The sequence below is a fragment of the Brevirhabdus pacifica genome, assembly GCF_002797755.1.
GTDB lineage: Bacteria > Pseudomonadota > Alphaproteobacteria > Rhodobacterales > Rhodobacteraceae > Brevirhabdus > Brevirhabdus pacifica.
Map to the genome: position 1 here is coordinate 333,781 of NZ_PGFI01000013.1, position 54,730 is coordinate 388,510.

Annotated in this window: 56 protein-coding genes and 2 tRNA genes (2 of these 58 running past the window's edge); 24 read left to right on the top strand and 34 right to left on the bottom strand. The window is 66.9% G+C overall.

The features are described 5' to 3' along the window. The 7 genes from CLV77_RS13390 to hemJ form a co-directional block, all read right to left on the bottom strand. Positions 1-648: the 5' portion of a ParB/RepB/Spo0J family partition protein gene (locus CLV77_RS13390; RefSeq protein WP_076979852.1), read on the bottom strand. The gene continues 270 nt to the left of window position 1, outside the view; 648 of the gene's 918 nt are visible here — the first part of the coding sequence; the start codon lies at positions 646-648; the stop codon falls past the left edge of the window. Beyond that, entirely contained in the window at positions 638-1,441 is an 804-nt protein-coding gene (locus CLV77_RS13395) for a ParA family protein (RefSeq protein ID WP_076979851.1), read from the bottom strand. Before CLV77_RS13395 ends, CLV77_RS13390 begins: the two co-directional genes overlap by 11 nt. Continuing rightward, a complete protein-coding gene (rsmG, locus tag CLV77_RS13400) occupies positions 1,431-2,063 on the bottom strand; it encodes a 16S rRNA (guanine(527)-N(7))-methyltransferase RsmG (protein WP_076979850.1) in 633 nt (210 codons plus the stop codon). The genes CLV77_RS13395 and rsmG overlap by 11 nt, the downstream gene beginning before the upstream one ends. Beyond that, positions 2,041-3,906 (bottom strand): tRNA uridine-5-carboxymethylaminomethyl(34) synthesis enzyme MnmG, encoded by a 1,866-nt coding sequence (gene mnmG, locus CLV77_RS13405; protein WP_076981087.1) that lies wholly within the window; start codon positions 3,904-3,906, stop codon positions 2,041-2,043. The genes rsmG and mnmG overlap by 23 nt, the downstream gene beginning before the upstream one ends. 11 nt (positions 3,907-3,917) lie before the next feature. Next, the gene (gene mnmE / locus CLV77_RS13410) at positions 3,918-5,213 is read right to left on the bottom strand and encodes a tRNA uridine-5-carboxymethylaminomethyl(34) synthesis GTPase MnmE (RefSeq protein ID WP_076979849.1); all 1,296 of its coding nucleotides are present in this window, start codon (positions 5,211-5,213) and stop codon (positions 3,918-3,920) included. Positions 5,214-5,261: 48 nt separating this feature from the next. Beyond that, positions 5,262-6,533 carry a transcription termination factor Rho gene (gene rho / locus CLV77_RS13415; RefSeq protein ID WP_076979848.1) on the bottom strand — a complete coding sequence of 424 codons (1,272 nt, stop codon included), beginning with the start codon at positions 6,531-6,533 and terminating at the stop codon, positions 5,262-5,264. Positions 6,534-6,803: 270 nt separating this feature from the next. Continuing rightward, positions 6,804-7,256 (bottom strand): protoporphyrinogen oxidase HemJ, encoded by a 453-nt coding sequence (gene hemJ, locus CLV77_RS13420; RefSeq protein WP_076981086.1) that lies wholly within the window; start codon positions 7,254-7,256, stop codon positions 6,804-6,806. Positions 7,257-7,676: 420 nt separating this feature from the next. Here hemJ and CLV77_RS13425 point away from each other — a divergent pair, with 420 nt between their 5' ends. From CLV77_RS13425 to dnaQ, 4 genes are read left to right on the top strand one after another with little or no spacing between them, the layout of a single operon-like run. Continuing rightward, positions 7,677-8,276: a Maf family nucleotide pyrophosphatase gene (locus CLV77_RS13425; RefSeq protein WP_076979847.1), complete on the top strand. Its 600-nt coding sequence runs from the start codon at positions 7,677-7,679 to the stop codon at positions 8,274-8,276. Beyond that, entirely contained in the window at positions 8,273-9,124 is an 852-nt protein-coding gene (locus CLV77_RS13430) for a shikimate dehydrogenase (RefSeq protein WP_076979846.1), read from the top strand. Before CLV77_RS13425 ends, CLV77_RS13430 begins: the two co-directional genes overlap by 4 nt. After that, a complete protein-coding gene (gene coaE, locus CLV77_RS13435) occupies positions 9,121-9,741 on the top strand; it encodes a dephospho-CoA kinase (RefSeq protein WP_076979845.1) in 621 nt (206 codons plus the stop codon). The genes CLV77_RS13430 and coaE overlap by 4 nt, the downstream gene beginning before the upstream one ends. After that, positions 9,734-10,432, top strand: a complete 699-nt coding sequence (dnaQ, locus tag CLV77_RS13440) for a DNA polymerase III subunit epsilon (RefSeq protein ID WP_076979844.1) — start codon at positions 9,734-9,736, stop codon at positions 10,430-10,432. Before coaE ends, dnaQ begins: the two co-directional genes overlap by 8 nt. Positions 10,433-10,485: 53 nt before the next feature. Here dnaQ and secB read toward each other — a convergent pair whose 3' ends face one another. Together secB and CLV77_RS13450 are read right to left on the bottom strand one after the other, a co-directional pair. Then, positions 10,486-10,989, bottom strand: a complete 504-nt coding sequence (gene secB / locus CLV77_RS13445) for a protein-export chaperone SecB (protein WP_076979843.1) — start codon at positions 10,987-10,989, stop codon at positions 10,486-10,488. Between the two features lie 120 nt (positions 10,990-11,109). Then, positions 11,110-11,646 (bottom strand): FxsA family protein, encoded by a 537-nt coding sequence (locus CLV77_RS13450; protein WP_076979842.1) that lies wholly within the window; start codon positions 11,644-11,646, stop codon positions 11,110-11,112. Positions 11,647-11,754: 108 nt separating this feature from the next. Here CLV77_RS13450 and CLV77_RS13455 point away from each other — a divergent pair, with 108 nt between their 5' ends. The 3 genes from CLV77_RS13455 to CLV77_RS13465 are packed head-to-tail and all read left to right on the top strand — an operon-like array spanning position 11,755 to position 14,075. Continuing rightward, a complete protein-coding gene (locus CLV77_RS13455) occupies positions 11,755-12,417 on the top strand; it encodes a Tim44/TimA family putative adaptor protein (RefSeq protein ID WP_076979841.1) in 663 nt (220 codons plus the stop codon). After that, positions 12,414-13,442, top strand: a complete 1,029-nt coding sequence (gene mltA / locus CLV77_RS13460; protein WP_076979840.1) for a murein transglycosylase A — start codon at positions 12,414-12,416, stop codon at positions 13,440-13,442. Before CLV77_RS13455 ends, mltA begins: the two co-directional genes overlap by 4 nt. Positions 13,443-13,469: 27 nt before the next feature. After that, positions 13,470-14,075: a Smr/MutS family protein gene (locus CLV77_RS13465; RefSeq protein WP_233128019.1), complete on the top strand. Its 606-nt coding sequence runs from the start codon at positions 13,470-13,472 to the stop codon at positions 14,073-14,075. Between the two features lie 26 nt (positions 14,076-14,101). On the opposite strand, the gene hslU is transcribed toward CLV77_RS13465, so the two are convergent. From hslU to regB, 10 genes are all read right to left on the bottom strand, one after another. Beyond that, positions 14,102-15,412, bottom strand: coding sequence for an ATP-dependent protease ATPase subunit HslU (hslU, locus tag CLV77_RS13470; protein ID WP_076979838.1), 1,311 nt, complete (start codon positions 15,410-15,412; stop codon positions 14,102-14,104). Beyond that, positions 15,409-15,966: an ATP-dependent protease subunit HslV gene (gene hslV, locus CLV77_RS13475; protein WP_076979837.1), complete on the bottom strand. Its 558-nt coding sequence runs from the start codon at positions 15,964-15,966 to the stop codon at positions 15,409-15,411. Before hslV ends, hslU begins: the two co-directional genes overlap by 4 nt. Before the next feature lie 129 nt (positions 15,967-16,095). Continuing rightward, positions 16,096-16,416, bottom strand: coding sequence for a thioredoxin (trxA, locus tag CLV77_RS13480; protein WP_076979836.1), 321 nt, complete (start codon positions 16,414-16,416; stop codon positions 16,096-16,098). A 56-nt stretch (positions 16,417-16,472) separates the two neighbouring features. After that, positions 16,473-19,976, bottom strand: coding sequence for a double-strand break repair helicase AddA (gene addA, locus CLV77_RS13485; protein ID WP_076979835.1), 3,504 nt, complete (start codon positions 19,974-19,976; stop codon positions 16,473-16,475). After that, positions 19,973-22,954: a double-strand break repair protein AddB gene (gene addB / locus CLV77_RS13490; protein ID WP_076979834.1), complete on the bottom strand. Its 2,982-nt coding sequence runs from the start codon at positions 22,952-22,954 to the stop codon at positions 19,973-19,975. Before addB ends, addA begins: the two co-directional genes overlap by 4 nt. Continuing rightward, positions 22,947-23,648 carry a nucleotidyltransferase family protein gene (locus CLV77_RS13495; RefSeq protein ID WP_076979833.1) on the bottom strand — a complete coding sequence of 234 codons (702 nt, stop codon included), beginning with the start codon at positions 23,646-23,648 and terminating at the stop codon, positions 22,947-22,949. The genes addB and CLV77_RS13495 overlap by 8 nt, the downstream gene beginning before the upstream one ends. Next, entirely contained in the window at positions 23,618-24,700 is a 1,083-nt protein-coding gene (locus CLV77_RS13500) for an aminoglycoside phosphotransferase family protein (protein WP_076979832.1), read from the bottom strand. The genes CLV77_RS13495 and CLV77_RS13500 overlap by 31 nt, the downstream gene beginning before the upstream one ends. Next, positions 24,700-25,194: a tRNA (adenosine(37)-N6)-threonylcarbamoyltransferase complex ATPase subunit type 1 TsaE gene (tsaE, locus tag CLV77_RS13505; RefSeq protein WP_076979831.1), complete on the bottom strand. Its 495-nt coding sequence runs from the start codon at positions 25,192-25,194 to the stop codon at positions 24,700-24,702. The genes CLV77_RS13500 and tsaE overlap by 1 nt, the downstream gene beginning before the upstream one ends. 62 nt (positions 25,195-25,256) lie before the next feature. After that, positions 25,257-26,915: a nitrogen regulation protein NR(II) gene (locus tag CLV77_RS13510; RefSeq protein WP_076979830.1), complete on the bottom strand. Its 1,659-nt coding sequence runs from the start codon at positions 26,913-26,915 to the stop codon at positions 25,257-25,259. A gap of 70 nt (positions 26,916-26,985) precedes the next feature. Then, the gene (gene regB, locus CLV77_RS13515) at positions 26,986-28,404 is read right to left on the bottom strand and encodes a sensor histidine kinase RegB (protein ID WP_418222457.1); all 1,419 of its coding nucleotides are present in this window, start codon (positions 28,402-28,404) and stop codon (positions 26,986-26,988) included. Between the two features lie 79 nt (positions 28,405-28,483). Between regB and CLV77_RS13520 the strand changes: the two genes are divergently transcribed. Continuing rightward, entirely contained in the window at positions 28,484-29,242 is a 759-nt protein-coding gene (locus tag CLV77_RS13520) for an SCO family protein (protein ID WP_233128076.1), read from the top strand. Positions 29,243-29,314: 72 nt separating this feature from the next. Continuing rightward, positions 29,315-29,869, top strand: a complete 555-nt coding sequence (locus tag CLV77_RS13525) for an ActR/PrrA/RegA family redox response regulator transcription factor (protein WP_076979827.1) — start codon at positions 29,315-29,317, stop codon at positions 29,867-29,869. On the opposite strand, the gene CLV77_RS13530 is transcribed toward CLV77_RS13525, so the two are convergent. The 3 genes from CLV77_RS13530 to CLV77_RS13545 all read right to left on the bottom strand — a co-directional run bounded on the left by CLV77_RS13530 (position 29,866) and on the right by CLV77_RS13545 (position 32,637). After that, positions 29,866-30,798 carry a LysR family transcriptional regulator gene (locus CLV77_RS13530; RefSeq protein ID WP_076979826.1) on the bottom strand — a complete coding sequence of 311 codons (933 nt, stop codon included), beginning with the start codon at positions 30,796-30,798 and terminating at the stop codon, positions 29,866-29,868. The two genes, CLV77_RS13525 and CLV77_RS13530, sit on opposite strands and share 4 nt — an antisense overlap. A 330-nt stretch (positions 30,799-31,128) precedes the next feature. Beyond that, on the bottom strand, positions 31,129-31,698 hold the full coding sequence (locus CLV77_RS13540; RefSeq protein ID WP_076979825.1) for an HD domain-containing protein: 570 nt from the start codon (positions 31,696-31,698) through the stop codon (positions 31,129-31,131). 27 nt (positions 31,699-31,725) lie between these two features. Beyond that, complete coding sequence (locus CLV77_RS13545) at positions 31,726-32,637, bottom strand: FkbM family methyltransferase (protein WP_076979824.1); 912 nt, start codon at positions 32,635-32,637, stop codon at positions 31,726-31,728. A 156-nt stretch (positions 32,638-32,793) separates the two neighbouring features. Between CLV77_RS13545 and ahcY the strand changes: the two genes are divergently transcribed. Together ahcY and CLV77_RS13555 are read left to right on the top strand one after the other, a co-directional pair. Further along, complete coding sequence (ahcY, locus tag CLV77_RS13550) at positions 32,794-34,188, top strand: adenosylhomocysteinase (protein WP_076979823.1); 1,395 nt, start codon at positions 32,794-32,796, stop codon at positions 34,186-34,188. Between the two features lie 255 nt (positions 34,189-34,443). Further along, a complete protein-coding gene (locus CLV77_RS13555; RefSeq protein WP_076979822.1) occupies positions 34,444-34,785 on the top strand; it encodes a DUF2853 family protein in 342 nt (113 codons plus the stop codon). A 318-nt stretch (positions 34,786-35,103) separates the two neighbouring features. Here CLV77_RS13555 and CLV77_RS13560 read toward each other — a convergent pair whose 3' ends face one another. Genes CLV77_RS13560 through tsaD form a run of 4 tightly spaced genes read right to left on the bottom strand, consistent with a single transcriptional unit; the run spans position 35,104 to position 37,883 of the window. Beyond that, a complete protein-coding gene (locus tag CLV77_RS13560; protein WP_076979821.1) occupies positions 35,104-35,526 on the bottom strand; it encodes an EVE domain-containing protein in 423 nt (140 codons plus the stop codon). Continuing rightward, positions 35,526-35,798: a YciI family protein gene (locus CLV77_RS13565; protein ID WP_076979820.1), complete on the bottom strand. Its 273-nt coding sequence runs from the start codon at positions 35,796-35,798 to the stop codon at positions 35,526-35,528. The genes CLV77_RS13560 and CLV77_RS13565 overlap by 1 nt, the downstream gene beginning before the upstream one ends. Position 35,799: 1 nt before the next feature. Further along, entirely contained in the window at positions 35,800-36,771 is a 972-nt protein-coding gene (locus tag CLV77_RS13570) for an NAD(P)H-dependent glycerol-3-phosphate dehydrogenase (RefSeq protein WP_076979819.1), read from the bottom strand. Further along, on the bottom strand, positions 36,768-37,883 hold the full coding sequence (tsaD, locus tag CLV77_RS13575; protein WP_076979818.1) for a tRNA (adenosine(37)-N6)-threonylcarbamoyltransferase complex transferase subunit TsaD: 1,116 nt from the start codon (positions 37,881-37,883) through the stop codon (positions 36,768-36,770). The genes CLV77_RS13570 and tsaD overlap by 4 nt, the downstream gene beginning before the upstream one ends. 88 nt (positions 37,884-37,971) lie before the next feature. On the opposite strand from tsaD, the gene CLV77_RS13580 reads away from it, so the two are divergent. The 4 genes from CLV77_RS13580 to CLV77_RS13595 all read left to right on the top strand — a co-directional run bounded on the left by CLV77_RS13580 (position 37,972) and on the right by CLV77_RS13595 (position 42,244). Beyond that, positions 37,972-38,688 (top strand): uroporphyrinogen-III synthase, encoded by a 717-nt coding sequence (locus tag CLV77_RS13580; RefSeq protein WP_076979817.1) that lies wholly within the window; start codon positions 37,972-37,974, stop codon positions 38,686-38,688. Positions 38,689-39,047: 359 nt separating this feature from the next. After that, positions 39,048-40,382 carry a hypothetical protein gene (locus CLV77_RS13585; protein WP_143815128.1) on the top strand — a complete coding sequence of 445 codons (1,335 nt, stop codon included), beginning with the start codon at positions 39,048-39,050 and terminating at the stop codon, positions 40,380-40,382. Positions 40,383-40,392: 10 nt separating this feature from the next. Then, positions 40,393-42,117 (top strand): heme biosynthesis protein HemY, encoded by a 1,725-nt coding sequence (locus CLV77_RS13590; RefSeq protein ID WP_076979815.1) that lies wholly within the window; start codon positions 40,393-40,395, stop codon positions 42,115-42,117. 51 nt (positions 42,118-42,168) lie between these two features. Further along, positions 42,169-42,244 (top strand) — tRNA-Thr (locus CLV77_RS13595). Between the two features lie 72 nt (positions 42,245-42,316). Here the strand turns inward: CLV77_RS13595 and CLV77_RS13600 are convergent. Next, entirely contained in the window at positions 42,317-43,570 is a 1,254-nt protein-coding gene (locus tag CLV77_RS13600) for a glycerate kinase type-2 family protein (protein ID WP_233128186.1), read from the bottom strand. 140 nt (positions 43,571-43,710) lie between these two features. On the opposite strand from CLV77_RS13600, the gene CLV77_RS13605 reads away from it, so the two are divergent. The 6 genes from CLV77_RS13605 (at position 43,711) to CLV77_RS13630 (ending at position 47,359) form a co-directional block, all read left to right on the top strand. After that, entirely contained in the window at positions 43,711-44,682 is a 972-nt protein-coding gene (locus tag CLV77_RS13605; RefSeq protein ID WP_076979814.1) for a 2-hydroxyacid dehydrogenase, read from the top strand. A gap of 121 nt (positions 44,683-44,803) precedes the next feature. Next, positions 44,804-45,178 carry a hypothetical protein gene (locus CLV77_RS13610; RefSeq protein ID WP_076979813.1) on the top strand — a complete coding sequence of 125 codons (375 nt, stop codon included), beginning with the start codon at positions 44,804-44,806 and terminating at the stop codon, positions 45,176-45,178. Positions 45,179-45,292: 114 nt separating this feature from the next. Then, positions 45,293-45,748 carry a DUF411 domain-containing protein gene (locus CLV77_RS13615; protein ID WP_076979812.1) on the top strand — a complete coding sequence of 152 codons (456 nt, stop codon included), beginning with the start codon at positions 45,293-45,295 and terminating at the stop codon, positions 45,746-45,748. A gap of 67 nt (positions 45,749-45,815) precedes the next feature. Beyond that, positions 45,816-46,484 carry a hypothetical protein gene (locus tag CLV77_RS13620; protein ID WP_076979811.1) on the top strand — a complete coding sequence of 223 codons (669 nt, stop codon included), beginning with the start codon at positions 45,816-45,818 and terminating at the stop codon, positions 46,482-46,484. An 84-nt stretch (positions 46,485-46,568) separates the two neighbouring features. After that, positions 46,569-47,084, top strand: coding sequence for a hypothetical protein (locus CLV77_RS13625; RefSeq protein ID WP_233128187.1), 516 nt, complete (start codon positions 46,569-46,571; stop codon positions 47,082-47,084). A 5-nt stretch (positions 47,085-47,089) separates the two neighbouring features. Continuing rightward, the gene (locus tag CLV77_RS13630; protein ID WP_076979810.1) at positions 47,090-47,359 is read left to right on the top strand and encodes a DksA/TraR family C4-type zinc finger protein; all 270 of its coding nucleotides are present in this window, start codon (positions 47,090-47,092) and stop codon (positions 47,357-47,359) included. Positions 47,360-47,363: 4 nt separating this feature from the next. On the opposite strand, the gene CLV77_RS13635 is transcribed toward CLV77_RS13630, so the two are convergent. The 5 genes from CLV77_RS13635 to dapF all read right to left on the bottom strand — a co-directional run bounded on the left by CLV77_RS13635 (position 47,364) and on the right by dapF (position 51,327). Next, positions 47,364-47,789: a GNAT family N-acetyltransferase gene (locus CLV77_RS13635; protein ID WP_076979809.1), complete on the bottom strand. Its 426-nt coding sequence runs from the start codon at positions 47,787-47,789 to the stop codon at positions 47,364-47,366. A gap of 10 nt (positions 47,790-47,799) precedes the next feature. Next, positions 47,800-48,414: a glutathione S-transferase gene (locus tag CLV77_RS13640; RefSeq protein ID WP_076979808.1), complete on the bottom strand. Its 615-nt coding sequence runs from the start codon at positions 48,412-48,414 to the stop codon at positions 47,800-47,802. Positions 48,415-48,465: 51 nt separating this feature from the next. Beyond that, complete coding sequence (locus CLV77_RS13645) at positions 48,466-49,179, bottom strand: glutathione S-transferase (protein WP_076979807.1); 714 nt, start codon at positions 49,177-49,179, stop codon at positions 48,466-48,468. 4 nt (positions 49,180-49,183) lie between these two features. Beyond that, positions 49,184-50,416, bottom strand: coding sequence for a tRNA (N(6)-L-threonylcarbamoyladenosine(37)-C(2))-methylthiotransferase MtaB (mtaB, locus tag CLV77_RS13650; RefSeq protein WP_076981083.1), 1,233 nt, complete (start codon positions 50,414-50,416; stop codon positions 49,184-49,186). Between the two features lie 83 nt (positions 50,417-50,499). Next, entirely contained in the window at positions 50,500-51,327 is an 828-nt protein-coding gene (dapF, locus tag CLV77_RS13655) for a diaminopimelate epimerase (RefSeq protein ID WP_076979806.1), read from the bottom strand. A gap of 106 nt (positions 51,328-51,433) precedes the next feature. Here dapF and CLV77_RS13660 point away from each other — a divergent pair. After that, positions 51,434-51,509, top strand: a tRNA-Lys gene (locus CLV77_RS13660). A gap of 145 nt (positions 51,510-51,654) precedes the next feature. Here CLV77_RS13660 and CLV77_RS16415 read toward each other — a convergent pair. Further along, on the bottom strand, positions 51,655-51,810 hold the full coding sequence (locus CLV77_RS16415; protein WP_157802066.1) for a hypothetical protein: 156 nt from the start codon (positions 51,808-51,810) through the stop codon (positions 51,655-51,657). A gap of 304 nt (positions 51,811-52,114) precedes the next feature. Here CLV77_RS16415 and CLV77_RS13665 point away from each other — a divergent pair, with 304 nt between their 5' ends. Next, positions 52,115-53,455 carry an NAD(P)H-dependent oxidoreductase gene (locus CLV77_RS13665; protein WP_076979805.1) on the top strand — a complete coding sequence of 447 codons (1,341 nt, stop codon included), beginning with the start codon at positions 52,115-52,117 and terminating at the stop codon, positions 53,453-53,455. A 20-nt stretch (positions 53,456-53,475) separates the two neighbouring features. Here CLV77_RS13665 and idi read toward each other — a convergent pair whose 3' ends face one another. Then, positions 53,476-54,003 carry an isopentenyl-diphosphate delta-isomerase gene (gene idi / locus CLV77_RS13670; protein WP_076979804.1) on the bottom strand — a complete coding sequence of 176 codons (528 nt, stop codon included), beginning with the start codon at positions 54,001-54,003 and terminating at the stop codon, positions 53,476-53,478. A gap of 228 nt (positions 54,004-54,231) precedes the next feature. Between idi and CLV77_RS13675 the strand changes: the two genes are divergently transcribed. Next, on the top strand, positions 54,232-54,730 hold the 5' portion of the coding sequence (locus CLV77_RS13675) for a c-type cytochrome (RefSeq protein WP_233128188.1). Its footprint extends 2 nt past the window's final position; the window shows 499 of its 501 coding nt (coding positions 1-499); it begins with the start codon at positions 54,232-54,234; the stop codon is cut by the window's right edge — 1 of its three bases falls inside, at position 54,730.

Consider the following 54,730-nt stretch of genomic DNA (forward strand, 5'->3'; position numbering starts at 1 on the left):
GCCCTTCGCGATCACTTGGCGGGCAAGCTCCGACGGGTTTTCCGTGGTGATGAGCGCCCGCGCATGCCCCGCGCTCAGCCGCCCCTGGCGCAGATGGTCCTGCACGTCTTCGGGCAACTGCAGCAGGCGCATGAGGTTCGCGATATGACTGCGCGACTTCCCAAGCGAGGCCGACAGACGTTCCTGCGTATGCCCGAACTTCTCCATCAACTGCTTGTAGCCGGCCGCCTCCTCCACCGCGTTCAGATCGGCGCGCTGGATGTTCTCGATGATCGCCAGCTCAAGGACCTCAGTATCGTCCAAGTCCCTGACAATAACTGGAATTTCATGAAGTTGGGCACGCTGGGCGGCGCGCCAGCGTCGTTCGCCCGCCACGATCTCGAACCGGTCCGCGCCGGCGGGGTGCGGACGAACGATCAGCGGTTGGATGATCCCCTTCTCGCGCACCGAATCCGTCAGTTCCTGCAGCGCCTGAGCCGAGAAATCGCGGCGCGGCTGGTCAGGGTTGGCAGCAATCTTCTCTATCGGAACCACGCGCTCGGCCGCCGCAGGTTCGCTTCGGGCCTTGCCGGGTTGCAGATCCACGTCGGCCATCAGTGCCGACAGGCCACGACCCAGGCCGCGGCGCTCCTGCTTTTTATCCGACATGCTGCACCCCGCGTTCACTGTGTTGTTTCATGATTTCCGTGGCCAGCGACTTGTAGGCGACGCTCCCGCGGGAGGTCGGATCATACTGGATCACCGGCATTGCATAGCTGGGCGCCTCGCTGACCCGAACATTTCGCGGAATCTTGGTCTTGAAGACCAGATCCCCAAGATTGTCCCGGGCATCCTCTTCAACCTGCCGCGCCAAGTTGTTGCGCGCGTCGAACATGGTCAGGACCACCCCCTCGATGCGCAAATCGGGGTTGGCCGTCTGACGTATCTCGCGGATCGACAGCATCAACTGGGACAGCCCCTCCAGCGCAAAGAACTCGCTTTGCAGCGGGATCAGCAAAGCATGCGCCGCGACCATGGCGTTCAGAGTGAGCAGGTTCAGCGAGGGCGGGCAATCGATCAGGACGAAATCGAACTTCTGGTCCTGAACTCCCTCCCGCAATGCCTTCTGAAGCAGAAATATCCGCTTTTCATGGGAAACCAGCTGCATATCGGCCGAGCTGAGGTCAGTTGTCGCCGGCGCGATCATCAACCGGTTGAACTTTGTCGGCCTTACCACGTCGGCAAGGGCGGTGCCTTCGATGATCAGGTCATACGTGGTGAATTCGCGGTCTTCCGGTTCGATCCCCAGGCCCGTCGATGCGTTACCTTGGGGGTCCAGATCCACGATCAGGACATTCAGCCCCTTTGAGGCCAGCGCAGCGCCCAGGTTGATCGTCGTGGTGGTCTTGCCCACCCCGCCCTTCTGATTAACGACTGCGATGATATGGGGTTCATTCTGCACGCTCGACCTCGCTTATTTCCAGAACGACAGCGTCTTCTTGTGTACGGCTTGGTCTAATCTGCGTCTGGAAACGCCACTGCGCAAGAGCTTCTTCGACTTCGTCCCGGTGCGTGCGCCCTTTTAGCAGAAGCGCCGTGGCCCCCGGGGCACCGTGTCGGTCAACATGCGCGAGCAAATGCTTCAATGGCGCCAGGGCACGGGCAGAGATGATATCGGCCCCAAGGGATGCCTGACGCTCAATTCTTTCGGCGATTACAGTAACGGGCGTGCTTGTTTCACGTGAAACACTGCGCAGGAACTCAGTCTTTCGCTGATCGGCCTCGAGCAGAGTGAATTTTCGATCCGGATGGGTTTCTGCCGATATGATGGCACAAACCAAACCTGGGAAACCGGCGCCACTGCCGATATCCAGCCAATGCTCGCCTGCTCGAGCGGGCAGCATGAGCTGCGCGCTATCAAGGATATGTCGCTCCCAAGCGTCCTGAATGGTCGAACGAGCAACTAAGTTGATCGATCGGTTCCACTTTTCCAGCAGCGCTTGGTATTGCTTAAGCTTGTCGATTGTTTCACGTGAAACAACCAAACCGTCGATGAGGGCTTCAGCCGGCTTTTTTGACGTCATGCTTCCTCAAATGGCCGAGTATCAGCATAAGTGCCGCAGGCGTGATGCCTTCAATCTGCGCAGCCTGGCCCAATGTTTCGGGCAGAGATGCCTGAAGTTTGCTCTTAACCTCGTTCGACAGCCCACGCACCAATTCGTAATCGAACCCGGGCGGGATCAGCCGCTGCTCATCCTTCCGTAGGGAATCGACATCGTGCTGCTGACGCTCCACATAATGGGCGTAGCGCGCGTCAGCCATCAACTGGGCGCGAATTTCCGGGGCAATCGCCTCCGCGCCTTCCACCAACGACATCACCTGCTCCGGGTCCTGATCGCTGTAAGACAGTAGGTCATAAGCCGAGCGGCGGGATCCGTCCTGCCGCACGGTTATGCCGCGGGCCTCAAGTTCGGTTGCGGAGTAGGCCCTCTCTTTAAGCATGGCCTCCCCGGCCGCCAGAAGGTCCATTTTCTCGAGGAACCGGGACCGACGCGACTCGCTGACGCAGCCCACCTCATCACCAAGTCCAGTCAATCTTTGGTCGGCATTGTCGGCCCGTAGCGAAAGCCGGAACTCAGCACGCGAGGTGAACATGCGATACGGCTCGGCAACGCCCTTGGTTACCAGGTCGTCGATCATAACGCCGATATAGGCCTCGGCCCGCCCAAGGACGAAATCGTCGTTACCCTGTGCAGCACTGGCCGCGTTGATCCCGGCCAGCAGGCCTTGGGCGGCCGCCTCTTCATAGCCGGTTGTTCCATTGATCTGCCCGGCCAGAAAGAGGCCCGGGATTTGCTTGCACTCCAGCGTCCGGCGCAAAGCACGTGGATCGATGTAATCATACTCGATCGCGTATCCGGGTTGAGTAATCTCAACATTTTCCAAGCCGCGGATGGAGCGGACGTAAGCTTCCTGCACATCAACTGGAAGAGAGGTTGAGATCCCGTTGGGGTAAACCGTGCTGGTGGTCAGCCCCTCTGGCTCAAGGAAGACCTGGTGGCTGTCCTTGTCGGCAAACCGCATGATCTTGTCTTCGATCGACGGGCAATAGCGGGGGCCAACCCCGCTGATATGACCGCCATACATGGCCGAGCGGCCGATGTTTTCAAGAATGATGTCATGGGTTTGGGCGTTGGTCGCCGTGACTCCGCAATCAACCTGGCGCAGCACTGGCGCCGCGCTGTCGAACGAGAAGAGGACCGGATCTTCGTCGCCCGGTTGGCGATCAACCACGGACCAGTCGATTGTCTTGCCGTCCAATCGTGGAGGGGTTCCCGTCTTCAGCCGACCAAGCGGAAGTTCGAACCCCTTCATCCTTTCGGCGAGTTTGAGGGATGCATTGTCGCCCATCCGCCCGCCGGTCCGGCGTTCTTCGCCGATATGGATTGTCCCGCCCAAGAAAGTGCCGGTGGTCAGAATGACGGAGGAAGCTGCGAGCCGGCTGCCATCTGCGAGGATCACGCCCGTTACCCGCCCGCCATCCATGGTCAGGTCGGCGACCTCCCCCTCGACGATGCGGAGATGTTCCAGCCTGCTAAGCAGGTCCTGGATTGCGGCCTTGTACGCCTCACGATCAGCTTGGGCACGCGGTCCTTGGACGGCCGGACCTTTGCGGCGGTTCAGAAGACGGAACTGGATACCGGCACGATCGGCGGCCTTGCCCATGATGCCATCAAGCGCGTCGATCTCGCGAACCAAGTGCCCCTTGCCCAGCCCGCCAATCGCCGGGTTGCACGACATGACGCCAAGGTCGCCGCGCTTCAGTGTAACAAGGATCGTGGGAACGCCCATCCGCGCGCTGACAGCGGCGGCCTCGCATCCTGCGTGACCACCTCCGACAACGATAACCGGGTACCGATGTTTCACGTGAAACACTCCTACTTTCCCAGACAGAAGCTGCTGAAAATCTCATCCAGCACGTTTTCGACATCGACGCGCCCGATCAGCGCATCGAGGGTGCGCAGAGCGATCCTGATGTGCTCGGCGCCCAATTCGGCAAAATCAGACTCGCCTTCTACTATACGCGTCGCCTCGGTCAAAGACGAAACTGTGCGGGTCATGGCCACCCGGTGACGCTCTTTCACCGCACTGGCGGCGGAGGTCGCACGGGTCGAAAGCCGCTCCTCGATCATCCGCAAAAGCTGCCCTACCCCTTCGCCGGACTTACCCGAGACGCCGATGACGTCGGTGGATGCGGGGGGATTAAGATCGGCCTTGGCACGGACGACTAGATCGCCGGCCTCCGGCGACAGGTCGACACCCTCGCCCTCCACATCCAGAAAGACGCGCAGGTCTGCCTTACGCGCCCGGTCGATTGCCCGCTCGATCCCCAGGGCTTCAACCCGGTCCTCAGTGCTGCGCAGACCGGCGGTGTCCAGCATGGTGACAGCGAGGCCGCCCAGGTCCATGCGCACCTCCACAATATCCCGGGTTGTGCCCGCGATGTCCGAGGTGATGGCCGCATCACGCCCCGCAAACGCGTTAAGCAGGGTCGATTTCCCGGCATTCGGGGGGCCGATGATCGCAACCTCGAACCCGTCGCGCACCCGCTCTGCGGCGAAGGATCCGGCAATCTCACGCTCCAGTTCAGCCTGGACGCGCGTTAGCAGCTCCAGCACCTCGGGGGTCACGTCAGTGGGTACGTCCTCGTCGGCGAAATCGATGGTCGCCTCGATCAGAGCGGCGGCGCGGATGAGGTCGCGGCGCCATGCCTCGGTCTTTCGGCCAAGTTCCCCATCCAGGACGCGGAGGGCCTGGCGGCGCTGGGATTCGGTTTCGGCCTCGATCAGGTCGCCAAGCGCCTCCACCTGGGTCAGGTCCAGCCGGCCGTTTTCCAGTGCGCGGCGGGTGAACTCGCCGGGTTCGGCCAGGCGCAGCCCCTCGAATTCAGACAGTTCCCGCGACAGCGCGGCCAGCGTCGCCATGCTGCCGTGGATATGAAGCTCTGCCGACTGCTCGCCGGTGAAACTTGCGCCCTCAGCAAAGGTCAGGACAAGCGCCTCGTCCAGATAATCGCCTTTGCGGTCGCGCAGCTTGCGCAGCGAGGCGACGCGCGGCGCCGGCAGCGCACCCGCAAGACTTTCGACGACCGCCCAGGCTCGGGGGCCGGAAATGCGGACAACGGTCACGCCTGCCTTGCCGCGGCCAGACGCTGTGGCAAAGACGGTATCCATCTGTTAAACCTCTGATTTAAAACGCTAATGCGTCTTTCAGCAGCCCTGTCAGGTGTTCATCGAATCGAAGAACTCGGAATTGGACTTGGTCTGCTTGAGCTTCGAGATCAAGAACTCGATCGCATCAGTGGTGCCCATCGGGTTGAGGATGCGGCGCAGGACATAGGTTTTCTGAAGATCGATCTTGTCGACCAGCAGCTCTTCTTTCCGGGTGCCGGACTTGAGGATGTCCATCGCCGGGAAGACGCGCTTGTCGGCGACCTTGCGGTCCAGCACGATCTCGGAGTTGCCGGTGCCCTTGAACTCTTCGAAGATCACCTCGTCCATGCGGCTGCCGGTATCGATCAGCGCGGTCGCGATGATGGTGAGCGAGCCGCCCTCCTCGATGTTCCGTGCGGCACCGAAGAAGCGTTTGGGCCGTTGCAGGGCGTTGGCGTCGACACCGCCGGTCAGCACCTTGCCCGAGGACGGGACGACGGTGTTGAAGGCACGGCCGAGGCGCGTGATCGAGTCCAGCAGGATGACGACATCGCGCTTGTGCTCGACCAGCCGCTTGGCCTTTTCGATCACCATCTCCGAGACGGCCACGTGACGGGTCGCAGGTTCGTCGAAGGTCGAGGAGACGACCTCGCCCTTGACCGAACGCTGCATGTCGGTGACTTCTTCGGGGCGTTCGTCGATCAGCAGGACGATCAGGTAGCACTCGGGGTGGTTCTTCTCGATCGAGTGGGCAATGTTCTGCAGAAGAACCGTTTTACCCGTACGCGGCGGCGCCACGATCAGCGAACGCTGGCCCTTGCCGATGGGCGAGACCAGATCGATGATCCGGGCCGAACGGTCCTTGGTGGTGGGATCGTCCAGCTCCATCTTCAGACGCTCATCGGGGTAGAGCGGCGTCAGGTTGTCAAAGGCGACCTTGTGGCGCGCACGCTCGGGATCCTCGAAGTTGATCTTCTCGACTTGGGTCAGGCCGAAATACCGCTCGGTGTCGCGGGGGGCGATGATCACGCCCTCGATCGTGTCGCCGGTGCGCAGCGAGAACTGACGGATCATCTCGGGCGAGACGTAGATGTCATCGGGACCGGGCAGGTAGTTCGCCTCGGGCGAGCGCAGGAAGCCGAACCCGTCCTGCATCACCTCAAGCACGCCGTCGCCACCGATCACCCAGCCATCCTCGGCCTGTTCCTTGAGGATCTGGAACATCATGTCGCCCTTGCGCATGGTCGACGCGTTGTCGATCTCAAGCTCTTCGGCCATGGACAGCAGATCCTTGGGGCTTTTGGCCTTCAGGTCGGACAGGTTCAAACGTTCGGTGGTCATGGGTAGGGTTCCGCATTCAGGCACCCGGGAACGGGCGGCTGCAACATCAGGTCTCGATGGAAGATACCGGTGCCCGGACGGGCTGGTCCCACATCCCCTACAGTCCCGGCGCGGCCGAGTCAAACCCGCTGGCGTCCCCAGGGGTGCCACGGGGGCCAGAGACCCCTCAGCGGGCCGCTGGTGGCGCCCCAGGGTCTGCGGGCATCTGGCGGGGGCTCAGGGGGGCGGCCTGGGGCGAGCCCCTGTCAGGAGACCAGGATCAGATGTTCGTCAGAAAGGCCGGGCGATGACCGAGACCACGATCACGATCAGAAGCAGCGTCGGCACCTCGTTCATCATCCGGTAATGCCTGCCGCTCTTGAGATTGCTGCCGGCGGCAAATTCCTTGCGCCGTTTGCCACACCAATGGTGGAACCAGGTCATTGCCAGCACCGACGCGGCCTTGGTCCAGGGCCAACCCTGGGTCCAGTCGACGATCCCCGGCGTCAGGACCAGCATCAGGCCAAAGATCCAGGTCGCGATCATTGCCGGTGCCATGATCACGCGCAGCAGCTTGAATTCCATCATCTGGAACAGGGCGTCCGTCTCGGTGCCCTCGCGCACCTTTTCTGCGTGATGGACGAACAGTCTGGGCAGGTAGAACAGGCCAGCCATCCAGGCGATGACCGAGATCACGTGCAGGGACTTGGTCCATGGGTAAAGCGTGCTGAGAAGGTCGGTCATCAGGTCTGTCATGCGGGTCCCGGGGTTTTCCCTTCTTAAGATAAGAAAGAGAGAAAGAAAGATATGATGATTTAGTATGGCCAGTGGATACTGTGGATTAACCACTTATCCAAGCAAGGCGACCTCTGCGTCACCCCAACTTGGAAAAAACCATGAAGAACCTCGCGTAGGAGGAGTCCAAGCCTCTGAGTCAAAATCATTTTCCGCTATCCGGATCTGTGGATAACTTTGTGGGCGAAAGGCGTATGCGTGCTGGACGACCGGATTCAACGCACATCCGGGGACAGTTGCGTGCACATGGAGGAAGAGGGGTATCAACGCCGGGAGAAATGGGGAGGAATCCGGCGGGGGCTGTTTTCCTGTTAATCATTTGCTAACGCTCCACGGGAACAAAGCTGACTTATCCACGGGTTCCTGCACATGGCGGCACAGATCATCCTCGCGTCCACCTCGGCCATACGCCGTCAGCTGCTGGAGAACGCGGGCGTCAGCTTTACCGCCCTGCCCCCGCGCGTCGACGAGCAGGCGATCAAGCAGGCGTTGGCCGACGAAGGTGCAACACCCCGCGACGTTGCCGACACCCTAGCCGAGTACAAGGCCCGCAAGGTCAGCGACAAGAACCCCGGCGCGCTGGTGATCGGCGCTGACCAGGTGCTGGAAATCGGGGGCGAGATTCTGGACAAGCCGCGCGACGCCGAGGAGGCGCGCGCCCAGCTTCTGCGCCTGCGGGGCCGGCCGCACAGGCTTCTGTCGGCGGCGGTGATCTATCGCGACGGCGAACCCCTGTGGCGCACTGTCGGTATCGTCCGCCTGACCATGCGCGACTTTTCAGATGAATTCCTGTCGGATTATATGGGGCGGAACGGGGCCGGGCTGACCAGCTCGGTCGGGGGATACAAGCTGGAGGAAGAGGGCGTGCGTTTGTTCAGCCGGGTCGAGGGCGACTATTTCTCGGTTCTGGGCCTGCCTTTGGTCGAGATCCTGAACTACCTGACATTGCAGGGCGAGATCGACGGATGAGCGAGAATGTGATCCCGCTTGCCGGCGTCATCGGCCACCCGATCGCGCACAGCCGCTCCCCCCGGCTGCATGGGTATTGGCTGAGCCATTACGGGCTGAACGGTCACTACATTCCGATGGACGTGGCCCGCGACGATCTGGAGCGGGTGCTGCGCACCCTGCCCCGCATGGGGTTTCGCGGCGTCAACATCACCATCCCCCACAAGGAACGCGCGTTGGAGCTGGCCGATCTGGTCACGGACCGTGCCGCGCTGATCGGGGCCGCCAACACCTTGATTTTCCGGGCCGACGGCAAGATCCACGCGGATAACACCGACGGCTATGGTTTTATCGAGAACCTGCGCCAGCATGCGCCCGGATGGCAGGCCGATGCCGGGCCCGCGGCGGTGCTTGGATCGGGCGGGGCCTCGCGCGCGGTGGTCTGCGCGCTTCTGGACGCCGGCGCGCCCGAGGTGCGGCTGACCAATCGCACCCGTGCCCGGGCGGAGCAGATCCGTGGCGACCTGGGCGCGCGGATCACGGTCTTCGACTGGTCACAGGCCGGCAACATGCTGGACGAGGCCGCGACCGTGGTGAATACGACCTCCCTGGGAATGGAGGGTCAGCCGCCCCTGCGGGTGCCGCTTGACGGTCTGTCCCCCTCCGCGCTTGTCACCGACCTGGTCTATGCACCCCTGGAAACCCCGCTGCTGGCCCAGGCGCGAGAGCGCGGCTGCACCACCGTGGACGGGCTGGGAATGCTGTTGCACCAGGCCGTTCCGGGGTTTGAACGCTGGTTCGGCCAGCGCCCCGAAGTGACCGACGCCCTGCGGGCGCATGTCATGGCCAACACGGGGCCGCAGACGTGACGCGACCGCACCTGATCGGGCTCACCGGTTCCATCGGCATGGGAAAGTCGACGACGGCGGGACTTTTCGCCGCCGAAGGGGTGCCGGTCTGGGATGCCGATGCGGCGGTGCACCGCCTTTATGGTCCTGGCGGGGCTGCCGTCGCCCCACTGGCGCGGATCTGTCCCGATGCGATTGTCGAGGATGCGACCGGCCAGGCTATTGTGGACCGCCAGCGCCTCAAGGACTGGATCGCCCGGGACGACGCCGCCCTGCCCCGGATCGAGGCGATCGTTCACCCGCTGGTCGGCGCCGATCGCGCCGCATTTCTGGACGAGGCCGCGCGCGCCGGCGCAGACATCGTGGTTCTTGATATCCCGCTGATCTTCGAAACCGGCGCCGCCGACCGTTTCGACACGCTGGTCGTGGTCAGCGCGCCGGCCGAGGTGCAGCGCGCCCGCGTCCTCGCCCGGGGCACCATGACCGAGGCCGAGTTCGAGAATATCCTGGCCCGCCAGGTTCCCGATGCCGAAAAGCGCCGCCGCGCCGATCACGTCATTCCGACCACGACCCTTGAAGCCGCCGCCGCCGCCGTGCGACAGATCCTTGAGCAGATCAGGGGAAATCGCGATGCGTGAAATCGTTCTGGATACGGAAACCACCGGGCTTGACCCCTTCGACGGCCACCGCATCGTCGAGATCGGGGCCGTGGAACTTCTGAACCACATGCCCACGGGCCGGACCTTTCACAAATACATCAATCCCCAGCGCAGCATGCCGCAGGAAGCGTTCCAGGTGCACGGGCTGGGCGACGAGTTTCTGGCCGACAAGCCGCTCTTCGCCGCCATCGCGGACGAATTCCTCAGCTTTGTTGGCGAGGCACGGCTGGTGATCCACAACGCCTCGTTCGACATGAAATTCCTCAACGCCGAGCTGGACTGGTGCAAGCGCACGAAGCTGCCGATGACCCAAGCGCTGGACACGCTGGCCATCGCGCGCAAGCGTTTTCCCGGCGCACCCTCGTCGCTGGATGCGCTTTGCCGGCGCTTTGCCATCGACAACTCGGCACGGACGCTGCACGGCGCATTGCTCGACTCCGAGATCCTGGCCGAGGTCTATCTTGAGCTTATCGGCGGCCGGCAGCCCGATTTCGCGCTGAATGTGCGCAGTTCGGGTAGTGGCGACGATCAGGGCGCGGGCGACTGGCGCCCCGCCCCGCGCCCGACGCCCCTGCCCTCGCGTCTGACCGCGGCCGAGGCAGAGGCCCATGCCGCGTTTGTCGCCAAGCTGGGCGATGCGCCCCTGTGGTTGAAGGAAGGCCGCGGCTAAACCGCGGCGGTCGGGCGGCCCGGAACGCGTCCGGCCCGGCCCGTAAGGCCCGATCAGGCCGTGCCGGCGCTTTCGGCTTGGGCGCGGCGTGCCAGTTCCTGGCGATAGAGGGCCACGAAATCGATCTGTTCCAGGTTCAGCGGGGCGAAGCCACCGTCACGGGTGACGTCGCTGACGACCCGGCGGAGGTAGGGGAACAGCATCCGCGGGCATTCGATCATCAGGAAGGGGTGAAGCTGCTCGTCGGGCAGGTTCTCGATGTTGAAGACACCTGCATAATCGATCTCGAGGATGAAGATCGGCTTCTGGTCCGAGGCATTATTGCTTTTGCACGACAGCTTGATCGCGACCTCGTACTGGGTCTCGCCGCGCTTGCGCGCGTCCAGGTTCACCTGGATGGCGATCTCGGGCTTCACCTCACCCGAGAAACCGCTTTGCGAGGCGACGTTCTCGAAGGACATGTCGCGGATGAACTGGCCCACGATCTGCATCTTGACCTGCGGTGCTTCCGCCGCCCCGTTACCACCGGCCGCGCCGTTTTCCGTCTGATCCGCCATCTGCTGTCGCTCCGCTTGAAATGATCTTTGGCCAAGGCATAGCAGGTCGCCCGCAGCGCCTCAATCAGGGATGGTGCGACGGGCGCGACCCTCGGTCGCAACCCGGAGAACAGTCGCCGCTCACTCCTCGGGGCGGGTCCAGCCTGAGGGTTTTGCCAACGGATCGCGGGGTGTCGCGGGGCGGTTAGGGGCGGGTTCCGTCACCTCGTATTCGCCGTCGATCACGTCGGGTCGGCCGCCGCCCGGACCGCGCCCGGGACCCTGGCCGCCGGCGCCCCGGAAGGGATCGGGCCCGGTCGAGAAGCTCGTCACCTTGACCCGTGCCTTTACCCAGCGGAAGACGGCCGCGCGCACAGCGGGGATCAACAGGGCAAAGCCCACCGAATCCGTGAAAAAACCGGGTGTCAGCAGAAGCGCGCCGGAAAACAGGATCATCGCGCCATGGGCCAGCGGCTCGGTCGGGTCGCGCACCTCGTTGAAGGATTGCTTGACCTGTCCCAGCGCCAGCAACCCCTGAGAGCGGACCAGCCAGGAGCCCAGGATCGCCGTCAGTATGACGATAAGCAGGGTCGGCCACAGCCCGATGAAGCCCCCGACCTGGATGAACAGGGCGATTTCGATCAGCGGAACGGCGACGAACGCCACGAACAGCCACATGGCTATACCTCATCTATCGTGAACCGGGCGGAGTGGACTTGCCCCATTGGCTGACATACATATGAGCGGCAGCGCCAAGTTACCATGCGCCCAGGCCAAGAGGAATTCATGAGTTCAGCCTTCATTCAGCTTCTGGTCCTGGCGGGGATCGCTATTTTTCTCATCCTGCGGCTCAAGAACGTGCTTGGCACGCGGGACGGGTTCGAGAAGCCGCCGCTGACCAAGGCGCCTGCGGGCTCGCCGACGGTGCAGCGCGATTTCGAGGTGATCGAGGGCGGTCCCGACAACGAGATCGCCGATTACGTCCCCGAGGAAAGCGAGGCCGCCAAGGCCCTTGCCGCCATGAAGCTGGCTGAGCCCGGTTTCTCGATCCGCGAGTTCCTCGAAGGGGCCAAGGGCGCCTACGAGATGATCCTGATGGGGTTCGAGCGGGGCGACATCAAGCAGATCGAACCGTTCCTCGCCGACGAGGTGCGCGACAGCTTTGTCGACGTGATCGGTCAGCGCGAGGACCAGGGCCTGTCGATCGAGGCGAATTTCGTCGGCCTGCGTGAGGTTTCGCTGGAGGACGCGACCTACGACCGCGCCACCGGCGAGGGTGAGATTACCGTGCGTTTCGTGGGCGAGCTGACTTCGGCCGTGCGCGACGCCAGCGGTGAAATCATCGAAGGCAACCCAAACGAAATCAAGCGCCAGCGCGACGTTTGGACGTTCGGGCGCGTGATGGGCTCGGAAGACCCGAACTGGCAGCTGGTGGCCACCGGCGGATGACCCCGGCCCTCGGGGCACCGCTGGCGCTTCTCCTGGGGGCGTTTCTCATGACCTCGGCATGGGCGGAAACGCCCCAGACAATCCTTCGCTTCGAGGATCTCGACGGCTGGGCCGAGGATGACCACCAGGCCGCGCTGGACGTTTTCCTGAACACCTGCCCCGACCTGCCGGACCCCGAATGGCAATCGCTTTGTGCTTTGGCGCAGGGCCGGCCCAACGCCCGCACCTTTTTCGAGCTGTTCTTCCGCCCGGTGCTTGTGGGGGGCGACGATCCGGCCCTTTTCACCGCCTATTTCGAACCCGAACTCGAGGGCGCCAGCACCCCCGACGGGCGCTATCGCTATCCCCTCTACACCCGCCCGCCCGAGCTGGACGGGCAGTGGTTCACCCGCGCCGAGATCGAGGATCAGGCCCTGCTCGCCGGACGCGGGCTGGAGATTGCTTGGGTCGACGATCCGGTCGACGTCTTCTTCCTTCAGATCCAGGGATCGGGCCGCATCCGCCTGCGTGACGGCAGCATGGTGCGCGTGGGTTACGGCGGGGCCAACGGCCATCCCTATCGCTCCATCGGGCAGGAGTTGATCCGCCGGGGCCTGTTCAAGGCGCACCAGGTGTCAGCCCAGGTGATCCGCAACTGGGTCCGCCGCAATCCCGAGGAGGGGCGCGCCCTGTTGCAGCACAACCCGTCCTTTGTCTTTTTCCGCCGGATCGGCAACGTGCCCGCCCATCAGGGGCCACTGGGGGCGATGAACCGTTCGATCACGCCGATGCGGACCGTGGCAGTGGATCCCGCCTTCACGCCGCTGGGCGCCCCGGTCTGGATCGAGAAGGGGGGCCGCAACCCGTTGCGGCGGCTGATGATTGCCCAGGATACCGGCTCTGCCATCAAGGGCGCGCAGCGGGCCGACATCTTTTTCGGGACCGGCAAGGCCGCGGGTCGCGCCGCGGGCAGGGTGCGCGATGCCGGGCGCATGGTCGTGCTTCTGCCGATCGAGACCGCTTTCGCCCGCGTTCCGGAGGGCTGAGCCGTGGCCGGGCGGAGGAAACGCGGGTTGAGGCCCGAGGAGGAGGAGCTTTGGCGCAAGGTGGCCCGGGGCGCGACCCCGCTGGTCCGGCCGCGCACCAAGCTGGGCATGTCGCTGGACGATGACAGCGCCAAACCCGCCGCATCCGACGCGGGCAAGCCCCGGGCCGGATCGGGAACGGATCCAATCCAACCGTTCGAAGTGGGGCAGAAATCGCGCGGGCAGGCCGGGTCGCGCGCGCTGATGTCAGGCGAGGGTGCCGGCAAGCCCTCTGGCGCCGCCCTGCGGATGGACCGCAAGTCCTTTGGCAAGATGAAGCGCGGCAAGCTGCGTCCCGAAGGGCGCATCGACCTGCACGGAATGACCCTGGACCAGGCCCAGCCCGCCCTGACCGGATTCATTCTTGAGGCCCATGCAAGGGGCAAGCGACTGGTGCTTGTGATCACGGGCAAGGGACGGACCAGCCGCGACAGCGGCGGCCCGGTGCCCGAGCGGGGCGGCGTCCTGCGCCGGCAGGTGCCGCTGTGGCTGGGGCAGGGCGCGCTGAAATCCGCAATCCTGCAAGTCACCCCGGCCCATATCAGCCACGGCGGCGAGGGGGCCTATTACGTCTACCTCGCCCGCCGGAAGTAGGCCGATCCGACCCCGCCGGCCCCGGCCTACAGCACGTAGCGGCTGAGGTCGGACGAACGGGTCAGTTCACCCAGGTTATCCTCGACAAACTGCGCGTCCACCGTCACCTCGGCGCCCGAGCGGTCGGGCGCGTGAAAGCTCAGCTCCTCGAACACCCGCTCCATCACGGTGTAAAGACGCCGCGCGCCGATATTCTCCACCGACTGGTTCACATCCGCCGCGATGCGGGCCAGGGCGGCAATCCCCTCGGGGGTGAAGGTAACAGCCACCTCCTCGGTCGCCATCAGGGCGGCATACTGGCGGGTCAGGGCGTTGTCAGTCTCGGTCAGGATGCGCACGAAATCCTCTTCGGTCAGCGCCCGCAGCTCGACCCGGATCGGCAGGCGGCCCTGTAGTTCGGGCAGCAGGTCCGAGGGCTTTGCAATGTGGAACGCGCCCGAGGCGATGAACAGGATATGGTCGGTCTTGACCGGCCCGTGCTTCGTGCTGACGGTCGTGCCCTCGATCAGGGGCAGCAGGTCGCGCTGCACGCCTTCGCGGCTGACGTCACCGCCGCGTGCATCGGCGCGGGCGCAGACCTTGTCGATCTCGTCCAGAAAAACGATGCCGTTCTGCTCGACCGCCTCAATGGCGGCGCGGTTGACGGTCTCGTCGTCCAGCAGCTTGTCGGCCTCTTCGCCGATCAGGATGTCATAGCTTTCGGCCACAGTGGTGCGCTTCTTGGTGGTGCGCCCGCCAAAAGCCTTGCCGAAGATGTCGCCCAGGTTCATGCCGCCCATTCCGCCACCGCCGGGCTGGCCGGGGATGTGCATCATCGGAAGGCTGGGGCCCGCGTCGGCAACCTCGATCTCGATCTCGGTATTGTCCAGCTCTCCGGATTTCAGCTTCTTGCGATACATCTCGCGGGTGCCCTCGCGCGCCTGGTCACCGACCAGCGCGTCGATCACGCGGTCCTCGGCGGCCTTGTGGGCGGCGGATTTCACATCCTCGCGCATGTGCTCGCGGGTCATCGCAATGGCGCTGTCCAGCAGGTCGCGGACGATCTGCTCGACATCGCGTCCGACATAGCCGACCTCGGTGAACTTGGTGGCCTCGACCTTGATGAAGGGCGCGCGCGCCAGCTTGGCCAGCCGGCGGCTGATCTCGGTCTTGCCGACGCCGGTGGGGCCGATCATCAGGATGTTCTTGGGATAAACCTCGTCGCGCAGCTCGGGGCCCAGCTGCTTGCGGCGCCAGCGGTTGCGCAGGGCCACCGCAACGGCCCGTTTGGCATCCTTCTGACCGATGATGAAACGGTCCAGTTCGGAAACGATCTCGCGCGGGGTCAGGTCGGTCATTTGTCGATGCTCTCCACGGTCAGGTTGCCGTTGGTATAGACACAGATGTCGGCGGCGATCGCCATTGCCTTGCGGGCGACCTGTTCGGCGTCCAGATCGGTTTCCATCAGGCCCCGCGCGGCGGCCAGCGCGAAATTCCCGCCCGAGCCGATGGCGGCCACGTCGTTCTCGGGCTCCAGCACGTCGCCGGCACCCGTGATCACAAGAAGGTCGGTGCCGTCGGTGACGATCAGCATCGCCTCCAGTTTCTGGAGATACTTGTCGGTGCGCCAGTCCTTCGCCAGTTCGACCGAGGCGCGGGCCAGTTGGCCCGGCGTCGCCTCAAGCTTGGTTTCCAGCCGCTCCAGCAGGGTGAAGGCATCGGCTGTCGAACCGGCAAAGCCAGCCACCACGTCATGGCCGCCGGGCGACAGGCGCCGCACCTTGCGGGCGGTGCCCTTGATCACGGTCTGGCCCAGGCTGACCTGTCCGTCGCCAGCCACCACCACGCGGCCACCGCGACGTACGCCGATGATCGTGGTGCCGTGCCAGCCGGGGAAATCTGTCTCTGCCATCCGGGAAACTCCTGCGACAAGGGCCTGGGGATGAGGCCAAAGCAAAGGGCGCCCGCGGGCGCCCGGAAACCGCCCCGGACCAACCGTGCGAAGGCACGGCGTGGACCGGGGCGAAGAAAGACGTCAGGCTCAGATAGCCTCGTCGATCCAGCTCTGAAGTGCGGCCTTGGGCGCGGCGCCGACCTTGTTCGAGATGACTTCGCCATCCTTGAACATGAAGAGGGCGGGAATGCCGCGAACACCAAGCTGTGCCGGCGAGTTCGGGTTCTCGTCCACGTTGACCTTCACGATCTTGACCTTGCCGTCATACTGGTCCGACAGCTCTTCCAGCGCGGGGCCGATCTGCTTGCAAGGGCCGCACCATTCGGCCCAGAAATCCACGACGACGGGCACGTCGGACTGGCGGACGATTTCGTCGAAATTCGCATCGGTGGCGGCAACAGTTGCCATTGGCAGTCCCTCCTTGGGGTTTGGCGCGAGGGCTCTCGCGTCGGGTTGATTGCAACCTAGGTATCGCCGGCCAGAGGGTCAAGCGGCGCCCTCTCGGCCAATGCGGCGATGACAAGGTCCGTGGGCAGCGGCATGAGCGTCGCATCGCGCGTCCACAGGATCGCGCAATCGACCCGCCGCCCGGGGAAGATCTGTTCTGCCGCCTGGCAATAGGCCCCCATCTGGCGCAACAGGCCAAGCGGCACCTCCTGGGCGCTGGCGGGGACGACGGCGTTGGTCTTGAAATCGACGATGCGGACCGCGTCCGGTGACAGGATCACCCGGTCCATGATGCCATAGACGGGCCGGCCGCCAAGGGCGGGCAGGGGCGCGGTAAAGGGCACCTCGGCCAATGCGTCGGGCGCGAAGACGGGGTGCAGGGCAGGGGCCGACAGCACCGCCGCGGCTTCCTCCAGCAGGGCGGGGATCTCGTCGGGGCGGGCCTGGTCGCTGCTCCCCGACAGGATCGCGGCGGCGGCCTGCGGCCAGCGCGCGGCATCCATTCCGGGCAGAAGCTCCAGCAACAGATGGATCATCCGCCCTTTGCGAAGGGCCGTTTCGGTGTCCATCGGCCCGTCCGCGCCAGCCGGGTCGTGGGGCCAGGTGCCCTCTCCCGGCAGGGACTTGGCGCCGCCCAGTTCCGAAGGGGTGAGGGGACGAAGCGGACGCGCCGGGGTCGCCGCGTGCTGCTTGATCCAGTCCGGCAGGGGAAGGCCTGCCGGGGCCGTCTCGGTCTGGGTCGGATCGGCAGCGCCGGGGGCTTCTATCCGTGCGCGGTGACCGGACCAGTCGCCCGTTTCCAGCCTCAGGATGTCAAATGGGTCATCCTCCGGCGCTTCGCCCTCGCCCTCGCCCAGGGCGAGGGGGGTCGCGCCAGCGGTCTCCATCGCCTCGGCCACCCGTCCGTACCAACTTTGCTGACCCTCGCCGACATCGCCCGCCGCGGTGACGATCAGCCATTGTTCGGCCCGGGTCATGGCGACGTAAAGCAGGCGCAGCCGCTCTTCCTCGACGCTTCGTTCCATGTCCGACAGCACGTCGATGATCGCCTCGGGGCAATCCGGCCGGGCCTGCCGCCAAAGAGGCAGGTCGCGCCCGTCGCGATCCTCCATCAGGATCACCTCGTCGCGGATCTGGACCTTGCGGACGGCGGCGTCCGGCAGGATCACGATCGGTGCTTCAAGGCCCTTGGCTCCGTGGACGCTCATCACCCGGATCCGGTCGCCGGCGTTGTCGAGCTGTCGCTTGATGTCCAGCTCTCCGGCGGACAGCCAGCCAAGAAAGCCGGTCAGGCTGGGAATATCCAGCGTCTCGTAGGCAAGGGTCTGGCCAAGCAGCGCGTCGATCCCGTCTTCGGCCTCGGTGCCCAGCTGGGCGATCAGCCGTTCGCGGCCGCCGTGACGGGTCAGGATCCTCTCGATCAACTCATAGGGGCGCAGGAAATCGGCGTTGCGCAGCAGGTCGCGCAGGATTTCCATCGTCTCGGGGAATTCGTCCTGGCGCCGGCGAAGCGTCGTCCAGAGGTATTTCTCGGCCAGCGGCCGGTTGTGGGCCAGGTCGTAAAGCTGCCGTTCGCTCCACCCCAGCAGGGGCGAGCGGAGGGCGGCGGCGAGGGACAGCGAATCCTCGTTCGTGGCCAGGAAGGACAGCAAGGCCGAGAGGTCCTTGACCGCCAGCTCGCCCCCCACCTTCAGCCGGTCGGCGCCGGCCATCGGCAGCCCCTCGGCTTTGCAGGCGCGGATGATCTCGTGGAACAGATCCGACCGGCGCTGAACCAGCACCAGGAAATCGCCGGGCCGGATGGGGCGCGCGCCGCCCTTTTCGTCCGGCATCGGCGTGCCGATCATCGCCTTGATGCGCCGCGCGATCCGCCGGGCCAGCACCACCTCGTGGTGGTTCGAGGCGGGCTTGTCCACCGGATCGGTCCAGGCGGGCTTATCTGCCTCCTCGGTCTTCTCGACCACGGGCCAAAGGTCGACGCGCCCCGGCAGGTCCGACTTGAACGCCCGGTGCAGGGTTTCGCCCCCCAGGCCGTTTGCATCGCCATCCCGGAACGCCAGATCCACCAGTCGAAGGATCGGTTCGGCCGAGCGGAAGGAGTAGAGCAGGCTTTCCTCCTGCAACGGCTGCTGGATCGCGCCAAGTGCGTCACGGAAATGCAGCTTCAGCCGGTCGAAAGCGGCCGGATCGGCGCCCTGGAAGGAATAGATCGACTGTTTCTTGTCCCCGACCACAAAAATCGAGCGCTGGGCCTCGTGCCGCGCCCCCTGGCCGGAGGTGAATTCCCGCGCCAGCATCGTGATCACGTCCCACTGTGCCGGAGAAGTGTCCTGTGCCTCGTCGACCAGTATGTGGTCGATGCCGCCGTCCAGCTTGAAGAGGACCCAGTCGGCGACGGCCGGATCGGTCAGCAGGCGGCGTGCGCCCAAGATCAGGTCGTCGAAATCAAGCCAGCCGCGCTGTTGCTTACGGGCCGAATAATCCGGCAGGAACAGGTTGGCCAACCGGTGCAGCGCCCGCGCCCGTTGCAGCGACATCAGCGCCATGCGCCGGGGCCGTCCCGCCGCCACCCGCTCGAACCAGTCGTGAAGCGGCTCCAACAAGGGGCCGAGGGCGGTCCGCGTATCCTTGGTCGGTGTGCTGCCGGTCTTGACGGTGAAGGGCTCCTTGGCGGTTTCGCCGGTCAGGAAACACCCCTCCAGCTCGCGCAGGACAGCCAGGGAAGGGGGGCGCGCCACGATGGCACGCAGCTTCTTCAACAGCCCCTGGTCCGAGACTTTGCCCGCCTCCAGCGCCGGGGCGATGGCGGTGACAAGATCCTCCTCCTCGCCGGTCAGAACGTCGGCCAGCAGGCGCTCGACACTGTCGTTGGCATCAAGGCCGCAGCACCGCAGGAAGGCGCCCTCGTCCAGCGGTTGCAGAAGGATGTCGGCGCGGGCCACGATCCCCGCCAGCAGCGCCGTCGGATCATCCCCCGAAAGGAAGGTCGCCATCGTGTCGATGGCCCCGACACGCCCGTCCGAAGCCATTTCCTCCAGAACCTCCTCGCGCAGCAGGGCAGCGGCGCGGTCGTCCATCTCGGTGAAGCGCGGCGAAACGCCGGCCTCCAGCGGAAAGCGGCGCAGCAGCGTGGCGCAGAAGGAATGGATCGTCTGGATTTTCAGGCCGCCGGGCGTTTCGATGGCCCGGGCAAAGAGGGTGCGGGCCCGCTTGCGGGCCTCGGGCGTGTTCTCGTCGGCAGGCACGCCAAGGGTTTCCAGCTCCTCGGCAAGCTTCTTGTCGGCAAGCATCGCCCAGGCTCCAAGCCTTTTGAAGAGCCTGTTTTGCATCTCGGACGCGGCGGCCTTGGTATAGGTCAGACACAGGATGCGTTCGGGCAGAACCTCCTTCAGCAGAAGCCGCGCCACCCTATCGGTCAGCACCCGGGTCTTGCCCGAACCGGCGTTGGCCGACAGCCAGGTCGATGCCAGCGGCTCGGCCGCGCGTACCTGGGCCTCGGTGGCGTCGTCGCGTCGGATCATCCCACCTCCTCCGGCCCGGGTTCGCTGCTTTCGTCCCACTCGCCGAAGCGCGCCAGATGGTCGTAGTCCCGCGCATCGGTGCGCAGGTTCATCGCCCGGCGCGAGGTATAGCCGCGCTCGGGCATAGACCAGGCGCGGATCAGCTCGGCCAGATCGGTCCAGATCGCTTGGGCGGTTCCGGGCTCCAGCCTGTGCACCGTCGTCTTGGGCTTGCTGCCGAGCGAGATGTAGGTGACGGCCGAGACGCTGGCGCCGGCGCAATCCTCGAACGCGCCCTGCTCGATCATCGCGGCTTCCAACAGGAGCTGCTTGTCGAAATGCTCGATCATGGGTTTCGTCGGAGCCTCGCCGGTCTTGTAGTCATAGACCACCATCGTGCCGTCGTTCTGCCGGTCGATGCGGTCCACCTTGCCGGTGAGGGTGAAATCCAGATCGCCGAGGGGCAGGGTGCGCTTTTCCTCGATCACCAGAGGGGCGCCCTCCTGCCGGCGGCGGATCTCCTCCTCGATAAACCAGTCTGCGACCCGGTCCAGCCGCGCCAGCCAGATCCGGCGGGTGGTGGGCCAGGGCACGTCCTGCTCCATCCGGCGGGCGGCGATGCCCATCAGAAGGTCCCGTGGCTCCTGTGGAAGAGCCGCTTTTGTCTCGCGGATGAATTCGTCAAGGATGTCATGCAGAACCGTGCCGCGCAGGGGCGGGTCGGGTTCAGGCCGTAGCGGATCAAGCTTATTGAGGCGCAGCACGTGGCGGGCATAGATCGCGTAGGGATCGCGGATCAGCGTCTGGATACTGGTCACCGAAAGGTTGCGCGGCCGCGCGTGGACCGGGGGCCTGGGCGAGGGGCGTCGCGCCGGCGGCAGGGGCCGGGCCGGGCGTTCCATCGCCGCGGCGAGGTCCAGGTATCGCCGGCCTCTCGCGCGCATGGCGTCCAGCACCTCGGGCCCGTCCTGATCGCCCGACAGGCCGTTCAGCAGGTTGACCAGACGGTTCAGCCAGCGGGAGGGGACGGTCTCGGCCTCGGCGTTGCGGATGGCGCGGGACAGGAGGACCCGGGGGGCGGCAACCGCCTGCTGGAAGTCATGGGCCGACAGGCCGATGCCGCGTTCCGGCAGCAACAACCTCGCCTGGTGGCGAAGCGACCGGTTGAGCCACGGATCGGGGGTCGGCATGGCGGGCCATGTGCCGTCGTTCAAACCGCCCAGAACCACCAGGTCGGCGCCCTGCACCCGCGCCTCCAGCGTCCCCCAGATCATCACGTCGGGATGCGCCTCCTGGGTGCGGCGCACCTCTTCGCCCGACAGGAGCTTGTCCAGAAGGGCGGCGTAATCCGCCGGGGTGATGGCGGCACAATATTCGGCCTCGGCGCGCATTTCGGCCAAGATTCGAGCCGCTTTCTGGCCCGCGTCCTTCTGCCAGAGCTCGCCTGCCTCATCCGTCGCGCCCTCGCGATCCGCAGTTTCCACACCGTCGGGCGTCTGACCAAGGGCCAGGGCCTCGGCCACGGCAACGTGGCGGTCGACGATGCGCCCAAGGGGGCCGGTCCCCACGCCGCCCAGCCCGTCCAGCGTGCGCGCCAGCCAGTCGGTCCAGGCCACCGCGCCCGCCTCGTCGCGACGGGCGGCCCAGGCGCGCAGGTCATCGTCTGTCGGGAACACCGGGCCCGAGCGGCGCAGCGACAGCTCCAGCTCCCGCGTCAGGCGCAGATGCTCGCCCCGCCCGGCCGGGCCGGAATGGGTCATCGGGTGCTTGAGCAGGGTCAGCAGGCTCTCGGCCGAGAGTTTCTGATCGATCAGCGCCGCCACGTGGCGCAGGAAACGCCCCGGCGCCGAGAGGTGCAGCGGCATGCCCGCGCTGTCGTCGGGTCGAATGTGCCAGCGGTCCAGCGCCGCCGTGACCTGGCGCGAGAGCATCCGGTCGGGGGTGATGAGCGCCGCGCGCCTGCCCTCTGCCACCGCCTCGCGCAGGCTGAGGGCGATGGCCAGCGCCTCGGACCGAACCGAAGGCGCCTCGATCAGGTCCACAGCTTCCATGGCGGGGGCAACGGGGCCAAGCGCGGGGCCCTCGGACATCCACTGATCGGTGACGGGGGCGGGGCGCAGCGCCAGCGAGACCAGCGCATTGCGCGCCCTTGGCTCGGGCGCGCCGGGGCACCAGTTGGCAACCTCGGCCGGCTGCATGTCGAGGCTGTCGAGCAACCGCGCGAAACGGAATTGCGGGTGATCCTCGGCGGTGAAGGCATCGTCCAGCGCCTGCCAGCCATGGTCGGGCATGGCGAAATCGAACCCGGGCAGCACCACGGCGCCCTGGGGCAGCCGTGCCACCGCTTGCAGGAAAAGCGAGGTTGCCCCCCGCGACCCGGTCGAACCCGCCACGATCACCGGGTTCTGCGGCGGCGCGGTCTGCCACAGGGCGATCAGCCGTTCGATCGCGGCGCGCTGCCGGGCCTCGCGGTCCATCTCGGCGCCGCCGGTCTCGAGGAAGCGTGTGACGAGGTTCAGGAAACGCAAACTGCGCTGCCAATGGCCGGAAAGCTGGCCGACATCCAACCCTTCCAGTCGTTCGAACGGAACGCCCTCGCCCTGCATCTCGTCGAGAAGGGCGGCAAGGCTGGCCGCCAGGTCGAAGATCGCCGCGCGGGGGGCAAGGTCAGGCTCCTGTTCCAGCAGGCGGGCGATGAGTTGTGCCAGCAGAAGCTGTCGGCGCAGGGGCGGCAGGGCCGGGGGCAGATCGGCCAGGTCGGGATGGGCCGAGACATCGGTAATCAGTCGGATGCGGGGCAGCAAACGGGGCGTGCCATCCGCGAAAAGCTCGCCCACCCGCCGGGCCATTCGCCGTGTGTTGACGTAAAGATCGACCCGCGCCAATTCTGCGGGGTCCGCCCCCTCAAGACGCGAAAGCAGGCCCTTTACAAGGTATTTCGGAAAATCACAGCCCGGTGGCAGTGCCAGGATCCGGGGCTGCCCCGAGGGGTCAAACAAGACCACCCTCCGTCAGCATGGCCTCGGCGGTCTCGATCCCCTCGGGGCGGCCGACGTCGCACCAGCCGCCGTCGTGCAGCGTGCCGTAGGTCCGGCCGGCGGCCAGGGTCAGGTCCCACAGCTTGTTCACCGAGAAGGAGGTTTCGGGGATGGTCTTCAGCAGGTCGGTGCGGATGATCTGCGCCCCGGTGTAGACCTCACCCGGGCCGCGGCCGATACGCCCGTCGGGGGACAGGATGAAATCGCCCTTGCCGCGATAGCCGGTCGCGCGCGCCCGGGGCACCAGCAGCAAAAGCGCGTCCATCCGCGTCGGATCCCAGGCCGAAAGCAACTGGCCCAACGGGTTCGATCCCGTCCAGATCGCGTCTGTGTTCAGGGTAAAGACCGGATCCGGCCCCAGCAGCGGAAGCGCGTGGCGCAGGCCGCCGCCGGTCTCGAGGATCTCGGGCATTTCGTGGGAAATGCGGATATCCTCGCGCCCGGCCAGGTGGTCGGCGATCTGCTCGCCCAGGTAATGGGTGTTGACCACCTTGCGCGGAATGCCGGCCCGGTCGACCACATCCAACGCATGATCCAGCAGCGGCTTGCCCCCCACACGCACCAGCGGCTTTGGCATGTCCCGGGTCAGCGGGCCCATGCGCGTGCCGAAGCCGGCGGCGTAGATCAGGATGCTGTCTGGACTGCTGGCTGGCATCGGTTGGCCAATCCTTTCAGGATGTCTGGGGTGGGTTCGGGCAGGTGCCGCTCTACGCTGGCGCGAAGGTCTGCAAGCGCGGGGTGACGCAAGTCGCGCTGAAGCAGGTTCCAGACCCGGGGCACGAAGGCCAGATAATGGGGTTTGCCGTCCCGCAGGCCCAGCCGCGCGAAGACGCCCAGGATGCGCAGGTTGCGCTGGGCAGACAGCGTGTCGCGGGCGCGCAGGAAATCGGCCCGGTCGAACCCGGTGGCCTTCAGGAAACGGTCGGTCATCGCGTCAGACAGCGCCTCGGGCACGTCCCGGCGGGCATCTTCCAGAAGCGAGACGAGGTCATAAGCCGGGTGGGCCGTGGTGGCGTCCTGGAAATCCAGCAGGCCGACGCGGGCCTCACCCTGCCGCTCGGGCAGCCAAAGAAGGTTCTCGGCATGAAAATCGCGCAGGGCGATGCTGCGCGGTCCCTGGCAATGCTCAAGGCAGGCGCGCTCCACCTCGTCCTGGAAGGTCTGCTCCAGGTCGGGATCCTCCTGGCCGGTGAGGGCGCGGCGATACCAGCTGATGACGAGCGAGGCGGCCTCGGCCATATGGCGGGCGTCGTAATCCTCGATCGGGGCGGGGGGCCGGGATTGGGCAAGGCTGATCAGAACGTCGGTCGCGGCCTCGTAAAGCGGGCGTTCCAGTGCCGGGTCGCGGGTCAGGACGCGGGCATAAAGATCGTCGCCCAGATCCTCCAGCAACAGCAGGCCCAGCGCCTCGTCGCCGGCGAAGACGCGGGGCGCCGAAAGGCCCAGGTCGGCCAGGTGTGCGCCGATGCGCAGGAAGGGGCGCACGTCCTCGCCGCGCTCGGGCGGTGCGTCCATCAGAACGGCGGCGCCGTGGCGGGGGTGGTGCAGCCGTTCATAGCGGCGGTTCGAGGCGTCGCCCGCCAGCGGGCGGCGCTGTGCCTCGGCCCAGCCGGCGGCCTTGAGAAAGGCGCGGGTAGCGGCGGCGCGGTCGCCGTTGGTGGCGGTGTCCTGTGCCGGCGCGCGCCCGGTCCGGGTGGGGGTCTGCATCATTCTTCGGTCTCCAGCCTGCGGGCCCATTCGGCGGATCCAGACAACGTGGCAATTCGGCGGTCAGGGTTGCCATCCTCGCCCGCGTCGGCGCGCAGATCCAGGCGCAGCGCGCCCTCGGGCTGCAACCCGCCAAGGCGCCCCGGCCATTCCACCAGACAGATCGCCTGGTCGAAGGCTTCGTCAAGGCCCAGCTCGTAGGCCTCGGCGGGATCGGTCAGGCGATAGAGGTCGCAATGCCACAGTTCGACATCGTCGAGGTCATAGACCTGAACCAGCGTGAAGGTTGGGGAAGGGACATCCTCGGACCGGCCAAGGGCGGCAAGCCGCGCCTGGATGACGGAGCGCGCGAAAAAGCTTTTGCCGGCCCCGACCGGGCCTTCCAGCAGAAGGGTGTCGCCCGCGCGCAGCATGGGCGCGAGCGCAGTGGCGAATGCCAGCGTCGCAGCCTCTGATCCCAGAGTGATCTCCTTGATGATGCGGCGGTCCGGCATGGGCCGAGTTTTAGACGAGCCATCCCCACCCGCAAGGGTCCGGGGGAGATTTGCTCCGTAGCCTAGCCCAGGGCGGCGGATTTCGGCACAAGCGCCGGGGCTCTGGGCATTGCCTCGGCCGCCCATTGAAAGCCGACCAGGGTGGCGCCGCCCGGCATCGGGTTGACCCGCAGCTTGACCTCGAACCCCTGGCGGTGGCGCAGGCTCGCGCTCCAGGCGCCGCGCTCTTCGAGGGAGGCGACGAAATCGCGGATCTCGGCCCAGACCGGAGAGGGATCACACGCCTGGGCCCAGATGCGCGAGGCTTCGAGGATGTCGGTATCGGCCAGCACCGCGCCCGGCGCCACGTTCCAAAGATCCTCGTAGGAAGGGTTTGCCAGCACCAGCGTCCCGCCGCGCGAGAACACGGCCAGCGCCTCGCCGCACAGGTTCAACAGCGCCTCGTGGGTTTCCAGGTCGGCGCGAAAGCCCCGGATCGTGCCCATTTCGGCGCTGATGTCCTGAAGCACCAGCGCCAGGGCGCCGTCGTCGTCGGCGCGGCAGCTGACGCGGTAGGTCTGACCGTTGGGCAGCGGCCAATCGGCATCGTAGCCGGCCGGATCCTCGAGGAATTTCTTGCGCCAGGCCCGGTAATCCCGTGGCTCGGGGATGAACTGCCGCTCGCGCAGCCGGTCGAGGATCTGGTCCAACCGGGGCCGACTGCTCAGCCAGGCGGGATCGAGGCGTGTCAGCTCGGCCAGCATGGGGTTGAAAAGGATCAGGCGCTGGGCGTCGGCGTCGAAGATGGCAAGCCCGGTCGGCAGCCGGGCGAAGGTCTTGGCCAGGGTTCGCGTCACCGGGTTGAGCGATGATCGCGTCCCGTCGGCCAAGTGGGCGGGCAGGGCGTGGCAAAGCGTCCCCTCGGTCCTGGGGCGGCGATAAACATCGTATTCGCACAGGTCCCTGCCGTCCTGCACCAGCACAGCGCGCTGGGGCTGGTCGTCAGAAATGGCGGCATGGGCCGGATCCTCTGCCGGGGGCGGGAAGATCGCGGGCGGCGGCCAGGTTCCGGCCTCGTACCCCGGGCAGCAGGCAAGGTAGGCGGGGTTGGCCCAGATGATCTCTCCGCCGCTGCCTTCGGCCCACGTGGGGGTCGGGTCCAGGGCCACGATCTGCCGCAGGAAGCGCAGCTCCTGCTCGGCGGCGGCGTGGCTGTCGCGGGTCAGCGTGATCGTCTCGTCGGCCTCGCCCGCAGGGTCAAGGGTGACGAAGGTCAGCCCATGCAGCCGCCGGGCGCGCAGGATCCGGTCGCCCGTCGCGTCCCGGTGGCGCAGGACCAGCCCCCTGTCCGGCAGGTGGCGGCAAAGGGCGCGCGCAGCACCGGGAACCATGCGTTCCAGTGCCCGAAGTGCCAGGTCCCAGTCCGATATGTGAACCCCGGCCTCCCGGGACGTGCGCAAGGCCTCAAGCCCGGCAGGCGAGGTGTCCAACAGCTCCCTTCCGTCAAAAAGAAGGCGAATGCCGTCGGCCTCTTCACATGGCGAACCCTCCTCGGCGGGATCCATCACCCGCAGGGGGTCCGGGGGCGTAAGCCCTGCCAATAGCGGACCGCCGGCGGTGGACCAGCCGTCCCGCGCGCCGGCATGCACCCTGCGCGACGCTGCCAGCGTGAGCATCACCACCAACAGCGCAGGCAGCGCCCCGCCCAGCATCCAGGCCATATCGGCAAATGGCTGTGTCATTCCTGCCCGCCCTTTCTTCCGCGACCGGAGAAGACTGGGCCCGCAAGGTTAATCCCCGCTTAATGGCGGCTCAGGGCGAGAAAGGCTGGTTTTCTCCCAACGGGCCCTTGGCGGCCTCGGGGTCAATGCAGATGGCGGCCAGGGGCCAGGTGACCTCGGCGATGGCGCCGCTTCGGGTCAGCGGCCCGGCGACGCCACCCGCAGGGTCGGTGCCATTGGCGAAGTTCACTTCGGCGCCAGAACGCTCCAGCAGGGTCTTGGCGATGAACAGGCCCAGCCCCATGCCGTCATAGCCGGGTCGTCGGGCGCGGTCGGCCTCGGACCGGCGATGTCGCAGGAAAGGGTCGCCCAGCCGCCCCAGCAGATGTGGCGGGAAGCCGGGACCGTCGTCGATGATGCGGGCCGAAACACGGGTGTCGGTCCATTTCACGTCCACCCAGACATGGGCATCGGCGAAATCGACTGCGTTCTGCACCAGGTTGCGCAGCCCGTGGATGATCTCGGGGCGGCGATGCACCAGGGGCTGGCGGGGATCGCCCCCTTCGGCGGGAAGGAAGGTGTAATGCACCTGTTTCCCACGGCTCAGGTGCGGCTCGGCGGCCTCGGCCACCACGGCCTCAAGCGGGGCCTGGTGCATGTGCAGGTCGTCCTTGCCGGCCCTGCCCATCGAATGGAGGATGTCGCGACAGCGATTGGCCTGCTCGCCGATCAGGCGCGCATCTTCTTGAAGCTGAGGCTGATCCTCCAGCTCCTCGGCCAGTTCGGCCGAAACCAGCTTGATCGTCGCCAGCGGCGTGCCCAGCTCGTGGGCGGCGGCGGCAACCACGCCGCCCAGGTCGGTCAGCTTCTGCTCGCGCGACAGGGCCATCTGGGTGGCCAGCAGGGCGCGCGACATCGACTGGATCTCGCCCGTGACCTTCATGGCATAGCCGGCCTCGAACACGATCCCGATGGTGATCGCCAGCCAGAAGCCGAACAGAAACAGCGGGCTTTGCTGAAGGACCAGCCCCTCGGAGGTGTGCAGCGGCGTGTGATAAAGCGCCAGGACGCTGATCAGCGCGATCGCCGCCAGCCCCAGGATCACGGTCGAGCGCAGGCGCAGCGCCGTCGCCGAAATCGTAACCGGCGCCAGGATCAGCACCGCGAACGGGTTGTTCAGACCCCCGGTCAGATACAGCAGTAAAGCCAGCTGCGAGATGTCGAAAAGCAGGGTCAGCATCGCCTCGACATCCGACAGCCGCTTGGTTGGCGGATAGACGACGCTGGCGATCAGGTTGGCGGTGATCGAGATGCCGATGGTCATCATCGCCAGGCTCATGTTGAGCTGCAGGTCCAGATAGACCGTCGCGATCAGCAAGGCCGCCGCCTGGCCCGCCAGCGCCAGCCAGCGCAGGTGGATCAGGGTCCTGAGCCGGATCCATCCCCCCTTGCCTGTCGATTGAAGCGGGTCGGCCGCGCTGTCATCCATCCGGTCGGGTCCAAGTGTCACATCCATCAGCCCGCGAGTATTATCTAGATAAGGGCCAATGGAAAAGCGGCCATTGGCTGCGGGTCGGAAAGGTCGAGCCTTGAGAAAATCTTATGTCATAGCGGTTTCAGCCTTGGTTCTGCTGTTGCTGGGCGTCCTCGGGTACATGGTCCTTGTCGGACCCGACCGCATGCGCCTTGCCTCCTGCGAGGGGGCGGGGGTCGCGGGGGCCGACATCGGCGGGCCCTTCACGCTGGTCGACGAGACGGGCCGCACCGTCACCGACAAGGATGTCATCACCGGCCCGACCCTGGTCTATTTCGGCTTCACGAACTGCCCCGATGTCTGCCCGGTCGACTCGGCCCGCAACGCCGTTGCCGTCACCCTGCTGGAGCAGCGCGGCATCGAGGCGACGCCGGTGCTGATCACGGTCGATCCCCAGCGGGACACCCCCGCCGCCCTGGCCGAATACACCGACAATTTCCACGAGCGGATGCTTGGCCTCACCGGCAGCAAGGAACAGATCGCTGACGTCACCAGCACCTACCGCGTCTATGCCTCGCGCACGGTTATCGAGGACGAGGCCGACCACGACGCGGCCAAGGCCGACGAGGGCGCGATGAACGGCGCGGCCGTGACGGGAGAGGCCATGAAAGAAATGGACCACTCGGAGATGAAGATGACCGAGGCCGAAGGCGGCGAGGCCCCCGATCACAGCGGCCACGGCGAGATCCGGGTCGATCACAGTGCTTACACCTACCTGATGCTGCCCGGCACCGGCCTGGCGGATTTCTTCGATCGCGAGATCAGCGCCGAGGGCATGGCCGACCGCGTATCATGCGCCTTGCAGAAAAACTGATACCTGCGACATTGTAAGTCCGGTCCAGGGGGCCGGGAAGCCTTTGCAACCAAGGATGAGAGGGAGCGGTTTATGTCGGACAGAGAGCTGCGTGAGATCGGGCCTGACAAATCCCTTCTGCTGGTCGATGATGACGAGCCGTTTCTGCGCCGTCTGGCGCGTGCCATGGAAAAGCGCGGCTTTGACGTGGAGACCGCCGATTGCGTCGCCGCCGGCCGCGCCATCGCGACGGCCCGCCCGCCCGCCTATGCCGTGGTTGACCTGCGGCTTGAGGATGGCAACGGTCTCGACGTGGTCGAGGTGCTGCGCGAGAAGCGCCCCGACAGCCGGATCGTCGTTCTGACCGGCTATGGCGCCATCGCCACCGCCGTCACCGCCGTCAAGATCGGCGCCACCGACTACCTGTCCAAGCCCGCCGACGCCAACGAAGTGACGGCGGCCCTGCTGGCAGACGGCAGCGACCTGCCGCCGCCGCCCGAGAATCCGATGTCCGCAGACCGGGTGCGTTGGGAGCATATCCAGCGGGTCTACGAGCTTTGCGATCGCAACGTGTCCGAGACCGCGCGCCGGCTGAACATGCACCGCCGCACCTTGCAGCGTATCCTGGCCAAGCGCAGCCCGCGCTAACCTTCCTGCGGCGGTCGCCCGGCGACGGGGGCCACCGTCTGGGCCGTTGCGGCCGTCCGTTCCAGCCAGTTGACGAAGATGCCGACGCGGCTTTGGCGCGGCGGCTCATCCACGCCCGTGGGCAGGATCAAGTGATAGCCGAGGCCGCCGTGCTCGCCCTGAAACAGGCTGACCAGGCGGCCGTCGGCAAGGTCAGCCTCGACCAGGGCCATGGGTTGGATCGACAGGCCATAGCCCGCCCTGACCGCCGACAGGGCCATGCCGTTATTGGACAGCTCTCGACTGTCCATTGTCGAGAAATCCAGCCCCAGCGCGCCGCCCCAGTTGCGCTGTTCGGATGCGGCGCGGGACGTGTACCAGGTGTATCCCGTCAGCTCGTCGATGCTGTGGGGCCGCCGGGTTGCGAAAAGGCCGGGGGACGCCACCACCGCGAAAGGCGCCATCAGCAGGGGCTGGGAACGGACCCCGGGCCATTCCCCTTCGCCGAAGCGAATCGCGAGGTCGATGCCATCCCGGCGCAAATCCACCAACCCGGCCGAGGGCAGGAGCGCCAGCTCGACCTCGGGGTGGCGCCCCCAGAAATCCCCCAGGCGCGGCATCAGCCATGATTCCGCGAAGGCGGGGGTCAGCGACACGCGCACGGGCCGGTCGGCGGCCCGCGCCGACAGGGCGTCGACCCCCGCCGCGATGGTGTCGAAGCCATCGCTCAACGCTGCCGCAAGTGCCGCACCGGATTCGGTCAGCGCCATGCCCTGCCCCTCGCGCCGGGCCAGGGGTTCGCCGAAATGCCGCTCCAGCGCGCGCACATGCTGTGACAGGGCGGCGTGGGTCACGTTCAGTTCGGCCGCCGCCGCCGTCAGGCTGCGCAATCGCGCCACCGCTTCGAAGGCGCGCAATGCGGCAAGGGAGGGGATACGCGACCAGTCCATCCCTAAATGTTAGCACAGCTTACAACTTGAAATCCATAGAAACTGGCTTTTGCCCGTGTATGGCGGCAAAAATCCGTCAGTCTCTATTGGAGGAAAGCCGATGCTTAGAATTCTCGCTGTCAGTTTCGCCCGTGCCTTGGGGTTCGCTCAGCCGTCGGCGCAGGCATCCGAGGAACGCGCCCGCCTCAATCGGCAAGAGGACGCCCGCTTGGCTGCACGCCTGGCGATCTCGCGTCGTGACGGGCCGCGCGATTGGGTGAGGGAGCGGTGCATCGCCTCCCCGATCATCACGCGTGAGGGATCCGGCGCGGCGTTCGACGACAGACCGTCTCAGCCCTCCATCGACGCCAGCAGCGTGCGGTGCCGGGCGGTGTAGTCGCGCCGCACCTCGACCGGGGGGCGCAGGCGGATACTCAGCCCCTCGCGAAGGGGGGCGGGCATCTTCCCGAAAAGGCGGTCGGCCTCGGCCTCGGTGAAGCCGGCGATGCACGTCGCCTCAAGCCAGGCGCTGACCCGGTCGGCGCGTTTGATCTTGGCCTTGATCGTCTTGGGCACCGCCGCCGGCAGGCCAAAGCGCAAATGGATAGCCGCCGTCAGCCGCTGGTCCAGCTCGGCATAGCCGGGCCCGACGGAGGATTTGACCGGCGAGATCATGTCGCCGATCACGTATTCCGGGGCATCGTGCAACAGCGCCGCCATCCGCCAGCGCACCGGGGCGGCAGGGTTGAGACGGCCGAAAATCTCCTCGACCAGCAGCGAATGCTCGGCCACCGAATAGGCGAACTCACCTTCGGTCTGCCCGTTCCAGCGGGCCACGAAGGCCAGGCCGCGGGCGATGTCCTCAATCTCGATATCCATGGGCGTCGGGTCCAGCAGGTCCAGGCGACGGCCCGACAGCATGCGCTGCCACGCGCGGGGAGCCACGGCTCAGACCCGTTCGAGGATCGATGCCAGAAGGGCGGAGCCCCGTACCCCCGCGATGAAATTGTACCCCTTGCGGCGGTCGGTCTTCAGCGCGGCGATCTCGGCAATGGATGACATGGGTCTGACGGTCCCCTCGATGGCGTGAATGTCCACGCCCTCCCTCCGCAGAAGCCGGGCGCTGGGCGCGCAATCGCGATCGGCGCCATGATCCTCGTATATCAGCACCGAGCCGTCGTTCAATGCGCGCTGTCCCCCGTCGATGGCCGCGACCTCTGCCCCCTCCACGTCCAGCTTGACCAGGGCGGGGGCGCCGGGGGGGATCAGATCATCGATACAGACGGTGCTGACCGGCACCAGCTCCTCCCCCGGGTTCAGATTGTTGGGGGTCATCCCCTCGGAGGCAAGGCGAGCGGCGGCGTGGCGGCGCCGGTCGCAGATGAAGCGCATCTCGCCGCCCGAGTGGCGATGCACCGCAGCGTGGTGCAGCCGCACCCGCGGCAACCCGCGCAGGTTGGCGCGCAGCCGCGCGAGGGTGGGCGGCGCGGCCTCGACCGCCGTCAGGTGGGGGAAGTCCGGCGCGGCCCGCAGGGTCCAGTACCCGATGTTCGCACCCAGATCGCAGAAATGGGTGGTGGCGCCCCGGGCCGCGGCCAGGATGCGCCCGACCTCGGGCTCGTAGCGGGCGCGGCCCAGGGCGACACGGGTCCAGTATTCATCATCCAGGTGCACCCGAATGCGTTGCCCACCCTCGACCGGCACCAGAATCGCGTTGTCGGGATCGAAGGCCCGGGCCACGGCCCGCGTCAGCCGCCCGTAGCCGCGCCCGAAGGGGTTCGCGGCGAAGGCAAGCGACAGCAACCGGTGCTGCAACGCGGCCGAAGGACCGCTGGCGATGGTGGAAAGGGGCGGGCTCATGCGGCCATGCTCGGTCGCGATTGGCTAAGAAAGTCCTAAAATCGCCTCCGCACGCTACGAATGGGCGGGTTTGGGCCGTTTGCGACCGACCAAGGGCTTGCCTGACCGTCGTCAGATGGTAAAGCCGGGGCCAGCCCGAGGATTGGAGCACGACAGATGACCAAAGACTATATCGTCAAGGATATTTCGCTGGCCGACTATGGCCGCAAGGAACTCGCCATTGCCGAAACCGAGATGCCGGGCCTGATGGCCCTGCGCGAGGAATACGGCGCCAGCCAGCCGCTGAAGGGTGCCCGCATCGCCGGCAGCCTGCACATGACGATCCAGACCGCGGTCCTGATCGAGACGCTGACCGCCCTGGGCGCCGAGGTCCGCTGGGCCTCGTGCAACATCTTCTCGACCCAGGACCACGCCGCCGCGGCCATCGCCGCCGCCGGCATCCCGGTCTTCGCCATCAAGGGCGAAACGCTGCCGGAATACTGGGACTATGCCGACAAGATCTTCGACTTCGGCGATCAGCCCGCGAACATGATCCTGGACGATGGGGGCGACGCCACCCTCTACATCCTGATCGGTGCCCGCGTCGAAGCCGGCGAAACCGATCTGATCGCGACCCCCACCTCGGAAGAGGAAGAGGCGCTGTTCGCCCAGATTCGCAAGCGGCTGAAGGACAGCCCCGGCTGGTTCACCCGCCAGCGCGACGCGATCAAAGGCGTCAGCGAGGAAACCACCACCGGCGTCCACCGCCTCTATGAGCTGGTCAAGGCCGGTCAGCTGCCCTTCCCGGCGATCAACGTCAACGACTCGGTCACCAAGTCGAAGTTCGACAACAAGTACGGCTGCAAGGAATCGCTGGTCGACGGCATCCGCCGCGCCACCGACACGATGATGGCCGGCAAGGTCGCCGTTGTCTGCGGCTATGGCGACGTGGGCAAGGGCTCTGCCGCCTCGCTGCGCGGCGCTGGCGCCCGCGTGAAGGTGACCGAGATCGACCCGATCTGCGCCCTTCAGGCCGCCATGGACGGGTTCGAGGTTGTCGTCCTTGAGGATGTCGTCGCCGACGCCGACATCTTCGTCACCACCACCGGCAACAAGGACGTGATCCGCATCGAGCACATGCGCGAGATGAAGGACATGGCCATCGTCGGCAACATCGGCCACTTCGACAACGAGATCCAGGTCGCCAATCTGAAGAACCACAAGTGGACCAACATCAAGGACCAGGTGGACATGATCGAGATGCCTTCGGGCAACCGTATCATCCTGCTGTCCGAGGGTCGTCTGCTGAACCTCGGCAACGCCACGGGCCACCCCTCGTTCGTGATGTCGGCCAGCTTCACCAACCAGGTGCTGGCGCAGATCGAGCTTTGGACCAAGGGTGACGAGTACAAGAACGACGTCTACATCCTGCCCAAGCACCTGGACGAGAAGGTCGCCCGCCTGCACCTGGCCAAGATCGGCGTCAAGCTGACCGAGCTGAAGAAAGAGCAGGCCGACTACATCGGCGTGCCGCAGGAAGGCCCGTTCAAGCCCGAGCATTACCGCTACTGACGGCAGGCGCGGCGGGCCCGGCCCGATCGCGCAGCCAACTCCGGAATCGCCCGGCGGGACCCGTTCCCGCCGGGTTTTTCTTGGGCGAATGGGGCCGACGGCGGCCCCGTGGGTCGGCCCTGTCCCGGGGTGCCGAACCCGCCCGCCTAGCCCTGAAATCGAAAATTCTTTGTTCCGTGGGCGTTTCACCTTAACGTCAAGCAGTGCCGCAGGGCCGGTCAGCCGGTCCGGACGCCGTGGAAACAGGAGAACGACATGGGTAAAAGAGACGAGCTGATCGAGCGCTACGCCGACGATCTGAAGAAAAAGTGCAACATGAATCCCGACATGGATCTGCTGCGCAAGGTGACCATCGGATGCGGACCGTCGATCTATAACGCCGATTCCGCGACCATCGCCGCCTCTCAGCCGGGCGAGGTCGAGACCGTGAAAAACAATTTCCTGATCAAGAAACTCGGCCTCAGCGACGGCCCCGAGCTTGGCAACGCGATCGAGGAGGCCTTCGAGACCTATGGCCGGTCCGAGCGGAACAAGTATCGCGCCGTGGTCTATTACATGCTGACCAAGAAGTTCGGCCGCGAGTCCGCTTACGCATGACCCGGAGTCGGCAATCCTCTGCCAACCGTTGACGTAAACTGCGGACAATTCTCCGGACTAAGAAGTTGTCGAGTCAACTAACCCCGGGTAGAAAGACCTCAAGGACGAGGGGCCAGCGGCCCGCCATCTTGGGGCCTTGGCGGGCGCAGATGGCCACCCGGCGACCTATGTGCACGAGGGGTGCGTGATCAGGTTGGGGGTGCCGATCCAATTCACTGGCCGGCCGGACGATGCGGGGGTGCATCGACCGGCCGGCCAGTTCACGTTTCGGGGCACGGGTCAGACGGGCCAGACGGGGGGGCGACGCACAAAGCGCCCTCAGGCCTTCGGGATCCCGCCCAGTTCACAGATCAGATCCCATTCGTCGTCGGCCACGGGCTGCACCGACAGGCGGCTGTTCCTGACCAGGACCATCTCGGCCAGGCGCGGCTCTTCGCGGATCTGCTCCAGGGTGACGGGGGTGGGCAGAGGGCGGATGGCGCGGATGTCGACGCATTCCCAACGCGCGTCATCCGTGGTGCTGTCGGGATGGCTTTCGGCGATCACCTCGACAATGCCCACGACCGCCTTCTCGCTTTGTGAATGGTAGAAGAAGCCCTGATCGCCCAGCTTCATCTCGCGCATGAAATTGCGCGCTTGGTAGTTGCGCACGCCGTCCCATTCCTCTCCCTTGGCGCCGCGCGCCTGCTGATCCTGCCAGGACCAGGTCGAGGGTTCGGACTTGAACAGCCAGCGGGCCATCAGCCGATGACCTTCTTCCAGGGGTGGAACTCGACCGAGGTGAAGAGGTCGGCGGCGGCATAGGGATCGCCCGAGGCCCAACCGCGGGCTGCGGACATGTCCTCGACCTCGAGGATGATGAGCGAGCCGCACATCTCGCCATGGGCATCCAGGATCGGGCCGGCCATCTCGACGCAGCCGGTCTTCTCGATATAGGCCAAGTGGGCGTCGCGGTTGTCCTTGCGGATCTGGAGGGCACCGGGTTTGTCGTGGGCGATCAGGGCAATACGCATTTCATTCCTCTTTCAAAGGTCGGGCGAGCAGCAGCTCCTTTGCCCGGTCTACATCGATCTTGCCGCTGACGACGGCGTTGACAAGGGTGGTGATCGGCATGTCGATCCCCTCCTGCTTGGCGATCCCGGCCACGGCGCGGGCGGTATGCACCCCTTCGACCGTGGTGCCGGCGCCGGTGCCGGAGGCATCGCCCCGGCCCAGTGCCAGCCCGTGGGCATAGTTGCGCGATTTCTCGGAGGTGCAGGTCAGCACCATGTCGCCGAAACCCGAAAGCCCCGCCAGCGTCTCGGGCCGCGCGCCACGCAGCCGGGCAAAGCGGCCCATTTCGGCATAGCCGCGGGTCATGAGGGCTGCCCGGGCGCTTTCGCCGAGGCCCGCACCCACAGTCAGCCCGCAGGCGATCGCCATCACGTTCTTCAACGCGCCGCCCAGCTCGGCGCCGACGGTGTCGGAGGTCAGGTAGAGACGCAGCGCCGCGGTCGAAAGAAGCGTCTGCAAAGCCGTCCCCGCAGCGGGGTCGGCACAGGCCAGCGTCAGCGCGGTGGGCAGGCCATTGGCCAGGTCGACGGCAAAGCTGGGGCCCGACAGGATCGCCGGCACGGAATCCGGCACGGCGTTGGCAATGATCCCGGTCGGGCCAAGGCCGCTGCGCAGGTCGATCCCCTTGGCGCAGGCCACCAGCCGGCGCCCGGCCAGCAGCTTGCGGTTCTCGGTCAGGAAACCGTCGAGGGTCTGGGCCGGGATCGCCAGCAGGACCGTGTCGGCCCGCAACGCGGCCGGATCGTCGGCGATGTTCAGACTTGGCGGCAGTTCGACCCCCGGCAGGCGCCGGTCGTTGCGGCGGCTCTCCCGCATCTCATCTCGGTGCCCGGGGTTGCGGGACCACAGGCAGACCCGACGTCCGTCGCGGGCCAGGGTGACGCCAAGGGCGGTGCCGAAGGCGCCCGCGCCGATGATGTCCACGTCACTCATGCCTTGGCCCCTTTCTTGCCCGAACCCAGAAGGCTGGGGCTGGTGCGATCAAGCGGCCAGCGCGGCCGCGGAACCAGATCCTGCGGCTCGACAAGGTCGGCGGCAAGCCGTTCGGCGCCGGCCCATGCGATCATCGCGGCATTGTCGGTGCAATAGCGCAACGGCGGGGCGACCAGGGCGATGCCGCGCGCGTCGGCGAGCGACTGCAAGCCCTTGCGAAGGGCCGTATTGGCGGCAACGCCGCCGGCCACCGCAAGGGCGGGGACCTGCCCGCCGCAGGCTCCGGCCGCCACATCCAGGGCGCGGCGGGTCTTCTCGATCAGCACGTCCGATGCGGCGGCCTGGAAGGCGGCGCACAGATCGGCCCGGTCCTGGACCGACAGCCCGCCTTTCTGCGCGACGATCCCGTCCCGGGCGCGTAGTAGGGCGGTCTTCAGCCCGGAAAAGGACATGTCGCAGCCGGGCCGGTCCAGCAGGGGGCGCGGCAGGCGGTGGGCGGTCGGATCGCCAGCGCGTGCCTCGCGCTCCACCGCCGGGCCGCCGGGTTGTTCCAGGCCCAGCAGGCGGGCGCATTTGTCAAAAGCCTCGCCGGGGGCATCGTCGATCGTGCCGCCCAGCCGGGTGAAGCTGTCGACGCCGCGCACCAGCAGGAACTGACAGTGCCCGCCCGAAACCAGCAGCATCAGATAAGGAAATTCCAGCCCATCGGTCATGCGCGGGGTCAGGGCGTGACCCGCCAGGTGGTTGACCCCGATCAGCGGCAGGCCCGCGCCGGCGGCCAGGCCGCGCGCGCACATCACCCCCGACATCACCCCGCCAATCAGGCCCGGGCCCGAGGTGACGGCGATCGCATCCACCGCCGAAAGCGGCACTTCCGCCTGTGAAAGAGCCTGTTCCACGGCCAGGTCCAGCTTTTCGGCATGGGCCCGCGCGGCCAGTTCGGGGACAACGCCGCCAAAGGCCGCGTGAAGGTCCGTCTGCCCGTGCACGACCGAGGCCAGCACCCGCCCGGGGCCCGTGACCTGCCCGTCGGCGGCGCGCGTCAGCTCGACCACGGCCGCGGCCGTGTCGTCGCAGCTGCTTTCCAGCCCCAGCACTGTCAGCTTGTCCATGGCACCGCCCGTTCCTCGCGCCGCAGCTTGCCCGGCGCCCGTTCCGCAGGTAACACCGCCGACAGGCGCAAACAATCCCGGCGGAGCCATGGCGCGAACGATCCCCACCGTTCTACTGACCCGCCCCGAGGCGCAGTCGCGGGCGCTGGCGGATCTGTTGCGCGCACGTGCCGGACCCCAAACCCCCATCGTGATCGCGCCGCTCATGCGCATCGAAAGCATCCCGGCCGCGTGGGACCGCGCGGCGCCCGTGCTTCTTTTCACCTCGCAGCAGGGGGTGGCGGAGTACCGGGCCCAGGGCGGCGCCGGCGGTGGGCAGGCCTTCTGCGTCGGCGACAGCACGGCCCGCGCGGCCGAGGCCGCCGGCCTGCAAGCGACCTCGGCCGGCGGCACGGTGGAAGATCTTTTGCGCCTCCTGATCGCCCAACGCCCTGCCGGGCCGCTTCTGCACCTGCGCGGCGCCCACGCGCGGGGGAACCTGGCCCAGCGTCTCTGCGACGCAGGGCTGCAGGCGCGTGAATGCGTCGTCTATACTCAGCAGGACGTGGCACCAGGCGATGCCGCGCGGGCGCTTTTCGCCGCGCAAGCCCCTGTCCTGGCACCGATATATTCGCCCCGCTCTGCCCTGCGCTTTGCCCGCGAATTCGCCCCGGCACCCAGCGCCCACCTGCTGTGCATGAGCGAATTCGTCCAACAGAATCTGGAACCCGATGCGTTCGGGCGCATTGATGTTATTGCGCAGCCCGACGGCGCCACTATGGTTGAGTCTGTTCTACGGATTCTTCTCCAGGCGTCGCAAGGCTGAGGCCTGGCTACCCGGATCGTCGATTTTGACGGTGCGGGATGACCGATGCCGACAAAGACCGGAACGAAGGAAATACCAGAGTGGCCCGATCCAGGAAAACCAACGGCAAGACGGGCAGCCCCCGTTCCGCCGCATCTTCCAAGACCCCCTCGAAAACCACGCCCGCCGCAGCGCCGGAGGAGGCCACATCACAGGCCCCCGGATCACAGGTCCGCGGCACCGGCGCGCCGGTCACGGCCGTAAGCGGCAAGCGCCGCACCCCCAGTCGCCTTGGCCCGACCGGAAAGCCGATCGAAGGCGCCGCGCAGGCGGCCGCCACATCCTCCGCCTCCGCGTCGCAGGCCCCGGCCGCCGGGTCCATGCCAAAGGTGTCCCGCAGCCGCAAGGACGGGGGCCCGACGGGCAAGACCCCTTCGGAGGACAAGATCATCACGCCCCCGCCCGGGGCCGAGGTGGCTGGCGATCATGGCACCACGACCCGGCGCGAGGATGCCGCCGAAAACGGCAGCGATGAGACCGAGGCGCAGGCCGAAGCGACGCCGCCCGCCGTCTATCCCACGCCCGCCCCAACCTCCGAACCCCGGACCGAGGCCCGTCGCGGCGGGTTCTTCCCGATGGTGCTGGGGGGAATCGTGGCTGGCCTGATCGGTTATGGCACCGCGCAATACCTCGGGCCCGACGGCTGGTTCCCCACTGCCCGCAACGGCGGTGATCAGGACGGAACAACCCTGGCCGAGCTTCAGGCCCAGATCGAAGAGCTGCGCGCCGAGGCTGCCACCGCCGCCGATGGCCGCGCCGCCCTTGAGACCGAACTTGCCAGCGCCCGCAGCGGGGCCACCGACAGCGCGGCGCCCTTGGTCGACCGGCTGGATGGCCTCCAGATCAACTCGGAGGAGCTTGATCAGCGCCTCGCCGCGCTGGAAGAGGCGCGCGCCACCGACCCCGCTGAAGAGGTTCAGCAGTCCCTGGCCACCTTCGAGGAGCGTCAGCAACAGCAGTTTACCGAGCTTCGCAGCACCCTGACCGATGAGATGGCGGCGAGCCTTGCCCCGGTCCGCGAGGGGCAAGATGCCCTGGGCCGCGATCTTGCGGCACTGCAGGAGCGTGTTGCACGCCTGGAAGAGGGGCTTGAGGCGCGTCTGGCCGAAGTCTCGGACGTGCGCGAAAGCGCCGAGGCCGCCGAGGCCCGCGCCCGGCGCCAGGCCGCGCTGGCCGACATCCAGGCCGCACTGACCTCGGGCGCCCCTTACCAGGAGCCTGTTTCGGCCATCGCCGCCAGCATGGACGGGGCCGAGGCGCCCTCCGTCCCCGAGGCTCTGGCAGCCACCGCCCAGGATGGCGTGGCGACCCTGGCGCAGCTGCAACAGGATTTCCCCGACGCGGCCCGCGCCGCCCTGGCGGAATCGATCAAGGCGACGGCCGGCGACGACCCGGTCAGCCGCTTCGGCGCCTTCCTGCGGACCCAGACCGGGGCCCGGTCGCTTTCGGCCCGCGACGGCGACGATCCCGATGCCATCCTGTCCCAGGCGCAGGATGCCCTGAACCAGGGCCGGGTCGAGGAGACACTCACCCTGCTGGAACGCCTGCCCGAGGAAGGGCGCGCCGAGATGGCGACCTGGATGGCGGCGGCGCGCGACCGCGTCGCTGCACTTGCCGCCTTCGATGAATACTCTGCCAGCCTGGCCCAGAATTAAGGACGACTTCATGCTTTGGTCTTTGTTGAAGATTACGATTTTTGTCGCCCTGATCGCCGCGGCCACCTTGGGCGCGGGCTACCTGATGGAAACCTCCGGCGGCATCCGCCTGTCGGTCGCCAATACCGAGTTCACCCTGGGACCGCTTCAGTCCGTGGTCGCGGTTCTGTTGCTGGTTCTGGCGCTGTGGATCCTGTTCAAGCTGGTCGGCCTGCTGGTGGCGATCCTGCGCTTCGTGAAGGGCGATGAGACCGCGCTGACCCGGTATTTCGACCGCAACCGCGAGCGCAAGGGATACCAGGCGCTGTCGGATGGAATGGTCGCCCTGGCCTCGGGCGAGGGGCGGCTGGCCATGGCCAAGGCCGAGAAGGCCGAGCGGTATCTGCATCGCCCCGAGCTGACCAACCTGTTGACCGCACAGGCCGCCGAGATGGCCGGCGATCACACCCGCGCACAAGAGGTCTACAAGACCCTTTTGCAGGATGATCGCACCCGTTTCGTCGGCATTCGCGGTATCCTGCGCCAACGCTTGGCCGAGGGGGATACCGACACCGCGCTCGCCCTTGCCCAGAAAGCGTTCGAGCTGAAGCCGCGCCACAACGAGGTGCAGGATGTTCTGCTGAAGCTTCAGGCCGATGATGGCGACTGGGCCGGCGCGCGCCGCACCCTCGACGCCAAGCTGAAATCGGGTACCCTGCCGCGCGACGTCCACAAGCGCCGCGATGCCGTCCTGGCCCTGGCCACCGCCCGCAGTGGCGCGCAGGGCGACGGCGTTTCGGGCGATGCGGCGATCGAGGCCAACCGCCTGGCGCCCGATCTGGTGCCCGCCGCCGTGCTGGCGGCCGAGACCTATATCGACCGTGCGCGCCCGCGTTACGCGACCAAGGTGCTGAAAACCGCCTGGGATGCCGAACCTCACCCCGACCTTGCCGCCGCCTTCGCCCGGATCGACCCCGAAGAGACGCCGGCGCAGCGCATCAATCGCTTCCGCGCCCTGGTCAAATCCAACCCCGACCATCCCGAGTCGCGGATGCTGATGGCCGAGCTTCACATCGCCAACGAGGATTTCCCCGAGGCGCGACGCGCCCTGGGCGATCTGGTCACGACCCATCCCACCGCCCGTTCGCTGACCATCATGGCGGCGATCGAACGGGGCGAGGGGGCGGACGATTCGGTGGTTCGCGGCTGGCTAACCCGGGCACTGACCGCGCCCCGTGGTCCCCAGTGGATCTGTGACAATTGTCACCACCTGCACGGTCACTGGACTCCCGTCTGCGGCAATTGCCACGCCTTCGACACCCTCGCTTGGCGCGAACCGCCCACCGGCGAGGTCGCAATGCCCAACTCGACCGACATGCTGCCCCTGATCGTGGGCCGGCCCGACGCCTCGGGCTCCGGTGCCGGCACGCCGGCCCTGTCCTCGGGCGGGACCGCCGCGATCGAGACGCGCGGCCCCGTCGCGGAAGAGGTCGTGCCCCCCGCCGAGCCGCCCGCGCGGTCCGAGAAGGACACCGACAAGGATGTGGAGGATGCGGAGATCGCGGCCGCGTCGGACACCGATAGGTCCGACGAGGAGCTTCCGCCCAGCGCCATCCCCCCCTCCAGCCCCGCCGCATCCTCGGAAAACGAGGGCGACGAGACGGTCGAGGGCGACGCCCCCCACGGCAAGACCGTCGGCATGGCCATGCCCCGCGTCATGCCGGATGTTGAGCCGCCGACACGCCGCCAAGCCTGAGCGAAAATAGGACTACCACCGGCGGCCAAAGGTTGCTAATAGGCCGCCGGGGCCCCAATAGCTCAGCTGGTAGAGCAACTGTTTCGTAAATAGTAGGTCGGCGGTTCGAGTCCGTCTTGGGGCACCACTTCTCAAAAATCCAAGCACTTCTCCGGGGCATGACCCCAAAGCAAACCGGGTTATCCGCCCGACCCAGCCCTCATTCGATCAGAAGAAGCTGCACGTCCGCGACGTTGGTGCCGGTGGCGCCCGTGACCAGCAGATCGCCCGAGAGGTCCAGCGCCCGATTGCTGTCGTTGTTGGCCAGCAGGGCCGCGGGATCGGCGCCTGCCATGCGCAGCCGTGTCACCGTATCGGAATCGACCAGCCCGCCCGCGGCGTCGGTGGGGCCGTCGCGCCCGTCGGTGCCCCCGCTCAGGAAGACCCAGCGGCCGGGCAGCAGACGCTCGGCCGCCATTGCCACCCGGAGGGCCATCTCCTGGTTGCGGCCGCCCAGGCCGGTGCCGCTGAGGCGGACGGTCGTCTCGCCGCCGAAGATCAGGGCGGCGGGGCCGCGAGTGGCCTCCTGGCGCAGGGTCTCGACCACCAGTTCGGCGGCGTCGGCGACATCACCGACCAGGTGATCGTTGACGATCCGGGCGCTGCGTCCGGCCGTGGTCGCCATCGCCTCGAGCGACAGGCGGTTGCTGCCGATCAGGATGTTGGTCGCGGTGGGCGTCGTCGGCGGCGGGCAGGTCTTTTCCAGGTGGGCGCGGACAGGCTGGGGAAGACGGTCCCAGAAACCGGCGCTGCGGGCGAGGCGGGCAGCCTCGGCGCGCGAGCCGATGGGCGCCACGGTGGGTCCGCTGGCGATGGCCCGCAGGTCGTCGCCGATCACGTCCGACAGGATATAGGCGGTGACGGGCGCCGGTTCGGCATGGCGCAGGAAGCCGCCGCCCTTCAGCTCGGAGAGTTGCTGGCGGATCAGGTTCATCTCTTCGATCCCCAGCCCCGAGGCCAGCAGCAGCTTGTTCACGGCAATCTTGTCTTCGAGGGTCAGCGTCCCAGCCGGGGCCGGCATCAGGGCCGATCCGCCGCCAGAGATCAGGGCGATGACTTGGTCCTGGGGGCCGGCCTCGTCCAGCAGGGCGATGACCTCGCGTGCCGCATCGTGCCCGGCCTGGTCGGGCAGGGGGTGCCCGGCGTGGCGCAGGGGCGCGCCGCCGGAATCCGCCTCGTTGCCACGATGGGTGATGGCCAGGGCGGTGCAGCCGGAGCCGAAATGCGCCATCGCCTCGGCCATCATCGCCGGCGCGGCCTTGCCGACGCTGATGACGATCTGGCGGCCGCCGCCCCGGGGGCGCGGCGCGGTTTTCAGATGCTGACGCAGGGCGGGGACCGGATCGGCGGCACGCACCGCGCTGTCGAAAATGCGCCGGGCGCGGGCCCGCATGTCGGCAATCTGATCGGTCACGTGTCGGCTTCCTTTTACATCTGCCCCCTGCCTTACCCATCCCGGCCCCCTGCGTCGAGGCTTCAGGCCATGTCGGTGGTGGCACGCGCCCCTGCCTGTGGCTAAGGTCCCCCGTATCGTTGAGGAGGAGCGACACAAACATGCCCAAACCCCGGATTCTGGTCACGCGAAGATGGCCCCAGGCCGTCGAGGATCTGCTCGAGCAGGAGTTCGACGCGGATTTCAACATCGACGACCGCGCGCTCAGCCCGGATGAGCTGCGGATCGCCATGACCGAGTATGACGCGATCCTGCCCACCGTGACCGACCGGCTGGGCCCGGAGGCCTTTCCGGACGCGGCCCCGCGGGTGCAAATCCTTGCCAATTACGGCGTGGGCTTCAGCCATATCGACACGGAGGCCGCGCGGCGGCTGGGCGTGGCGGTCACCAATACCCCCGATGTGCTGAGCGATTGCACCGCGGACCTGGCGATGACCCTGCTTTTGATGGCGGCCCGCCGCGCCGGCGAGGGGGAGCGCGAGCTGCGCGCCGGTGACTGGTCCGGCTGGCGCCCGACGCATCTGGTCGGAAGCAAGGTCACGGGCAAGACGCTGGGCATCATCGGCTTTGGTCGCATTGGACGGGAAATGGCCCGCCGCGCCCACCACGGGTTCGGCATGCGCATCCTCGTCCAGAACCGCAGCCGGGTCGATCCGACGGTCCTGGCCGAGTTCGGCGCCACCCAGGTGGCCTCGGTCGAGGATCTTTTGCCCGAATGCGATTTCGTCTCGCTTCACTGCCCGGGCGGCGATGCCAACCGGCATCTCATCAATGCCGAGCGTCTCGCGCTGATGCGGGGCGATGCCTACCTGATCAACACCGCCCGCGGAGAGGTCATCCACGAGGAGGATCTTGCCAAGGCCCTGACCGAGGGCCGCATCGGCGGCGCCGCGCTAGATGTCTTCGAGGGGGAACCCGCGATCAACCCGACGCTTGCTTGCTGTGACCGGCTGGTGATGCTGCCGCATCTGGGCAGCGCCACCAGGGAAACGCGCGAGGGGATGGGCCTACGGGCACTGGAGAACCTGCGCGCCTTTTTCGCAGGGCAGGAGCCGCCCGACCGCGTGGCATGACGGGTCCCTGAACGGCGGGCTTCCGGGCCGATCGGGGCTATCGGCGGGTTTCGCGCGGCTCACGTGCATGTGAGGGGCCGGCCATTGCCCTCCCGCGGGCGAAGGGGGTTAGATCGACCCCATGAGATTGTTCGTGATCCTCTTCGCCGCGCTTGCGCTGACGCTCGGCTCCACCTTCTCGGCGGGGCTGGGAAAGCTGGTAGACGGCGGCGCCTGGCCGCGCGAGATGGTCTTGGAACAGCACGCCCGGATGCAGGCGCCTGAGGTGACCCCCGGTCCTTGTAGCGCCTGCCTGCCCGAACCCGGACCTCACCAGGCCTGCGACATGGCGGCGGGCGCGACCTGCGCCGCACCGGTGCTGGCGGCCCTGCCCGACGGGGCCGTGCGGGCCGAACCCATGGCCGCGGCAAGACGCCTCGCCCGGGTCTTGAGCGACCGGCGATTGCGGGGCCTGGGCCCGGCCCCGGCACTCGATCCTCCGCGATACCGCCTCTGACGGTCGGCGCTTTGGCGCCGTTCCGTCGGTTGGATCCCCGTTCGTGCCCCAGACCCGTTATCGGACGGGAACCCGGGGGCCGTCGGAAGACTTGCTCAATCACGGAGAGACATCATGAAAACGACATCGCGCACGCCCACCGTGGCCGCACTGCTTCTGGGGCTGGGCCTTGGACTTCCCGCCGTTGCCGGCGCCGAGACCGTAAAGCTCTACAAGAACGCCGAGTGTTCGTGCTGTGACAATTACACGACCTACCTGCGGGCCAACGGCTTCGAGGTCGAGGTCATCGCCACCGACGATCTTGTCGAGCGATCCGAGGCGCTGGGCATTCCGGCCGAACTTCAGGGCTGTCACACCGCCATCCACCAGGGCCGCGCCGTCAGCGGGCACGTGCCGGTGGAAAGCCTGCGGGCCTTTCTGAAGCAAGCACCCGAGGGCGCGGCGCTGACCCTGCCGGGCATGCCGGCCGGATCGCCCGGGATGGGCGGCAAGGCCGATGGCCCGCTGCGTCCCCTGATCATCCCGAAAAGCGGCAAGCCCGCGTATTTCGACGTAACCACCGCACGCTGAGACCGACCAAGACCCTTCCCGCCCGGGCAGGGCGGGGCAAACTCTCAATCCAAGGATGGAACAGACGATGACCAGACTGGCAATCATCACCGCGGCCGCGCTTCTCGGCATGAGCCCCGCCGCTTCTTTCGCCGCCTCGCACATGGGGCATGACGGGGGCTCGGCCACCGCGCAGGACCAGGTCACAGGCCGCGTGTCGACCGAACCGCAGGAAGCCGCGCCGGGCACCCCGGTGACGCCGGGCAGCGGTGCCGCGGGCGGCATGATGGGCATGATGAACGCCCAGCCGGGTGCTGCGGGCGCCGACGACCATGACGAGGGCGAGGGCCGCGGTAAGGGCGGTCACGGCAAGGGCTATGGCAAGGGTATGGGCATGCACGGCATGGGTATGGGCATGCACGGCATGGGAATGCAGGGCCAGGGCATGATGCCCATGATGGCGATGATGCAACAGATGATGATGATGCATCAGATGATGATGATGCAGCACATGATGATGATGGGCGGCGACATGTCGAACATGGGCATGATGGGCAACATGGGCCGGATGATGGGCGGCATGAAGGGCCAGGGCACGCCCGGGATGATGCCCTTCCCCGGCGGCCCCGGTGCCCCCGGTTCGGCTGATCTTGCCGATGATGCCGACGGTGGCGACGAGGACGGCGAGACGACCGACGATGTTGACGGCGGCGCCGCACCGTCCGACGGTGGTACCCGGATGCCGATGCAGAACTGATGCGGGCGTGCCGGCGGCCGCCTGGCCGCCGGCCCCAGCCGCAGCCGGGGCACGCCTGCCCGGGCCGATCTTCCCGGCACGCAGATGGAGGGCGAGAGGCTGAACATTCAATATCCGCCCACGATCCAGGACGACGCACGCGACCCGGGCACGGTCCCGATCCTGCGCCGGTACTTTGCCGTTCTGATCCCCGCTCACCTGCTGTGGGAGTTTGCCCACATGCCCCTCTACCAGCTTTGGTACGAGGACACCTGGCAACAGATCGCCTTTGCCGGGCTGCATTGCACGGGGGGCGACGTGCTGATCGCGGGCTCGGTCCTATTGGCGGCGCTGGTGTCGGTGGGGCGCGGCTGGCCCCGGGATCCGGCGGCCTGGCGTCGGGTCGCGATGCTGACTGTCATCCTCGGCCTCGGCTACACGATCTTTAGCGAATGGATGAACACCGAGCTGCGCGAGGCCTGGGCCTACGCCCCCGCGATGCCGGTCCTGCCCTTGATCGGAACCGGTCTGACCCCATTTTTACAGTGGATCGTGATTCCGGTCGCCGCGCTCTGGTGGGCAGGGCGTGCGCGTAACCCGGATTCTCTGGATGAAAGGTGACGCACATGGCTGGCGGCTGGGCACGTGACGGCGCGGTCGAGGAACAGATCGAAGCCTCCATCGAAGACGAGTTGAAGCGCATGCAGGCCCGGCGCAGGCCGGGCGGCGAAAGCCGGACCCATTGCGCCGAGTGCGAGGAGCCCATCCCCGAGGCACGCCGCCAGGCGATTCCGGGCGTGAAGCTTTGTATCGATTGCCAGCAGGAGCGCGACGCGCGCCCCGTCATGCGGGGCGGAATCAACCGACGCGGCTCCAAGGACAGCCAGCTGAAATAGCGACCTAGAGGGGGCGGGTCATTTCCCGGTGGGGAATGCCCGCGTCCAGGAACTCGGGCCCTTCGGCGACGAACCCCAATTTTTCATAGAACCCCAGTGCGTGGATCTGCGCGCCCAGCCGGGCCTTGCGCATGCCGCGGGCGCGCGCAAGCTCCATCGCGTGGCGCATCAACTGCGCCCCCAGGCCCGTTCCGCGCCACTCGGGCAGCACCGCCACCCGCTGGATCTTTACCGTGTCGCCGGATTCGCGCAGCCGCAGGGTGCCGGCGGGGCGCCCGCCATCGCGGGCCAGCAGGTGAAGGCATTCGGGGTCAAGTCCGTCGACCTCCTCGGCCTCGGGGACGTTCTGCTCGCCCACGAAGACGTGGCGGCGGATGTCGATGCAGGCATCGCGGTCGGGGCCGGGCGCGGCCTCGGCAATCTGGATCATTCCTGCCCCCTCAAACCGGTGCTGCGGTGTCCAGCATCGACTGGCGCTGGGAGAAGGCGGCAAACCAATCGTCCAGCGCGTCGTGATCGCGGCGCCATTCGCGATCGGCGTGGCGCAGGTCCAGGTAGCCAAGGGCACAGCCGACCGCGATCGTGCCCATGTTCAGCGGCCCGGCCAGATGGCCCATCCAGCGGTCGTTCAGCGCATCCAGCGCCCGGGCGATCTTGGCCCATTGGGCATCCATCCAGTCCTGGGATTGCAGGTTCTCGGGGCGCAGGCGCTTCTCGTAGACGATGGAGACGGCCGAATCGAGGATGCCGTCGCCGGTCGCCTCGAGGGTCAGCACCTCCCACAGGCGGGATTGGGTGTATAGGTCGGGGCCGTCCGGGGCGCGCTCGGCCAGGTAACGACAGATGACGCGGCTGTCGTAGATCGCGGGTCCCTCGGGGCGCACCAATGCGGGGATCCTGCCCGAAGGGTTGGCGGCCAGGACCCGGGGGTCGGGCTTCATCGGGGAGGTAGAAACCTGGACCAGTTCGACGGCGTCGGTCTGCCCGGTCTCGGCCAGGGTCACGCGGACCTTGCGGACATAGGGCGAGGCCCCGGAGAACAGCAATTGAAGCATGGCGCACCTTTTGTCGGGGCCGGCGGACCGGCGGGTCTGGCTTGGCCTTGGTTAAACCATTCCGCCCGTGCCAAGTCCATCGGCGGGCGGTGCGGTGCTGTCGGTCGGAAAGATCAGCGGCGCATCCCCCGGCGCCCAGGGTGCGGGGCGGATCATGATCGCGGCGAAGGCGTCGGAAGCCAGGAAACGCTCCAGCCAGGCGATCACGTTCGGCCAGGGCTGCGCGTCGAACCAGGGCCGGTCCACCATCGCGTATTGCCGCACGAAGGTCAGGACCGCCATGTCGGCCAGGCGGGGTGCCGGGCCGAATAGCCAGCCGCCGGTCGCCGCCAGCCGCCCTTCCAGATCGTGCAGGAAGGTGGCCGCCGCGTCCCGTGCCGCAGTCGGGTCATCCTCGGGGTGGCGGGAGGCATATTTGTAACGGTCGAGGCCCGTCTTGAACGGCCCGTCGCAGGCGGCGATCAGGGCGTGACCCTCCCCGGGCATATCCAGCCAGCCCTGGGGGTCGTTCGCGGCCAGGGCCGCCCGCATGATGTCCAGGCTTTCTTCCAGCACGCTGCCGTCGGGCCGCACCAAGACCGGCACCGTGCCCTTGGGCGATGCCTCCAACATGGCGGCGGGCTTGTCGCGCAGCAGGATCTCACGCAGCTCGACCCGCTGGCCGGCGGCCAGAAGGGCAAGGCGGGCCCGCATGGCGAAGGGGCAGCGGCGAAAGGAATAAAGGACGGGCAGGGCGCCGTCGGTGAAAGTAGCGGCGTGCTCCACGGGCTCAGGCGCCCAGAAGCTGCGCGTCCCGCACGCCGGTCACGCGCGCATCCACGATCTGCCCCTCGGGGCGGTCGCTGTCGAACAGCACTTCGGCGAATTGCTCGGTCCGGCCCATGCGCGGGTTTTCCATCAGGACGCGATGGGCCTGGCCGACCTGGGCGTTCAGATGCGCGCCGACCCGGGCTTGCCCCAGATCGCGCAGACGCTGGGCGCGTTCGCGGATGGCGGTGCCGTGAACCTGCGGCATCCGTGCGGCGGGCGTGCCCTGGCGCGGGGAATAGGGGAAGACGTGCAGCCAGGTCAGGCCGCATTCCTCGACCAGCTTCATCGAGTTTTCGAACATGGCCTCGGTCTCGGTCGGGAAACCGGCGATGATGTCGGCCCCGAAGGTCATGCCGGGCCGGGCACGCCGCATGTCCTCGCAGAAGCGGATGGCGTCGTCGCGCAGATGCCGCCGCTTCATCCGCTTGAGGATCATGTCGTCGCCGGCCTGAAGCGACAGGTGCAGGTGGGGCATCAGGCGCGGTTCGCTGGCGATGGCCTCGATCAGGGCGGGATCGGCCTCGATCGAATCGATGGAACTGATGCGCAGCCGGGGCAGGTCGGGGACCAGCTTGAGGATCCGCTGCACCAAATTGCCCAGCTGCGGGGTCGAGGGCAGGTCGGCGCCCCAACTTGTCAGATCGACGCCGGTCAGCACCACCTCGTTGTAGCCGCTATCGACCAGGCGGCGGATCTGGTCCACCACCACGCCCGCGGGAACCGAGCGCGAGTTGCCGCGCCCGTAGGGGATGATGCAGAAGGTGCAGCGATGGTCACAGCCGTTCTGGACCTGGACATAGGCACGGCTGCGGGTGCCGAACCCGTCGATTAGGTGACCGGCGGTCTCGGTCACGGACATGATGTCATCGACCAGCAGCTTCTCGGTCGGACCGGCGAAATCGGCGGCAAGGTTGGCCCAGGTTTCGGGCTGCATCTTGCGGTTGTTGCCAAGGACCAGGTCCACCTCGTCCATGGCGGCGAAGGTTTCAGGCTCGGTCTGGGCGGCGCAGCCGGTGACGATGATCCGCGCCTCGGGATGGTCGCGGCGCATCCGGCGGATTTCCTGACGGGCCTTGCGCACGGCCTCGGCGGTCACGGCGCAGGTGTTGATGACGACGGCATTCTCCAACCCGGCCCGGGCAGTCAGCTCCTTCATCGCCTCGGTCTCGTAGGCGTTGAGGCGGCAGCCCATGGTGGCAAAGCGCGGCGCCGCGGCGGTCGCGGGGCGGGTGCCGGCGGCGTCCTCGGCCCCGTCCCGGGGTTCGGGCAGGCCGCTCATGCCGAAGGTCCGGTCCGCAGGACACCGTCGAAGACGTGGGCGGTGGGGCCGGTCATCCAGACGCCATCGTCGCGCCAGTCCAGAGTCAGCCAGCCGCCGTCGACCTCCATCCGCACGCGCCGGTCGGCTAGGCCCCGGACATGGGCCGCGACGGCGGTGGCGCAGGCACCCGAGCCGCAGGCAAGGGTGATGCCCGTGCCGCGTTCCCAGACCCGCATGCGGATCTCGTCCCGGGCGCGGATCTCGGCGAATTCGACGTTGGTGGCCTCGGGGAACAGGGGATCATGTTCGACCGCGGCGCCACGGGCGGCCACGTCCACCGCCTCGGCATCCTCGACGAAGAAGACGGCGTGGGGATTACCCATGCCGACGGCGACGGGACTACCCGGTAGGGGCAGCGCGTCGGTGTCCACCGGGCGGGACAGGGGGATCTCGGCCCAGTCACGCTGTGGCTGGCCCATGTTGACGCTGATCAGATCGCCTTCGCGCCGGGCAGACAGGCGGCCCCGGGCGGTGGTCAGCACCAGATGGTCAGTGCCGTTGAGGCCCATCAGGTAGCTTGCGGCGCAGCGGGTCGCGTTGCCGCAGGCCCCCGCGCGCGAGCCGTCGCTGTTCCAGAAATCCAGGTGAACGTCGCCTTCGTCCGATGGCCGAAGCTCGGCCAGTTGGTCGAATCCCACGCCGCGATTGCGATCGCCGAGAAAGCGCGCAAGCTCGGGCGTGACCACGGCGTCGCCGTCGCGGGAATCGATCACCACGAAGTCGTTGCCCAGGCCATGCATCTTCATGAAAGCCAAGCCGTGATATGGGTTCTGCGCGCTCATGGTCGCGCATATAGACAGAGTCGCAGGCGAATGAAAGCGCCCCGGCATTTTGTTGCTTTTTTCTGCTTGACGCCTTTCGCCCCAGCAAGTAGCCAGCCCCCCGAGTGGGCCGTTAGCTCAGTTGGTAGAGCAACTGACTTTTAATCAGTGGGTCGCAGGTTCGAATCCTGCACGGCTCACCACTCTCCCTCCCTTCCGGGAAATCAGCCGACAGGCGCCCTTGCGGCTGCCTTTGGGCAGCGCTTTGGCCCCGGTCTGCCAAGGGCAGCCGGGCGCGGTTTCGGGCCGGTCGGATCGCGGTCGATTGCCAAGGTCGGCGCGGGCCTATTACTCCTTGCGACGTTCGATGTAGCTTCCCCCGTCCAGCATGGCGATCCGCCTGCTGCGGTAGAACGAGAGCCAGATCCATCGTCCGTCTTCAAGGCGGATAGGCAGGATGGCAAAGCGCCGGTGAGATCGGCGACGGGAATGTTTTGCGTTCATTATGTGACTCATGAAAAACTCGGAACGAAGCGTGTGACGACGCGGGCCGGCGGTATAATTCCGCCTTTGATAGCCGGGGCTTGCAAAAAATACCCCCGCCGGAACTCGCCAGATTGAGAGGCTGGCAGTCCGGGTGCTGCAGAAACCATACCTCAAAAAGGGGTTTCTGCCTAATTTTGGCCATACAGGGTTAAGGTTTCACGAACCCTCGCGCTAATTTTCGCGCAAGTGCGAAAGGCACTTTTCCCCGCCCTGACCCTGCGGCACTGTCGCGCCCGTGATCCGGACAGAGGGAGGAATTCGGATGAGTCTTTATCGTCAGCTGCTAGCGCGTCAGGAAGAGCGTCGACCGATCCGGGTCGGCGTCATCGGTGCGGGGAAGTTTGGCACCATGTTCTTGTCGCAGGCGGGGCGGCTGCCCGGGGTGCATGTGGTCGGCGTCGCGGACCTTTCGGTCGATCGCGCCCGCTCGAACCTGGCCCTGGCCGAGTGGCCGGCCGAGAAATACGCGGCCCGCTCCCTCGACGAGGCCGCCGCTTCCGGCACCACCTGCGTGCTTGAGGATTCAGGCGCCCTGATCCGCCATCCGCTGGTCGACATCGTGGTCGAGTGCACCGGCGATCCGGTCGTTGCAGCCCGGCACCTGGTCGCCGCCTTCGACGCCGGCAAGCATGTCATCAGCGCCACGGTCGAGGCCGACGCCGTCTGCGGTGCCGCACTGGCCAAGAGGGCCCGCGACGCCGGGGTCATCTATTCGATGGCCTACGGCGATCAGCCGGCAATGACCTGCGAGCTGGTGGACTGGGCCCGGACCTGCGGGTTCGAGGTGGCCGCCGCCGGTCGCGGTCACAAGTGGCGCCCTGAGTATCGCCACTCCACGCCCGAGACCGTCTGGGGCCACTGGGGCCTGACCCAGGAACAGGCCGACCGTGGCCGGCTGAACCCCAAGATGTTCAACTCGTTCCTCGATGGCACCAAGCCCGCCATCGAATCCGCTGCCATCGCCAACGCCTGCGGGCTGGACGCGCCCGAGAACGGCCTGGCCTACCCCGCCGGCCGCATCGACGAGCTGCCTCAGATCATGAAGCCCCGGTCCGAGGGTGGGCAGCTGGACGGGCCCGGCATGGTCGAGGTGCTGAACTCCCTCGACGCCAACGGCGATCCCATCGACTATGAGATCCGCATGGGCGTGTGGGTCTGCGTCAAGGCGGTCACCGATTACCAGCGCCACTGCTTCGAGGAATACAAGGTCATCTCGGACGACAGCGGCCGCTACATCTGCAACTACAAGCGCTGGCACCTGATCGGGCTGGAGCTGGGCCTGTCGGTCGCCAATGTGGGTATCCGGGGCGAAGCGACGGGCACGGCGGATTCGTTCCGCGCCGACGTGGTGGCAGTAGCCAAGCGCGACCTGAAGGCCGGCGAGATGCTGGACGGCGAGGGCGGTTATACCGTGGCGGGCCAACTGCGCCCCTCGCGCCTGTCCGTGGGCATGGGCGCGCTGCCGCTGGGGCTGACGGGCAACGTCAAGCTGGTGCGCGACGTGAAGGTCGATACGATCCTGACCTATGACGACGTTCAGCTCGACGAGGACGTCACCGCCGTGAAGCTGCGCCGTGAGGTCGAGGCGATGGTCGAGGGCTAGAGCGCCCCTGGCGCGGCCGCTCAGCCGGCCGCGTCGAAAATGCTGCCGCCATGTTCCAGCAGGTAGATCCGCAGCCACGGGGTGTATTCCCCGGGGTTGCGGGCCACATCCGCCCGCAGGTCGGCCAGCGGCTGCCAACGGGTCTCGGCCACCTCCTCAGGGTTGGGGGTGATCGCCAGCCGCTCGTGGTCGGCCTCGGCCAGGAAGATGTCGACCACCTCGTGCTCGGTCAGGCCGTCGCCCACGTCGGCGCGATACTCCAGGCGATTGCGGAAAACGGGCGACAGGCCGGTGATCCCCAGTTCCTCCTCCAGGCGGCGCTGGGCGGTGGCCAGCGGTGCCTCGTTCCACAGGGGATGGGTGCAGCAGGCGTTGGCCCAGATGCCAGGCGTGTGGTATTTCGACAGGGCGCGGCGCTGCATCAGGACCAGATCGCCGTCCATCACGAAGACCGAGATCGCCGGATGCTTGAGGCCGCGGCGGTGGGCCTCGACCTTCTCGACCTGCGTCAGGGTCCCGTCGACCCAGGCGGGGATGAAAGTGGGCATTGGCGGCTCCGCTGCGAAAAGACCCGGCGGGGATACACATCCCCGCGCCGTGATGCCACCTGAATGTGGTGCGGGCGCCAAAGGGGCCCTTCCCTCGCGATCGAAAATTTGCCCCCCGACCGCGCGAAATCGTGAAGACTTAATGCCTTTTGTCGCAGTTTTCTCGGACCGTCTTCAGGCTAGCTTGCGGCCCGAAGACACCACCGACGCAACAAACAGGAGTTCGTCATGAAATCCGTCATCACTCTCGCCGCGGCCCTCGCTGCCTCCACCGCCTTCGCTTCGGCTGCCCTGGCCGAGGCCCACGCCAAGGCCGGCATGGACGCCGAGATCGAATACGTCGCCCCCACCGGCGACGCCGAGGCCGGCGAGAAGACTTTCCGCAGCTGCAAGTCCTGCCACTCGATCGTCAACACCGAGACCGAAGAGGTCATCTACAAAGGTGGCAAGACCGGCCCCAACCTCTACGGCGTGGCCTACAACAAGGCGGCCTCGGACGAGGATTTCAACTACAGCTCGTCGCTGGAAGAAGCCGGCGAGAAGGGCCTGATGTGGACCGAGGAGAACTTCGTCGCCTTCGTGAAGGACCCCAAGGATTTCCTGAAAGAGCACCTGGGTGACGACGGCGCCCGCTCGAAGATGTCCTTCAAGCTTCGCAAGGACCACGAGGACGTGTTCGCCTACCTCGCCTCGGTCGGCCCGGACATGGAAGCCAAGACCGACAAGT

What these genes read in the sequence shown, in the direction of transcription:
- CLV77_RS13640 (WP_076979808.1), bottom strand. Translation starts at nt 48,414, where the DNA reads ATGCTTCAATTGCTGTTCTCCGGGGCCTCGCCCTATGTCCGCAAGGTC.
- CLV77_RS13560 (WP_076979821.1), bottom strand. Translation starts at nt 35,526, where the DNA reads ATGGCCCGCTGGCTGTTCAAGTCCGAACCCTCGACCTGGTCCTGGCAG.
- CLV77_RS13525 (WP_076979827.1), top strand. Translation starts at nt 29,315, where the DNA reads ATGTCGGACAGAGAGCTGCGTGAGATCGGGCCTGACAAATCCCTTCTG.
- CLV77_RS16415 (WP_157802066.1), bottom strand. Translation starts at nt 51,810, where the DNA reads ATGAACGCAAAACATTCCCGTCGCCGATCTCACCGGCGCTTTGCCATC.
- idi (WP_076979804.1), bottom strand. Translation starts at nt 54,003, where the DNA reads ATGCCCACTTTCATCCCCGCCTGGGTCGACGGGACCCTGACGCAGGTC.
- trxA (WP_076979836.1), bottom strand. Translation starts at nt 16,416, where the DNA reads ATGGCAACTGTTGCCGCCACCGATGCGAATTTCGACGAAATCGTCCGC.
- CLV77_RS13430 (WP_076979846.1), top strand. Translation starts at nt 8,273, where the DNA reads ATGAGCGAGAATGTGATCCCGCTTGCCGGCGTCATCGGCCACCCGATC.
- CLV77_RS13450 (WP_076979842.1), bottom strand. Translation starts at nt 11,646, where the DNA reads ATGTGGCTGTTCGTGGCGTTCGTCGCCGTTCCGCTGATCGAAATCGCC.
- CLV77_RS13585 (WP_143815128.1), top strand. Translation starts at nt 39,048, where the DNA reads ATGCCAAAGGTGTCCCGCAGCCGCAAGGACGGGGGCCCGACGGGCAAG.
- hslV (WP_076979837.1), bottom strand. Translation starts at nt 15,966, where the DNA reads ATGGCAGAGACAGATTTCCCCGGCTGGCACGGCACCACGATCATCGGC.
- CLV77_RS13545 (WP_076979824.1), bottom strand. Translation starts at nt 32,637, where the DNA reads ATGAGCCCGCCCCTTTCCACCATCGCCAGCGGTCCTTCGGCCGCGTTG.
- CLV77_RS13610 (WP_076979813.1), top strand. Translation starts at nt 44,804, where the DNA reads ATGAGATTGTTCGTGATCCTCTTCGCCGCGCTTGCGCTGACGCTCGGC.
- CLV77_RS13510 (WP_076979830.1), bottom strand. Translation starts at nt 26,915, where the DNA reads ATGACACAGCCATTTGCCGATATGGCCTGGATGCTGGGCGGGGCGCTG.
- mltA (WP_076979840.1), top strand. Translation starts at nt 12,414, where the DNA reads ATGACCCCGGCCCTCGGGGCACCGCTGGCGCTTCTCCTGGGGGCGTTT.
- tsaD (WP_076979818.1), bottom strand. Translation starts at nt 37,883, where the DNA reads ATGGACAAGCTGACAGTGCTGGGGCTGGAAAGCAGCTGCGACGACACG.
- CLV77_RS13635 (WP_076979809.1), bottom strand. Translation starts at nt 47,789, where the DNA reads ATGATCCAGATTGCCGAGGCCGCGCCCGGCCCCGACCGCGATGCCTGC.
- hslU (WP_076979838.1), bottom strand. Translation starts at nt 15,412, where the DNA reads ATGACCGACCTGACCCCGCGCGAGATCGTTTCCGAACTGGACCGTTTC.
- mtaB (WP_076981083.1), bottom strand. Translation starts at nt 50,416, where the DNA reads ATGGGCTGCCGCCTCAACGCCTACGAGACCGAGGCGATGAAGGAGCTG.
- CLV77_RS13500 (WP_076979832.1), bottom strand. Translation starts at nt 24,700, where the DNA reads ATGCAGACCCCCACCCGGACCGGGCGCGCGCCGGCACAGGACACCGCC.
- CLV77_RS13455 (WP_076979841.1), top strand. Translation starts at nt 11,755, where the DNA reads ATGAGTTCAGCCTTCATTCAGCTTCTGGTCCTGGCGGGGATCGCTATT.
- dnaQ (WP_076979844.1), top strand. Translation starts at nt 9,734, where the DNA reads ATGCGTGAAATCGTTCTGGATACGGAAACCACCGGGCTTGACCCCTTC.
- CLV77_RS13630 (WP_076979810.1), top strand. Translation starts at nt 47,090, where the DNA reads ATGGCTGGCGGCTGGGCACGTGACGGCGCGGTCGAGGAACAGATCGAA.
- CLV77_RS13615 (WP_076979812.1), top strand. Translation starts at nt 45,293, where the DNA reads ATGAAAACGACATCGCGCACGCCCACCGTGGCCGCACTGCTTCTGGGG.
- CLV77_RS13425 (WP_076979847.1), top strand. Translation starts at nt 7,677, where the DNA reads ATGGCGGCACAGATCATCCTCGCGTCCACCTCGGCCATACGCCGTCAG.
- CLV77_RS13665 (WP_076979805.1), top strand. Translation starts at nt 52,115, where the DNA reads ATGAGTCTTTATCGTCAGCTGCTAGCGCGTCAGGAAGAGCGTCGACCG.
- CLV77_RS13565 (WP_076979820.1), bottom strand. Translation starts at nt 35,798, where the DNA reads ATGCGTATTGCCCTGATCGCCCACGACAAACCCGGTGCCCTCCAGATC.
- rho (WP_076979848.1), bottom strand. Translation starts at nt 6,533, where the DNA reads ATGACCACCGAACGTTTGAACCTGTCCGACCTGAAGGCCAAAAGCCCC.
- ahcY (WP_076979823.1), top strand. Translation starts at nt 32,794, where the DNA reads ATGACCAAAGACTATATCGTCAAGGATATTTCGCTGGCCGACTATGGC.
- CLV77_RS13590 (WP_076979815.1), top strand. Translation starts at nt 40,393, where the DNA reads ATGCTTTGGTCTTTGTTGAAGATTACGATTTTTGTCGCCCTGATCGCC.
- CLV77_RS13540 (WP_076979825.1), bottom strand. Translation starts at nt 31,698, where the DNA reads ATGCTGTCGGGCCGTCGCCTGGACCTGCTGGACCCGACGCCCATGGAT.
- dapF (WP_076979806.1), bottom strand. Translation starts at nt 51,327, where the DNA reads ATGAGCGCGCAGAACCCATATCACGGCTTGGCTTTCATGAAGATGCAT.
- hemJ (WP_076981086.1), bottom strand. Translation starts at nt 7,256, where the DNA reads ATGACCGACCTTCTCAGCACGCTTTACCCATGGACCAAGTCCCTGCAC.
- CLV77_RS13530 (WP_076979826.1), bottom strand. Translation starts at nt 30,798, where the DNA reads ATGGACTGGTCGCGTATCCCCTCCCTTGCCGCATTGCGCGCCTTCGAA.
- mnmE (WP_076979849.1), bottom strand. Translation starts at nt 5,213, where the DNA reads ATGGATACCGTCTTTGCCACAGCGTCTGGCCGCGGCAAGGCAGGCGTG.
- CLV77_RS13555 (WP_076979822.1), top strand. Translation starts at nt 34,444, where the DNA reads ATGGGTAAAAGAGACGAGCTGATCGAGCGCTACGCCGACGATCTGAAG.
- CLV77_RS13495 (WP_076979833.1), bottom strand. Translation starts at nt 23,648, where the DNA reads ATGCCAGCCAGCAGTCCAGACAGCATCCTGATCTACGCCGCCGGCTTC.
- CLV77_RS13580 (WP_076979817.1), top strand. Translation starts at nt 37,972, where the DNA reads ATGGCGCGAACGATCCCCACCGTTCTACTGACCCGCCCCGAGGCGCAG.
- addA (WP_076979835.1), bottom strand. Translation starts at nt 19,976, where the DNA reads ATGATCCGACGCGACGACGCCACCGAGGCCCAGGTACGCGCGGCCGAG.
- CLV77_RS13620 (WP_076979811.1), top strand. Translation starts at nt 45,816, where the DNA reads ATGACCAGACTGGCAATCATCACCGCGGCCGCGCTTCTCGGCATGAGC.
- CLV77_RS13570 (WP_076979819.1), bottom strand. Translation starts at nt 36,771, where the DNA reads ATGAGTGACGTGGACATCATCGGCGCGGGCGCCTTCGGCACCGCCCTT.
- CLV77_RS13625 (WP_233128187.1), top strand. Translation starts at nt 46,569, where the DNA reads ATGGAGGGCGAGAGGCTGAACATTCAATATCCGCCCACGATCCAGGAC.
- tsaE (WP_076979831.1), bottom strand. Translation starts at nt 25,194, where the DNA reads ATGCCGGACCGCCGCATCATCAAGGAGATCACTCTGGGATCAGAGGCT.
- CLV77_RS13605 (WP_076979814.1), top strand. Translation starts at nt 43,711, where the DNA reads ATGCCCAAACCCCGGATTCTGGTCACGCGAAGATGGCCCCAGGCCGTC.
- rsmG (WP_076979850.1), bottom strand. Translation starts at nt 2,063, where the DNA reads ATGACGTCAAAAAAGCCGGCTGAAGCCCTCATCGACGGTTTGGTTGTT.
- secB (WP_076979843.1), bottom strand. Translation starts at nt 10,989, where the DNA reads ATGGCGGATCAGACGGAAAACGGCGCGGCCGGTGGTAACGGGGCGGCG.